48 protein-coding genes (2 of these 48 only partly in view) are annotated in these 57,671 nt (G+C 70.2%); 26 read left to right on the top strand and 22 right to left on the bottom strand.

Annotated elements, in window-relative coordinates; all coding sequences use genetic code 11:
• From Pla133_RS21715 to pta, 4 genes are all read left to right on the top strand, one after another.
• A protein-coding gene (locus Pla133_RS21715; protein ID WP_145069192.1) for a DUF4097 family beta strand repeat-containing protein crosses the window boundary here: on the top strand, positions 1–678 show its 3' portion. 117 nt of this gene lie to the left of the window's left edge; only the last 678 of its 795 coding nucleotides appear in the window; the start codon falls outside the window, past its left edge; its stop codon occupies positions 676–678.
• 206 nt (positions 679–884) lie between these two features.
• On the top strand, positions 885–2,258 hold the full coding sequence (locus Pla133_RS21720) for an acyclic terpene utilization AtuA family protein (protein ID WP_145069194.1): 1,374 nt from the start codon (positions 885–887) through the stop codon (positions 2,256–2,258).
• 26 nt (positions 2,259–2,284) lie between these two features.
• Positions 2,285–2,632 carry an AtuA-related protein gene (locus Pla133_RS21725; RefSeq protein ID WP_145069196.1) on the top strand — a complete coding sequence of 116 codons (348 nt, stop codon included), beginning with the start codon at positions 2,285–2,287 and terminating at the stop codon, positions 2,630–2,632.
• A gap of 2 nt (positions 2,633–2,634) precedes the next feature.
• A complete protein-coding gene (gene pta / locus Pla133_RS21730) occupies positions 2,635–3,618 on the top strand; it encodes a phosphate acetyltransferase (protein ID WP_419191829.1) in 984 nt (327 codons plus the stop codon).
• A 123-nt stretch (positions 3,619–3,741) separates the two neighbouring features.
• Here pta and Pla133_RS26650 read toward each other — a convergent pair whose 3' ends face one another.
• Entirely contained in the window at positions 3,742–4,251 is a 510-nt protein-coding gene (locus Pla133_RS26650) for a hypothetical protein (protein WP_419191830.1), read from the bottom strand.
• Positions 4,252–4,370: 119 nt separating this feature from the next.
• Here Pla133_RS26650 and Pla133_RS21740 point away from each other — a divergent pair, with 119 nt between their 5' ends.
• The 5 genes from Pla133_RS21740 (at position 4,371) to Pla133_RS21760 (ending at position 12,374) form a co-directional block, all read left to right on the top strand.
• A complete protein-coding gene (locus Pla133_RS21740) occupies positions 4,371–4,775 on the top strand; it encodes a DUF1801 domain-containing protein (RefSeq protein ID WP_145069199.1) in 405 nt (134 codons plus the stop codon).
• 170 nt (positions 4,776–4,945) lie between these two features.
• Positions 4,946–6,766, top strand: a complete 1,821-nt coding sequence (locus Pla133_RS21745) for a S8 family serine peptidase (RefSeq protein WP_145069201.1) — start codon at positions 4,946–4,948, stop codon at positions 6,764–6,766.
• An 820-nt stretch (positions 6,767–7,586) separates the two neighbouring features.
• On the top strand, positions 7,587–10,448 hold the full coding sequence (locus Pla133_RS26655; protein WP_419191831.1) for an HYR domain-containing protein: 2,862 nt from the start codon (positions 7,587–7,589) through the stop codon (positions 10,446–10,448).
• Positions 10,449–10,585: 137 nt separating this feature from the next.
• Positions 10,586–11,476: a hypothetical protein gene (locus tag Pla133_RS21755; protein WP_145069203.1), complete on the top strand. Its 891-nt coding sequence runs from the start codon at positions 10,586–10,588 to the stop codon at positions 11,474–11,476.
• 22 nt (positions 11,477–11,498) lie between these two features.
• Positions 11,499–12,374 (top strand): hypothetical protein, encoded by an 876-nt coding sequence (locus Pla133_RS21760; protein WP_145069205.1) that lies wholly within the window; start codon positions 11,499–11,501, stop codon positions 12,372–12,374.
• 44 nt (positions 12,375–12,418) lie between these two features.
• Here Pla133_RS21760 and Pla133_RS21765 read toward each other — a convergent pair whose 3' ends face one another.
• Both Pla133_RS21765 and Pla133_RS21770 read right to left on the bottom strand, forming a co-directional pair.
• Positions 12,419–12,856 (bottom strand): response regulator, encoded by a 438-nt coding sequence (locus tag Pla133_RS21765; protein WP_419191832.1) that lies wholly within the window; start codon positions 12,854–12,856, stop codon positions 12,419–12,421.
• The gene (locus tag Pla133_RS21770; protein WP_145069210.1) at positions 12,853–15,555 is read right to left on the bottom strand and encodes an ATP-binding protein; all 2,703 of its coding nucleotides are present in this window, start codon (positions 15,553–15,555) and stop codon (positions 12,853–12,855) included. Before Pla133_RS21770 ends, Pla133_RS21765 begins: the two co-directional genes overlap by 4 nt.
• A gap of 662 nt (positions 15,556–16,217) precedes the next feature.
• On the opposite strand from Pla133_RS21770, the gene Pla133_RS21775 reads away from it, so the two are divergent.
• Together Pla133_RS21775 and Pla133_RS21780 are read left to right on the top strand one after the other, a co-directional pair.
• Positions 16,218–16,697 carry a response regulator gene (locus tag Pla133_RS21775; RefSeq protein WP_419191833.1) on the top strand — a complete coding sequence of 160 codons (480 nt, stop codon included), beginning with the start codon at positions 16,218–16,220 and terminating at the stop codon, positions 16,695–16,697.
• 6 nt (positions 16,698–16,703) lie between these two features.
• On the top strand, positions 16,704–17,822 hold the full coding sequence (locus Pla133_RS21780) for a sensor histidine kinase (protein WP_145069214.1): 1,119 nt from the start codon (positions 16,704–16,706) through the stop codon (positions 17,820–17,822).
• Between the two features lie 78 nt (positions 17,823–17,900).
• Here Pla133_RS21780 and Pla133_RS21785 read toward each other — a convergent pair whose 3' ends face one another.
• From Pla133_RS21785 to Pla133_RS21815, 7 genes are all read right to left on the bottom strand, one after another.
• The gene (locus Pla133_RS21785) at positions 17,901–19,283 is read right to left on the bottom strand and encodes a sigma-54-dependent transcriptional regulator (RefSeq protein WP_145069216.1); all 1,383 of its coding nucleotides are present in this window, start codon (positions 19,281–19,283) and stop codon (positions 17,901–17,903) included.
• A gap of 130 nt (positions 19,284–19,413) precedes the next feature.
• Positions 19,414–19,617: a YtxH domain-containing protein gene (locus Pla133_RS21790; RefSeq protein ID WP_145069218.1), complete on the bottom strand. Its 204-nt coding sequence runs from the start codon at positions 19,615–19,617 to the stop codon at positions 19,414–19,416.
• An 86-nt stretch (positions 19,618–19,703) separates the two neighbouring features.
• Entirely contained in the window at positions 19,704–19,871 is a 168-nt protein-coding gene (locus Pla133_RS21795) for a DUF1328 family protein (RefSeq protein ID WP_145069220.1), read from the bottom strand.
• Between the two features lie 394 nt (positions 19,872–20,265).
• Positions 20,266–21,444, bottom strand: a complete 1,179-nt coding sequence (locus Pla133_RS21800; protein WP_419191834.1) for an AI-2E family transporter — start codon at positions 21,442–21,444, stop codon at positions 20,266–20,268.
• Between the two features lie 8 nt (positions 21,445–21,452).
• Positions 21,453–21,767 carry a hypothetical protein gene (locus Pla133_RS21805; RefSeq protein WP_145069224.1) on the bottom strand — a complete coding sequence of 105 codons (315 nt, stop codon included), beginning with the start codon at positions 21,765–21,767 and terminating at the stop codon, positions 21,453–21,455.
• A 2-nt stretch (positions 21,768–21,769) separates the two neighbouring features.
• The gene (locus Pla133_RS21810) at positions 21,770–22,171 is read right to left on the bottom strand and encodes a hypothetical protein (protein WP_145069226.1); all 402 of its coding nucleotides are present in this window, start codon (positions 22,169–22,171) and stop codon (positions 21,770–21,772) included.
• Between the two features lie 56 nt (positions 22,172–22,227).
• Complete coding sequence (locus Pla133_RS21815) at positions 22,228–22,665, bottom strand: ElaB/YgaM/YqjD family protein (RefSeq protein WP_145069228.1); 438 nt, start codon at positions 22,663–22,665, stop codon at positions 22,228–22,230.
• Positions 22,666–23,051: 386 nt separating this feature from the next.
• On the opposite strand from Pla133_RS21815, the gene Pla133_RS21820 reads away from it, so the two are divergent.
• Both Pla133_RS21820 and Pla133_RS21825 read left to right on the top strand, forming a co-directional pair.
• Positions 23,052–23,261, top strand: a complete 210-nt coding sequence (locus Pla133_RS21820) for a CsbD family protein (protein ID WP_145069230.1) — start codon at positions 23,052–23,054, stop codon at positions 23,259–23,261.
• Between the two features lie 458 nt (positions 23,262–23,719).
• Entirely contained in the window at positions 23,720–24,637 is a 918-nt protein-coding gene (locus tag Pla133_RS21825; protein ID WP_145069232.1) for a PRC-barrel domain-containing protein, read from the top strand.
• Between the two features lie 64 nt (positions 24,638–24,701).
• Here the strand turns inward: Pla133_RS21825 and Pla133_RS26660 are convergent, their stop codons facing one another.
• Positions 24,702–27,419 (bottom strand): polyamine aminopropyltransferase, encoded by a 2,718-nt coding sequence (locus Pla133_RS26660; RefSeq protein WP_419191835.1) that lies wholly within the window; start codon positions 27,417–27,419, stop codon positions 24,702–24,704.
• A 129-nt stretch (positions 27,420–27,548) separates the two neighbouring features.
• Between Pla133_RS26660 and Pla133_RS21835 the strand changes: the two genes are divergently transcribed.
• The 4 genes from Pla133_RS21835 (at position 27,549) to Pla133_RS21850 (ending at position 30,774) form a co-directional block, all read left to right on the top strand.
• Entirely contained in the window at positions 27,549–28,121 is a 573-nt protein-coding gene (locus tag Pla133_RS21835) for an FKBP-type peptidyl-prolyl cis-trans isomerase (protein WP_145069234.1), read from the top strand.
• An 11-nt stretch (positions 28,122–28,132) separates the two neighbouring features.
• Positions 28,133–28,543 (top strand): Smr/MutS family protein, encoded by a 411-nt coding sequence (locus Pla133_RS21840; protein WP_419191836.1) that lies wholly within the window; start codon positions 28,133–28,135, stop codon positions 28,541–28,543.
• A gap of 135 nt (positions 28,544–28,678) precedes the next feature.
• A complete protein-coding gene (locus Pla133_RS21845) occupies positions 28,679–29,725 on the top strand; it encodes a protein-tyrosine phosphatase family protein (RefSeq protein WP_145069238.1) in 1,047 nt (348 codons plus the stop codon).
• Between the two features lie 71 nt (positions 29,726–29,796).
• A complete protein-coding gene (locus tag Pla133_RS21850) occupies positions 29,797–30,774 on the top strand; it encodes a homocysteine S-methyltransferase family protein (RefSeq protein WP_145069240.1) in 978 nt (325 codons plus the stop codon).
• A 6-nt stretch (positions 30,775–30,780) separates the two neighbouring features.
• Here the strand turns inward: Pla133_RS21850 and Pla133_RS21855 are convergent, their stop codons facing one another.
• Positions 30,781–31,293 (bottom strand): SHOCT domain-containing protein, encoded by a 513-nt coding sequence (locus Pla133_RS21855; RefSeq protein WP_145069242.1) that lies wholly within the window; start codon positions 31,291–31,293, stop codon positions 30,781–30,783.
• 103 nt (positions 31,294–31,396) lie between these two features.
• Here Pla133_RS21855 and Pla133_RS21860 point away from each other — a divergent pair, with 103 nt between their 5' ends.
• Complete coding sequence (locus tag Pla133_RS21860) at positions 31,397–32,053, top strand: class I SAM-dependent methyltransferase (RefSeq protein ID WP_419191837.1); 657 nt, start codon at positions 31,397–31,399, stop codon at positions 32,051–32,053.
• Positions 32,054–32,061: 8 nt separating this feature from the next.
• Positions 32,062–33,192, top strand: coding sequence for a patatin-like phospholipase family protein (locus tag Pla133_RS21865; RefSeq protein WP_419191838.1), 1,131 nt, complete (start codon positions 32,062–32,064; stop codon positions 33,190–33,192).
• Positions 33,193–33,317: 125 nt separating this feature from the next.
• Here the strand turns inward: Pla133_RS21865 and Pla133_RS21870 are convergent, their stop codons facing one another.
• Positions 33,318–34,733, bottom strand: coding sequence for a hypothetical protein (locus Pla133_RS21870; RefSeq protein ID WP_145069247.1), 1,416 nt, complete (start codon positions 34,731–34,733; stop codon positions 33,318–33,320).
• A complete protein-coding gene (locus Pla133_RS21875) occupies positions 34,730–35,239 on the bottom strand; it encodes a thioredoxin domain-containing protein (protein ID WP_145069249.1) in 510 nt (169 codons plus the stop codon). Before Pla133_RS21875 ends, Pla133_RS21870 begins: the two co-directional genes overlap by 4 nt.
• Positions 35,240–35,320: 81 nt before the next feature.
• Here Pla133_RS21875 and Pla133_RS21880 point away from each other — a divergent pair, with 81 nt between their 5' ends.
• The 5 genes from Pla133_RS21880 (at position 35,321) to Pla133_RS21900 (ending at position 44,475) form a co-directional block, all read left to right on the top strand.
• A complete protein-coding gene (locus Pla133_RS21880) occupies positions 35,321–35,968 on the top strand; it encodes a GNAT family N-acetyltransferase (RefSeq protein ID WP_145069251.1) in 648 nt (215 codons plus the stop codon).
• A 456-nt stretch (positions 35,969–36,424) separates the two neighbouring features.
• Positions 36,425–40,852 (top strand): protein kinase domain-containing protein, encoded by a 4,428-nt coding sequence (locus tag Pla133_RS21885; RefSeq protein ID WP_145069253.1) that lies wholly within the window; start codon positions 36,425–36,427, stop codon positions 40,850–40,852.
• Positions 40,853–41,099: 247 nt separating this feature from the next.
• A complete protein-coding gene (locus Pla133_RS21890; protein ID WP_419191839.1) occupies positions 41,100–42,557 on the top strand; it encodes an efflux RND transporter periplasmic adaptor subunit in 1,458 nt (485 codons plus the stop codon).
• Positions 42,554–43,279, top strand: a complete 726-nt coding sequence (locus Pla133_RS21895) for an ABC transporter ATP-binding protein (RefSeq protein ID WP_145069257.1) — start codon at positions 42,554–42,556, stop codon at positions 43,277–43,279. Before Pla133_RS21890 ends, Pla133_RS21895 begins: the two co-directional genes overlap by 4 nt.
• A 26-nt stretch (positions 43,280–43,305) precedes the next feature.
• Entirely contained in the window at positions 43,306–44,475 is a 1,170-nt protein-coding gene (locus Pla133_RS21900; protein WP_145069259.1) for an ABC transporter permease, read from the top strand.
• Between the two features lie 13 nt (positions 44,476–44,488).
• Here the strand turns inward: Pla133_RS21900 and Pla133_RS21905 are convergent, their stop codons facing one another.
• Positions 44,489–45,970 carry an NHL repeat-containing protein gene (locus tag Pla133_RS21905; RefSeq protein WP_145069261.1) on the bottom strand — a complete coding sequence of 494 codons (1,482 nt, stop codon included), beginning with the start codon at positions 45,968–45,970 and terminating at the stop codon, positions 44,489–44,491.
• Positions 45,971–46,220: 250 nt separating this feature from the next.
• Here Pla133_RS21905 and Pla133_RS21910 point away from each other — a divergent pair, with 250 nt between their 5' ends.
• The gene (locus tag Pla133_RS21910) at positions 46,221–47,390 is read left to right on the top strand and encodes an ABC transporter permease (RefSeq protein WP_145069263.1); all 1,170 of its coding nucleotides are present in this window, start codon (positions 46,221–46,223) and stop codon (positions 47,388–47,390) included.
• Positions 47,391–47,422: 32 nt separating this feature from the next.
• Here the strand turns inward: Pla133_RS21910 and Pla133_RS21915 are convergent, their stop codons facing one another.
• Positions 47,423–47,968, bottom strand: coding sequence for an MOSC domain-containing protein (locus Pla133_RS21915; protein ID WP_145069266.1), 546 nt, complete (start codon positions 47,966–47,968; stop codon positions 47,423–47,425).
• A 2-nt stretch (positions 47,969–47,970) separates the two neighbouring features.
• Positions 47,971–49,077 carry a hypothetical protein gene (locus tag Pla133_RS21920; RefSeq protein ID WP_419195409.1) on the bottom strand — a complete coding sequence of 369 codons (1,107 nt, stop codon included), beginning with the start codon at positions 49,075–49,077 and terminating at the stop codon, positions 47,971–47,973.
• A gap of 53 nt (positions 49,078–49,130) precedes the next feature.
• Between Pla133_RS21920 and Pla133_RS21925 the strand changes: the two genes are divergently transcribed.
• Positions 49,131–49,988: a DUF2817 domain-containing protein gene (locus Pla133_RS21925; RefSeq protein WP_145069271.1), complete on the top strand. Its 858-nt coding sequence runs from the start codon at positions 49,131–49,133 to the stop codon at positions 49,986–49,988.
• A 19-nt stretch (positions 49,989–50,007) separates the two neighbouring features.
• Here the strand turns inward: Pla133_RS21925 and Pla133_RS21930 are convergent, their stop codons facing one another.
• From Pla133_RS21930 to Pla133_RS21955, 5 genes are all read right to left on the bottom strand, one after another.
• Positions 50,008–51,921, bottom strand: a complete 1,914-nt coding sequence (locus Pla133_RS21930; protein WP_145069273.1) for a WD40 repeat domain-containing protein — start codon at positions 51,919–51,921, stop codon at positions 50,008–50,010.
• 119 nt (positions 51,922–52,040) lie between these two features.
• Positions 52,041–53,414 carry a group II intron reverse transcriptase/maturase gene (gene ltrA / locus Pla133_RS21935; protein WP_145067520.1) on the bottom strand — a complete coding sequence of 458 codons (1,374 nt, stop codon included), beginning with the start codon at positions 53,412–53,414 and terminating at the stop codon, positions 52,041–52,043.
• Between the two features lie 443 nt (positions 53,415–53,857).
• Positions 53,858–55,237 (bottom strand): di-heme oxidoredictase family protein, encoded by a 1,380-nt coding sequence (locus Pla133_RS21945; RefSeq protein WP_145069275.1) that lies wholly within the window; start codon positions 55,235–55,237, stop codon positions 53,858–53,860.
• A 69-nt stretch (positions 55,238–55,306) separates the two neighbouring features.
• A complete protein-coding gene (locus Pla133_RS21950) occupies positions 55,307–57,088 on the bottom strand; it encodes an FG-GAP repeat domain-containing protein (protein ID WP_145069277.1) in 1,782 nt (593 codons plus the stop codon).
• 57 nt (positions 57,089–57,145) lie between these two features.
• A protein-coding gene (locus tag Pla133_RS21955) for a hypothetical protein (protein ID WP_145069279.1) crosses the window boundary here: on the bottom strand, positions 57,146–57,671 show its 3' portion. It continues 449 nt past the right edge of the window; the window shows 526 of its 975 coding nt (coding positions 450–975); its start codon lies off the right edge, out of view; it ends in the stop codon at positions 57,146–57,148.

Genomic DNA, 57,671 nt, shown 5'->3' on the forward strand with positions numbered 1-57,671 from the left:
CACGGCGGCCACTGGCATATCGGGCACCACCTCGACCACGAGCGCCAGATCAGCTTCGACCCCGAGTTGGACTCGAGCGTGGAGCTCACCCTCGAACTGGACGCCGGCGAGGTCCGCGTGGTCCGGGTCGACGGTCCGAGTCGCTTGGTGGCGACGGTGCACGAGGAGATCCCCGGCTCGGCCGACCTGCACTTCGAGGGCGGGCACCTGATGCTGACCACCCAGGGCAAGGACGAGGCCATGGTCGGCGAACTGCTGCTGGAGCTCTCGCACGGCGTCGAATCGATGACGATCAACATCGGCGCCGGGGAGCTCTTGGTGGACGGGATCGACGTGCGTCGGGGCCTGGTCCTGGCCACCGGTGCGGGGGAGATCACCCTGCGGGACGTGGGCGCGCCGCGCATGGTCGACATCAGCCAGGGGGCCGGGGACCTCGAGCTGCGCGGCTTCGAGACCGAGCACCTCAATGTCGACCTCGGTGCCGGCAGCGCCGACCTGCACGACCTGTGGGTCGGCCTGCTCGAGATCGACTCGGGGATCGGCTCGATCTCGATCGTGGACTGCACCATCGACGACCTGCGGGCCGACGCCGGCATCGGCGACATCGACGTGCGCGCGAGCGACGTGCGCACGCACTCGATCGACTCGGGGATCGGGTCGGTCAGCCTGGGCCAGTAGCGCGGCGAGGGGCCGCGACCACAGGGCCGGGATCGAGGGGAGCGGGCTCCCGGAGTTCGCCCACCGGCCCGATCGGGTCCGGGGCCTCGGACCCGAGGCGACTCCGCGGGCGTCCGGTCGCTCCCCGACCGGCCCCCGCGTAGACTACGCGGCTCGCGCCCGGACGGACCACGCCCGGGGACCACCGCAGCCGCACGCGCCACGCCATGAGCTCCAAGGAACCGGTCCTGATCGCCAACGGACAGGGCTTCTGGGGAGATTCCATCCTCGGACCCGTCCGCCTCGTCAAAGAGGGGCCGCTCCACTACCTGACCCTCGACTACCTGGCCGAGGTCACGCTCAGCATCATGCAGAAGCTGCGTGGCCGGGACCCGAGCAAGGGTTACGCCACCGACTTCGTGGCGATGCTCGATCGGATCCTTCCGGAGGCGATCGAGAAGGGCGTCAAGATCGTCGCCAACGCCGGCGGCGTGAACCCCCAGGCCTGCCGCGCGGCGGTCTTCGAAGTGCTTCGCAAGCACGGGCTGACCGGCGTCAAGGTCGCCACCGTCGAAGGCGACGACATCCTGGCGGACCTGGACGCACTGCTCGCCGCCGGCGAGACCTTCAGGAACATGGACACCGGCGCGGACCTGGCTGCGGTGCGCGCCGCGGTGACCAGCGCCAACGTCTACCTGGGTGCCTTCCCGATCGCCGAGGCCCTGGACCAGGGCGCGCAGATCGTGATCACCGGACGCGGCACGGACCCGGGTCTCGTGCTGGGCCCGATGATCCACGAGTTCGGCTGGGGCCCCGCGGACCTGGACAAGCTCGCGGCCGGAACGGTCGCGGGGCACATCGTCGAGTGCGGCGCCCAGTGCACCGGCGGCAACTACACCGACTGGCGCAAGATCCCCGACATGGCCATGGTCGGCTACCCGGTGATCGAGGCCCACGCGGACGGCACCTTCGCCGTGACGAAGCACGAGGGCACCGGCGGCCTGGTGGACGTGGACACGGTCACCCACCAACTCGCCTACGAGATGGGCGACCCGGCCAACTACATCACGCCCGACGTGATCGCCGACTTCACCTCGATCCGACTCGAGCAGGAGCGCCCCAATCGCGTGCGGGTGACCGGCGCCGTGGGTCGCCCGGCGACGCCGACCTACAAGGTGTCGCTCAGCTACCAGGACGGTTGGAAGTCGACCGGGCAACTGACCGTCAGCGGCCCCGATGCCCTGGCCAAGGCCCAACTGTGCGCCGACATCGTCTGGAAGCGCCTGGCCTACGACGGCTACGAGTACGGACCCGACGAACGCATGGTCGAGTTCGTGGGCGCCAACGTGTGTCACGAGGGCATCGCGATTCAGGAAGCGACCCAGGCCTCGGAGGTCGTGCTGCGGATGGGCGTCAAGGGGCCGGACCGCGCGAAGGTCGAGCGCTTCGGCAGCGAGCTCGTGCCCCTGGTGACCAGCGGCCCCCCCGGGGTCACCGGCTTCGCCGGCGGGCGCCCCAAGGCGACCGAGATCATCGGCTTCTGGCCGGCGCTCGTGAACAAGGACCGCATCCGCACCAAGGTCACCGTCGAGAGCGTCTGACGCCCTCCAGCCCCCCGAGCCGAACCATGCCTAAGGTCCTTCTGAACCGCATCGCTGCCGCCCGCTCCGGCGACAAGGGCGAGGGCTCCAACGTCGGGATCCTGGCCCGCTCCCAGGCGGCCTACGAGTTCCTCGAGCGCGAGCTGACCTGCGAGCGGATGCGCGAGCACTTCGCAGCGATCAACCCGGGCGGAGTCGTGCGCTACGACGCGCCCAACATCCGCGTGCTGAACTTCATCCTCGCCGACAGCCTCGGCGGCGGCGGCTCGGCCTCGCTCAAGACCGACGCCCAGGGCAAGACCCACGGGCTGGCGGCCCTGCGGATGGAGCTCGACGTGCCCCAGGCCGTGCTCGACGCCACGCCGGAGGCGTGAGCGTGGGGCCCCTGAGCGACAAGGTCCTGACCCCCGATCAGGTCCTCGGCGAGCTGCGCGAGCGCGCGCGGCGCCGCGGGGCGCGCATCGTGCTGCCCGAGGCCGGCGACCCGCGCGTGGTCAAGGCTGCTGCGCGCCTGGCGCGCGAAGGCCTGGCCGAGCCGGTGTTGATCCGCGCCACGGGCATGGACACGCCGCCCGCGGGGGTCGAGGTGATCGACGTGGCCACCGACCCGCGCCGGGCCAAGTTCGAGGCGGAGCTGGTCGGCCTGCGTAAGCACCGCGGTCTGACCGCCGAGCAGGCCGCCGAGCACCTCGCGAACCCGCTGGTCTTCGCCGCCTTCATGATCCGCTCCGGCGACTGCGCCGGCGGCGTGGCCGGCAGCCAGGCCGCCACCGCCGACGTGATCCGCGCCGGCCTGTGGGTCCTCGGCACGGCACCGGGGGTCAAGACGGTCTCGTCGTGCTTCCTGATGCTGACGGCGCAGGGTCCCCTCACCTTCGCCGACTGCGGCGTCGTCCCGGACCCGACTCCCGAGCAGCTCGCCGACATCGCCATGGCCAGCGCCGAGTCCCACCGGCGTCTGACCGGCGACGCCCCGCGCGTGGCGCTGATCTCCTTCTCCACCAAGGGCTCGGCCGAGCACGCCCACGTCGACCGCGTGCGCGAGGCCGGCCGCATCCTGCGCGGCAGGTCTCCGTCGTTCACCTTCGACGACGAACTACAGATCGACGCCGCGATCGTCCCCGGCGTCGCCGAGCGCAAGGCGCCCCGTTCCCCCTTGGGCGGCCGCGCCAACGTGCTCGTCTTCCCCGACCTCGACGCCGGCAACGCCGCCTACAAGCTGACCCAGAGGCTCGCGGGCGCCACGGCGCTCGGCCCGCTGGTCCAGGGCCTAGCGGCCCCCTTCATGGACCTGTCGCGGGGCTGCGCCTCCGACGACATCGTCGACGTGGCCTGCATCGCGAGTGTGCTGGGGGAGTAGCAGTAGGGAGCCAACAGTACGGAGCCGCACACTTCGTTGTTGCCAATCAACAGGTCGGTGCCGCACGTCTCGTGCGACACCGACCTGTTGATCGGCAACAACGAAGTGTGCGGCTCCGTACTGCTACTCGCCCCTTGAAGGGTGCCCCTCGAGGCGAGGCTGGTGGCTCAAGAACTGGACGAGGTCGCCTGCCGTCGACACACGACCGTAGAACGGGTTGGCCTCACAGCCATCGAGGCTGCGCCCAGCGCGCTCGGCGAGCAGCTCGGCGTCATAGGCCAATTCCTCCGAGTCAACATCGTCGGCTGATCGAACCGGGTAGCTCGTGGAGTACATCTCGTACACGGCCCGGATGGCCCACGTGTCCACTGATCGGCAATCGAAGGACCGTGCAAAGGTGCAGATTGACTCGGCAGCACGCTCTTTGGCGGTGCGCCGAGACTGCACCAGACCATCAGCCAAGATGATGCCCATGACGAACAAGGTCGTGGCAAGGGTCACCGTCGTCAGCAGAGTCCCCCACACCGTCGAAACAACGAGCGCCAGCAGGCCGACGAATGTCGCCCCAACCAGGAACAGCCAGGGACGACCGGCCCCCTCTGCCGGGGGCATGCGCCGGGACGGAACTCGCATGGATGCCACCCTATCGACCCTACGGGGCGGCACACGTCCCTTTTGATCGGCAACAGCGAAGTGTGCGGCCCCGTATGGTCGGCATGGCCGGGCTCGGGTGGAGCTGGCAAGATCCCGACATGGTGACCCACGACACCCCTGCCAACACGACCGCCGCGGTCGATGCGTTCATGGCGCAGCTCGAGCACCCCCACTCGGAGGCGATCGAGCTCCTGCGCGAGCTCATTCTGGGCGTCGATGACTCGATCGCTGAGGGGATCAAGTGGAAGTCGCCGAGCTTCCGGACGACCGAGTACTTCGCGACGACGAACCTGCGCGTGAAAGGCGGCGTGGGGCTGATCCTGCACCTGGGGGCGAAGGTGCGGGATCTGCCGGCGGGGGGAATCGCGATCGAAGACCCCGAGGGGTTGCTCGATTGGCTGGCAAAGGACCGCGCGCGGGTGGACTTCGGCGGCGTGGACGAGGTGCGTGAGCGGCGCGGAGCCCTCGAGGCGCTGTTGCGGCAGTGGATCGCGCTGGTCTGAGCCGCCCCGGCGGCGGGCGGTGCCCGCAAGGCGCAGAGGGCCCGAATTCGGTCCAGGCGGTCGCAGCTGGGCGACACTTCGAGCGAAGGCGTAACGGATCCGCGCTTCGTACTAATTAAGGGGGCCTCCTACTCGCCGCGACCAACCGCCGCCTCCCCCACGTGCTTGCCATGCTGCTGACCGCTGCCCTGTTCCTCTCGCCGACCCTGACCCAACTCCCGAGTTCCGGACAGCTCGCGCCGCGCCGGCCATTGCCGGCCCGTGAGGTGCGCGCCCTGGAGCTGCCGGCCGACGCGCCGGCCCATCTCGAGCACCGTCTGATCGTCAAGTTCGTGGACGGGGCCGGGGCTCGGCTCGATGGCGATGGCGTGCTCGCGGCCGAGGGCAGCGTCGAGCTGATCGGCGCGGCGGAGCTCGCGGCGCGCGAGGGCCTGCAGTTCGAGCCTCTGATCCGCCTCGAGGCGAGTCGGGTCGAGAGCCTCCTGGCGCGCGCGGCGGCCCGCTCGGGGCGCGCGCAGCCCGACCTGTTCGGGATGTACTCGGTGCAGGTGCCCTCCGCCGATCCCGCTGCGCTCGAGCGCATCGGTTCTGCCCTCCAGGCCCTGCCCGAAGTGGAGTTCGCCTGGATCCAGCTCCTGGGCGAAGCGCCGCCGGGGGACATCCTGCCGCCGACTCCGCTGCTCGCCGCGAACCAGACCTACGCGCAGCCCAACCCGGGCCTCGACTTCATTTTCGCCCAGAGCATCGGAGCCGACGGCGCTGGCGTGCGGATCTCCGACTGTGAGTACGGCTGGAAGGCCGGGCACGAGGACCTGGTCGACGTGAACCTGAATCTCGAGCCCGGTCAGACGCCGGTCTCGAGCGTGGCCTCGCTCGGCTGGGACGACCACGGCACGGCGGTCATGGGCGAGATGACGGCGGCCGACAACGGCTATGGCTGCACCGGTCTGGTCACCGGCGCGACGTTCGCCACCTACCCGGAGTGGACCAACGAAGGCGGCAGTCGGCGGGTCGAGTGCATCGCCTCCGCCATCGCGGACTCGGAAGCCGGCGACATCGTCCTCTTGGAGATGCAGACCAGCGGATCGGGCTCGTTCGCCTACGTGCCAGCCGAGTACGACCCGGCAGTCTTCGCGGTGGTGAAGGTCGGGACCGACGCCGGGGTGGTCGTGATCGCGGCCGCGGGCAACGGCAACCAGGACCTGGATGGCCCGAGCTACGCCGGCTACCGCGCCATGGGCGACAGCGGCGCGATCCTGGTCGGCGCCGGCTCGGCCAGCAGCGCTCACGACAAGCTCTCCTTCAGCACCTATGGCAGCCGCGTCAACGTGCAGGCCTGGGGCGAGTCCGTCTTCACCCTCGGCTACGGCAGCTTCGCCGCCTATGGGGGCGATTCGAATCAGGAGTACACCGCCACCTTCAACGGCACCAGCAGCGCCTCGCCCCTGGTGACCTCGGCGGCGGCGGCCCTGCAGGGCCAGGCCATTGCCGATCTGGGCGCACCCCTGACGCCGTTGCAGATGCGCGAGTTGTTGGTGTCCACCGGAGTTCCTCAGGGAGGTGGTGGCCACATCGGGCCATTCCCCGACATGCAGGCATCGCTGGGCCTGTTGCTCAGCGACCCCAGCGTCAGTCTCGGCGGCGGCCTGGCCGGTTCAACCGGCGTACCCAACTTCTCTCTCACGGGCCTCGCCTGGCCCGCCACCTCCGTGGGCGTGCGCGTCAGCGGTGCCGAAGCCGGCGCCGCGATGGTGCAGGTGATCGGCCAGGCTCAGATCGACCTTCCGCTACTCGGTGGGGTCCTGGTGCCCTCGACCGAGCTCGTCAGCACGGGGATCTTCGCGGGCCCCGGCGGCGACTTCTCGACGTCACTGTCCCTTCCCGCGGGCCTGGCCCCGGGGCTGGAGTTCTTCGTCCAGTACTGGATGACCGACGGCGGCGGCCCCCAGGGCTTCGCTGCGACCGACGGCCGCAAGCTGACGATCCAGTAGGTCGAGCGGGTCGAGGTGGATCGGGTCGGCCGTCGCGGAGAGCGACGCCCGGCCCGATCTTCATGTTCGGGGTCGACCCGGAGTGCTGCGGCCGATCTCGACCTCGGGTGGGGGCGGACGCCGCGGTCGGCCCGCGCGGCCTCGGGCATTAATTCAGGTTTCCTTCGGCCGTCGCCAGGGCCTCTACGTTCGTCCAGATGCCGGGCGAATCAGGAGGTCCCAGTGACCGATCGACCGCAAGGCGCCCCACAGGCTCGGCCCCACCGAAGTCCAGCTCTTGGCAGGCGACTGGGGCTCCCGTACCTAGCGCAGTTGCGCCGTGATGACCCGATTGCACGACGATCGCGCGATTGCGCGTTGATGGCGCGACTGGGCTTCGATTGCTGATCCACACGACGACTCGCCTCGAGCGACCGCAGGTCCGTGCTCGGTTCAAGCACGGCTCACCTCAGGACAACCGCGCCGCCCCGCGGGATGTCGCCGTGAGGCCTCGATGGTCGAGGCCGACTCCTCACTGCAACGCGGCCGCACCTTCGAGCACCCAACCCGTGCCCACGCGGCCCCCCCACTCCTCTCGCGATCGACTTCGCAACCGGACGGTGCGACTCGCAGCCAGTGCGACTCGCAGCCAGTGCGACTCGCAGCCAGTGCGACTCGCCGCCAGTGCGGACCGTGCACGGCAGGCCCTGAGAGGTCGAACCGCGTAGCAGAGATCGGGCCGAGTTGATGCACGGCTGGACGTCCAGCATCCCTCCGACTTGATCGCTTCCCAATTCTCACCTCTTCCCAAACCGACCCGAGCCCCCGCTCGCACCCATTCATGAATACGACGACGCTCGCTCGCCTGGCCGCCTTGGCCCTCGCCATTCCCCTCGCGGGAACGGCGGCGGCCCAGGAGCTGAACACGAACGCTCTCTCCGAGAACGGCTGGTTCTCCGACGACACCCGCGCCGACGGGACCGGGGCCTCCCCCGCCGGAACGAACCTGATCAGCGACACGCTGACCGACGACCCGGAGGCCTCGCTCAGCGGCAGTGCGGCCGCGGACGCCGAGATCCTCGACCAGGTCCAGTTCGGCCCGCCTCCGGTCACCCCGCCGCCGGGCACCCACCTGGGCGCCGTTCGCCTGCACATCGACGGCGCGGGCGCGGGCGGCAAGACCCAGATCTCGCATCGCAAGGACGATGGCGTCGGGCACGGTCCCGGTTCGGCGTTCGGGCCGGCTTTCACGGCTGAGTTCTCGTGGATGGGGTCCGGCCCCCCGGCGATCACGGCGTCGCTGAAGTTCGGCCTGAAGACGCCGGACTTCGGTTCCACCGGCACGTCGACGCGCACCGGCGAGAACGTCTGGGACAAGGTCCTGATCTACGAGCCCGGCCAGGGCAACGGGAAGACGGCGGACGGGACCTGGCAGACCGAGACGATCGACTTCACCACCGGCAAGTGGTGGTTCTTCGATCGGACTGTCAGCGCGAGCAGCCAGAGCACCCCGCTCTCCCTTGCGGACATGAGCACCTCGGCCGTGGTCTACAAGCCCGGCAAGACCATCGCCGACGCCTACGCCCTGATCACCGACCCCACCTCGATCATCACCAGCGTGCAGTTCGGCATCGGCTCGAACAACCCGCTCGGTGACGTCTACGTGAACCAGCTGGTCACCAGCGCCTACCGTCCGGGCATCACCACGACCTTCGGTCAGCCCTCACCCTTCGACCAGGACGTGATCCCCGACATCCTGTTCGGATCGGGCAACACCAACGGCGGCTTTACCGTCGACCGCCAAGACGGGATCGAGCTGGGATTGCGCAGCAAGCAGCGCTTCCCCGCCGCCAACGTGTTCAACAGCAACGGCGACGGTACCTACACCTGGAACACCGGGGTCGGCTCCGTGTTCCCCACGGCGATCTGGAACTTCGAGTGGGCGGTCAACACCGACTACAAGGGCACCTCGAGCCTGAAGCTCGACGGGCTGACCTACGAGATCGGGATGGACTTCGATCCTGGCGCGGCCACCAACTACCTGAGCTTCGACCCGATCACACCGGGCGAGGTCATTCCCTACAGCCCCGCGCCCCCGCCCACGGTCTTCTGGGACCACGCCATCGGTGACAACACCACTGGCAACGGCGGTGGCACGAGCGCCGGCGACGGTCCGGCCTACACGGCCCTGCTCGGCGCGAACAACGTCGCCCAGCAGTCCTGGCGCATGGACTTCTTCGACGAGGTCCCCTTCGACGTCTTCGACCCGACGGTGCCGGGCTTCTACGACTTCTACCTGGCGGCCTTCGACGGCGGCAACGAGGTCGCCCGCACGGCGATCACGGTGATTGCGGTGGACGGCTCGAGCCTGACCCTGGAGGCGAACCCGTGCCAGGCGGACGCCTTCCCTGGCACGGCCGGTCTGCAGGTCGAGTTCGAGCTGTGGCTGCGCAACCCCGACGACCTGGACCTGTCCGGCTACCAGGCCTTCCTCGCCTTCGACGACATGGCGATGACCTACGAGGGGGCCCTGAGCAGCTACACCTCGGCGCCCTTCGACACCAACATCCAGCCCATCGCCACGGCGGAGGTCGCCCCGGGCGAGTTGCGTCTGGACGGCAACGCCTTCTTCGTGCCGGCGGCGTCGGGCGACGGCAAGCTGGCGACCCTGGTCTTCACCGTGGGTGAATGCGAGACCGTCTCGGTCGACTTCGACGCGACCCAGGCCTTCCCCAACGAGCTGAGCTACCTCGGCAGCCCCGTGGGCACCGCGCTGCTCGACTCGTCGGACGTCCTGGCGGACGACACGGCGCCCGTGCTTGCGGCGAGCCCCAACATCACCCAGCCGGCGGACGCCGGGAGCTGCACCGAGGCGGTGGTCTTCTTCACCGCGCCGACGGCGACCGACAACTGCGACCCAGCCCCGACCGTGTCCTGCTCGCCCGCCAGCGGCTCGACCTTCCCGGTCGGGACGACGGTGGTGACCTGCACGGCCACCGATGCCTGCGGCAACGTCTCGAGCTCCAACTTCACAGTCACGGTCACGGCAACGAATGCCGTGGACGTGATCGTCGAACTGTCGGGCTCGGAGGCCACCAGCCGCTGCATCTACTTCAACGCGGACTCCTGCAGCGCGTCGACGAGCGAGGTGCTGAGCTTCACCGGGAACTTCCCGGCAGTGGCCGTGGCCACGATCGAGATCCCCTGTGGCGTCTGGACCTCGCTCTGTGCCAAGGACGAGCAGCACACCAAGTGGGCCAGCTCGCCGCTGATGATCAGCGGTTCCAAGTACGTCGCGACGCTGCCCCTGGTCCTCGACGGTGGCGACACCGACAACGACGGGGACATCGACATCAACGACGTGACCCTGTTCCTCAACCAGTTCGGCGACACGGCCACGGCCGGCGGCTGTGCCTGGAGCGGGGTGCGGGACGCGGACTTCAGCAACGACGGCGCCGTGGGTTCCGAGGACTACGCCTTCCTGGTCGACGGCTGGCTGAGCACCTCGGAGTGCCTGTGCACCATGTCTCTGACCGGTAGCACCGACGAGCGGCGCTCGCAGCCGCGGTCGCTGCCCGTCGGCGATCGCCTGACCGCCACGGCGGACCTGAACGGCGACCGCCGCGTGGACTGGCGCGACGTGGAGCTGTTCGAGCTTCGGCACGGTCTGTCCGGCGAACTGTCGCGCGCCATGCGTCAGTAGCCGCCGCCTCGGGCGGACGTCGGCCCCCTCGCACGGCTGCGAGGGGACCGGCGTGTCCCGCCCTGCCATCCGATGGGCGGGGCCCCCTGGCGGGGCTCCGCTCCAGCGCACCTCTCCCCCGCTCCACGCAAGCTCCCATGTTCCTCGCTCCCCTTGCTGCCTCCCTGCTGACCCTCCCCGGTGGCTCGCCGACGGTCGACCTCTCCCTGAGCCCCGCGACCCAGTGCGCGACGATCGGCAGCGTCGTGGACATCGAGTTGGTGCTCTCCGCCGCGAGCCCCGCGGCTGTGGCGGCGGTCGACGTGGTTCTGTCCTGGGACCCCGTTGAGCTGCTGTTGCTGCAGGCCACGCCGAGTCCCCAGGGCTGGCTCGCCACGGGCTTCCTAAACGACCCCGACGGGATCAATGACGACCTCACGGACGGGGACGCCATCTACACGGCCCTGGCCTCGCCCTTTTCCCCGCCGACGTTGCCGCCGGACCTGTCCGTCGCGACCTTCAGCTTCCAGGTGCTCGGCTCCGGCCAGGTGGCGATGCTGGCCAACCTCGGCAGCTCCGGTGAGACGCAAGTCGTCGGCACGGTGCCGGGCCAGGACCTGACCGGCGCGATCGGCCCGGCCGCCCAGGTCACCGCGACCGCACCGGTGGCGGCCCTCGAAACCAAGCGCTTCGGCACGCCGCCGGGCCCCGACGCGCTGCAACCCGGCGTCACCAGTGGCCCGGTGCTCGGGCAGGTCTGGGACCCGGTGATCCTCCATGGCTCGTTCCTGCCGAGCGCGACCCTCGACTTCCTGGTCGTGTCCCTGGCGCCCCTCGACCTCCCGATCGGAGCCCTGGGCACGCTGCTCTGTGCGCCGCCGGCGATCATCGACCCCTTCGTGACCGCGCCTGGCCAGCCCTTCTTCATCCCGATCCCGAACCAGTGCGTGCTGGTCGGCGCGAGCCTCTGCACCCAGGGGGTCTCGGCCGACCTTGGCGGGACCGTGCTCTTGACCAACGCCCTCGACATCACCCTCGGCACCTTCTGAGTTCCCGAGGTCCACACCAGCCATGCTCACGAGCCTGACAGCCGCCCTTTGCCTGCTCGCACCCGACGTGGACATGATCCTGACGACCACGACCCCGGCAGTGCCCCCCGGTTGCCTGGCCGAGGTCGAGCTGACGCTCAGCTCCACCACCGCCGCGAGCGTGGCGGCGGTGGACGTGATCCTGTCCTGGAACCCCGCCGAGCTGACCCTGATCCAGGCCCTGCCCAGCGGCGAGGATTGGCTCGTCGCGGCCTTCCTCAACGACCCCGACGGGATCAACGACGACCTGCTCGACGGTCAGGCCCTGTTCACGGCCCTGATCAACCCGGCCAATCCCCTGGCCCTGCCGCCCGATCCGCTGGTCGCCACTTTCGTCTTCGAGGTCATCGCGGACGGCAGCGTCGGCATCACGCCGACCGCGGGAGCCTTCGGCGAGACGGCGGTCATCGGCGTGGTTCCCGGCCCGGCCCTGACCGGGGTGGTCTCAGGTCCGGTGGCGATCACCGCCACCCCCGTTGCCGCGCTCGAGGTTCCCCGCCTGGGCACGCCGCCCAACCCCGACGCCTTCAAGCCGGGCCTGACCAGCGGCCCGGTGATCGGGCAGACCTGGGACCCCTTCGTCGACCACACGACGTTCATGCCGACCGCCATGGCGGACTTCCTCGGCATCGCTCCGCCCACCGGTTTCCCCGATCTGCCCTCGCCCTTCGGCACGATCCTGATCGACATCTTCAGCCCGATCTTCCTGGTCGGCGGCCCGGCCGGCGCGCCGTTCAACATCGGCGTGCCCTTCGACTGCTCCCTGGTGGGCGTCGAGGTCTGCAGCCAGGCGGCCTCGATCGATCCGGTCGATATCCAGGCGACCAACGCCCTCGATCTGACGATCGGGACGTTCTGACTCGGGCACTGACCCGGCCGTGCATCTCGGGGGGCCCGGCCCGATCAATCGGCCGGTGGCCGATTCCAAACCGTCCAGTACAGGCTCAGGTCGCGGACCATCTGGCGAAAGCAATCGAACTCGAGCGGCTTCTGCAGGTAGCTGCTCACGTTCAGCTCCAGCGCCCGCTCGCGATCCTGCGCCGAGTTCGAGGCTGTCAGCATCACCACTGGGAGGTGACTCAGCTCCTCGGACTCGCGGATCACCCGCAGGACCTCGAGTCCGTCGACCTTGGGCAGGTGGATGTCGAGCAGCACCACGTCAGGCAGGGCCGCGCTGCCCTTGGCCGCGGCATCACGCAGGGCCTCGAGGGCAGCCTCGCCATCGCGCACGCGGGTCACGAGGTTGTGGATGCGTTCGCGCTCCATACCCCGCACGAGCAGCTCGGCGTGGGCATCCTCGTCCTCGACCAGGAGGAAGTGCACCGGTCGATTCGCCTTCACTTGGACTCTCCCTCCCGAATCCTTGCGAGGCTCTCCCGCGCTGGCAGGGAGATCCAGAAGGTGGCGCCCTCGCCGGGCGACGACTCCACCCAGGCGCGGCCGCCGTGGACCTGGGCGACCCTCTCGACCGACGCCAGCCCGACGCCAGTGCCCGACTCGTCGCCCTCCAACCGGGCGAAGAGCTTGAAGATGCGCTTGTGGAAGCGCGCGTCGATTCCGGGGCCGTCATCGCGCACGAATATCCGCAGCTCCGAGGTCCCGCGCTCCACGCCGATCTCGACCTTCCCCCCGGGCTCGACACACCCGTACTGGAGCGCGTTGGCGACCAGGTTCTCGAGGGCCCTCGAGATGGAGGGTCGATCGCCGAGAACCAGCGGCGCGCTGGTGTCGAACTCGATCGTGGCACCGCGAGCTTTGGCCCGCGGCGCCAGGACCTCGGCCGCCTCGCGGAAGAGCTCGGCCAGGTCCAGGGGCTCCTTCACGAACCCGACCCGCCCGATGCGGCTCATGACGAGCAGGTCGTCGATGATCCGGCCCATCCGCTCGGCGGCCTTGTCGACCCGCGACAGATCGACCTTGGCTCCCTCGATGTCGCCCGCGTCGAGGCCCTCGCGCGCCAGGCCCACGAAGCCCCGACAGGTCACCAGGGGCGACTTCAGATCGTGCGAGATGGCATGGATGATCGACTCGAGCTCTCGGCTGCGGTGACGCACCTCTTCGCTCCCTGCGTCGCTATCGAGGGGGTACTGCATCCCCAGGATCCGCAGGGGATGTCCCTCCGCATCGCGATGCATGACCTGGCCGCGCGATTCGACCCGGACGATCCCGCCGTCCTTGCGGACCATGCGGAAGCGGTCCCGGTAGCAGAGCTCTTCCGACTCCAAGAAGTCGTCGAAGGTCTCGATCACACGGTCCACGTCGTCCGGGTGGCAGACCGCGCGGAAGCCCTCCATGGATGGCTCGATGTCACCAGGCTCGAAGCCGAGCATCCGTGACCAGTGCTGGTCGGTGACTTCGCGTTTGGCGATGTCGAACTCCCAGAACCCGATCTCACCGATCTCGACCAGGGCGTGCAACCGGCCGTGCTTGAGGGCCCCGCGGGTGACCGACTCCATGCGCACGACCAGCCGGTCCTCGATCGCCTCCAGTTCGAGCAGCATCGTCGAGAGCAGCGTCGTCCGGAGGTGGGCGCCCAGAACCAGGTCGTTCGCACTCCAGGCCAGGGCCTGCCCGCTTCGCTTCTCCGTGGGGGATCCTTGCCCCCCGGGCTGATGGACCTGCGTGGCGCTACCCGCAACCACGGATGGATCCCTCGCCCAACGGATGGTCTCGACCCTCGGTTCCCGGAAGAACGCGATCGACATGTCCTCGAAGGCGGCGATCACGAGGGCACTGGCGAGACCGGCGGCGCCTCCCTCACCCCATTCGAGCTGCCGCTCCCGCACGAACTCCCTCAGATCCTCGGCGACGAAGCTGCGGTCGACGCCCTGGTCGTAGACCGCGTAGACGAGCTCCCGGCGGACCTCGGCCCGTGGCACGTTGCCGAAGCGGTGCTCGACCTCGCCACGTCTCAGGCAGACGCCTGCGGCCTGGAAGGCCTGGCACAGGACGACCATCACTTCGTCGATGATGTCCTCGGCGAAGTTCGAGCGCACCAGGTGCCCGAGCGCGCCGTCCACGGCTTCGCGGCGCTCTTGTTGCTGGAGCCGCTCGAACTCACGCTCGTGCTGCGCCATCTGCGGCGCGACCACGGACCCCAGTAGCTCGCAGGCGGCGCGCGCGGCGTAGGGCAGGAAGCGCACCGCTCGATGGTGGAACAGGATCAGTCCCCACAACTCATCGTCGTGGATCAGGGACACGCTCATGCTCGCCTGCACGCCCATCGTGCTCAGGTACTGCAGGTGGTTCGGCGAGTGGCAGCGCAGCACCGAGCGGGTCAGGTCCAGCGCCCCGCCCGGCCAGTCGGCAAAGGTCGCCAGGGACACGCCGGGTGCGTCGACGTCGGCGATCAGGTGTACGCGGTCGTAGCGGTACAGCTCGCGCGCCCTTCGGGAGATGTCCGTGGCCGGGTAGTGCAGGCCCAGGAAGGGCTCCATCCCTTCCGTCGACGACTCGCCGACCACCTCCCCATGTCCGTCGTCATGGAAGGCATAGACCAGCACTCGGTCGAAGCCGGTGAAGTGCCGGGCGCGGCGCGCGACGAGGTCGGCGAGCTGGCTCAAGGTCCCACAGCCCTCCGACTCACGCAGCAAGCCGTTGACGAGCTCGAACAGGGGCGCCACCGCGCCGCTGACGATCGACTGCAACGAATCGGGATCCAGCGCCTCGAACTCGAGCACCACCACCGTCTCCGACCGATGGACGACGCAGCTCACGGCGCGGCCAGGGGGAGTCGCCAGCCTCAGGATCAGGGGGTTGTAGAGCTCCTCGCCGCCGGCGGCGACGGCCTCCGCCAGCTCGGCTCCCGACGGACCCTCGAGCAGGTCCGCGAACTTGACGCCGAGCAGCGAAGGTGCGTCGACGCCCAGGAAGCTCGCGGCATTGGCCGACTCGTGGACCACCCTCAGGTCCTCGCCGGTGACGGCGAGCAGCGCACCGTGGTCCTGGATCGAGGTGAGCCCGTAGGTTTGCTCGCCCCCGCCGACCTCTCGGGGCTCCCGGTGGTCCCTGGCTCGACGGCTCTGGGTCTTACCGTCCATATTCTCGGGTTCCTCGACTCCGCGGACCGACTCGGGTTCGGGCACCGACCGAATGGACGGCGTTCTCGACCGAAGTATCTTCGAGGAATCCTGGCTCTCCAGCGTCACCGTAAATCGAACGGCTCGGCTCGAAGCCTTGTCGGTGGAGCAGAACCCATCGGGCACGGAGGTCCTGAAGGGCCTCGGCGCCCACGCAGACCGTCTTCAACCCAGATAGGGGCCCACCCGATCGAGCGGGTCCGAGTCCCTCGGCACCGTCGCCCGATTGGCCTTCGACGCCCTCAGGCACCCGCGACGGATCACCTGCCATTCGCGCCGGATGATCGACGAGCACCGGGAGGCTGTCAATGCGGTCCAGCTGGGCCCGTGGACCCCGCGATCCCGACGGCACAGCTCTTGCGAGGTTGGTACACATGGACACAGACCTCGCAACCGACGAGAACGCGGCGGGCAGCGACGCCGGCCAGTGCTCGCGCCGGCCAGTGCTCGCGCCGGAGCACGAAGGGCCCTGTGCCCGATCCGACCGCGGCCCGGAACGGGAGCACGGGTGTGAATAATCTTCAATCGGCCAGGGGAGGATGGGATGTCGCCGGGACCGGAGCGATCCGCACTCTCGGGAGCGTTCGCGCCTGCGAATCATCACGGCCGCCTCGAGGTTCCCCATGAGAATCCTGCTCGTCGAGGACAACCCGGATCACGCCTCCCTGATCCAGCGCTGCCTACAGCGAGGCACCCGGGACCACCAGGTGGATTGCGCCACCGACGGCCAACAAGCGCTCGATCACTTGTCGCGCTGCCTCGAAGGGAAGACCATGCACCTTCCGGACCTCATCCTGCTCGACCTGAACCTGCCCCGCGTCGGCGGCCACGAGGTGCTGGCCACGGTCAAGCGCACCACTGACCTGAAGTGCATCCCGGTGGTCGTGCTGACGACGTCCGACTCCGACACCGATCGCACGACGGCCTACTCCCTGCACGCCAACAGCTACCTGATCAAGTCGCCCGAGTACCGCGTGCTGTACGAGATGCTCGACGACGTCCAGCGCTACTGGAGCAAGTGGGACTGCTACTCGTCCCCATCCGGTCAATCGGGCCCGTCCGGCACGCCCCCCCAGTCCGGCGCCCCCACACGGCGGAGTTGACACCACATGCTGCGCTTCGTACTGCTGATCGAGGACGAGGATGCCCACGCGGAGTTGATCTCGCGCCAGCTCATCCGCTTGGGTGCGCCCTACCTGAGGGTGGAGCGGGCGCGCAACTTGATCGAGGGACTGGAAGCGATCGAAACGCGCCCGCCTGACGCCGTCCTGCTCGACCTGGGCCTGCCCGACACCGATCGCAGGAAGACGGTGGCCAGGTTCGTGGCCGCTGCTCCAAGGATGCCCGTGGTCGTGTTGACCTCGGAGAACAACGACAACGTCGGAGCCGAAGCCGTAGGGGAGGGCGCCGACGACTTCATCGTCAAGGGCGACGCCGACGGCCGGACGACCCTCAGGGCTCTGCGCTATGCCGTCGAGCGCAAGCGACACTCGCGACAGTTGCTGCTGTACGCCAAGGAACTGCAACAGGCCAACGAGTCGCTGCGCCACTTCTCTCAGTTGGTCGCCCACGAGCTGAAGCAGCCTCTGAATCCGATGTTGTTGAACTGTGCGGTCCTGCGGCGCGAGCTGACGGACCCGTCCCAGACAGCCCTGGATTCCATCGGCGACATCGAGTCGGCCGTGCGCGACATGTCGCGCCTGGTCAACGACATGCTGTCGTTCGCGCGTTTCAGCGCGGTTCGCACACCACAGGAGGAGAGCTCGGTCGGCGAGGTATTGGTCGACGTACTCTCCAGGCTGAACGCAGAGATCCGCGAGCGCGGTGCTTCGATCGCGGCCGAGAAGATGCCGGCGATTCGAGCCCACGAGTCGCTGTTGCGGCAGCTCTTCCTGAACCTGATCGGAAACGCGCTGAAGCACGGTAAGGCCGAGGAGCCCGCCATCGAGATCCGCTGCCGCGAGTTGCAGGAGCACTTCGAATTCGAGGTCGAGGACGACGGCGAGGGGATCGCTAGCGAGTACCGATCCAGTGCCTTCGACATGTTCTGCCGCGCGGGCCGGACGACCGACGCGAGGGGCGAGCCGATCGACGGCAGCGGAATCGGCTTGGCGCTGTGCCGCATGATCGTCGAGCATCACGGCGGCACGATCGGGATCAGGTCAGGTGCTCAGGGCGGGTGCGTTGTCTGGTTCCGTCTGCCCAAGGCCGGCTTGCCCGAGACCTGATCTGACCGCACTCGATCGCGCGCGGCGCGCTGCCGCAGCCGCAGCCGCAGCTGCAGCCGCAGCCGCGCCCTCGGCGACCTACGCTCCGGCGGAGGCGCTGTAGACGTTCAAGCGGTTGTAGAGGGTCTTGAGGCTGATCCCCAGGAGTTCGGCGGCCTTGGGCTTGTTGCCGCTCAAGCAGTCCAGGGTGGTCAGGATCAACAGTCGCTCGGCCTCGGCGATCGACATGCCCGGCTCGACCGTCACCGCGCCCCCGATCGAGGGGCGAATGGACGCCTGAGACACGCCGCGGCTGCGAAACAACGCGTGGTCGTCGAAGACGATGCACCCGGCGTCGATCACGTCATCGCTCAAGATGCAGGCGCGCTCGACGATGTTGCGTAGCTCTCGCACGTTGCCAGGCCAGTCGTGGCCCTCGAGCTTCGCGAGGGCATCGGCGGAGAAGCGCTTCGGAATGCCGGCCAAGCGCACCAGGCTGTCGAGGAAGAACTGCGCCAGGCATCTCACGTCCTCGCGGCGCTCGCGCAGTGGCGGGACGTGGATCGGGAAGACCATCAGGCGGTAGAGCAGATCCTCGCGCACCGATCTGTCCTCGAGCGCCGCAGTGGCGCTCTTGTTCGACGCCGCGACGACGCGCACATCCACATCGATCGGAGACTCGCCGCCAACTCTCGTGATCTGCCGATTCTCGAGCACTCGCAGCAGATTGACCTGCTGCTCCAAGGGCATCTCGAAGATCTCGTCGAGGAAGACCGTCCCGCCCTTGGCCTGCTCGAAGTAGCCGAGCCTGCGCTTGCCCGCGCCGGTGAAAGAGCCGGCTTCGTGGCCGAACAGCTCCGACTCGAGCAGCGACGACTGGATCGCCCCACAGTTGAAGGCGACGAACGGCTTGTCCGCGCGGCGGCTGAAGCGGTGCAGGGCGCGCGCGACGAGTTCCTTGCCGGTACCCGTCTCCCCCAGGATCAGCACACTGGATTCGCTGGGCGCCGCCTTCTCGATCATCGAGAAGACGCCTTGCATCGAGCTCGAGGTACCCACCATGCCGGCGAAGCGTCCCTCCTGGCGCAGCACTGCCCGCAGGTTGTTGACCTCGGCCTTGAGTGAAAGGGTGCGCCGAATCGCGAGCATGGCGGACTCCAACCTGATCGGCTCGACGGGCTTGGTCAGAAAGTCGATCGCCCCCGACTTCAGGGCCGTCACGGCCGTGTCGATCGTGCCCTGCCCGGTCAGGATCAAGACCTCGACCTCACCTTGCTCGCGCAGTTCCTTGAAGAAGTCCAGGCCGTTCCCATCGGGAAGGTCGAGGTCCAGGATCGCGCAGTCAGGAAAGCGCTCGCCGGCAAGTCGGCGGGCCGTCGCGATGTCGGGCGCGAGCCGCGCCTTGAAGTCGTCGCCATCCACGAGCCGCGCGAGAACCTCGCGGGTCCGCCGGTCGTCGTCCAGGAGCAGGCAGTCGTACACGGGGCTTGGGCTCGGTTGGCGGTGGAACGGGCCGCGGGGGGGGCCACTCGGGCCACCCCCTCGGACCGGGGCGCGGACAACTCTACAGGCGCCACTCTACGTCGGTGTTGCCCCACGTAGGGCGTCGCGATCATCCGTCTACGGCGTCGTCGACCTTGTCGGCGGCCTTCTCGATCGCGTCGCCAGCCGCGTCGCCGGCGTCGTGGAGGGCGTCGCCCGCATCATCGAAGGCGCCTTCGGCGGCGTCGATCGGGTCCTCGTCCCCACAGCTGGGTAGGCCGATGGGCAGGGCGAGAACGGCCAAGAGGGCCAGGGTCTTCGGAAGGGTCTTCATGTTCGAGGTGGATTGATGGTTGAGGTGTGTCCGCGTTGGAAAGCGAACTGGAACGGTGCGCCGGCGCCCCGCGCGAGCACGCGGAGTCAGGCTTGGACGGATCTCCGACCGAGAACCAGACTGACCACGAAGAGCACCAGGAAGACCACGAAGAGGATCTTCGCGATACCGGCTGCACTGGCGGCGATGCCGCCGAAGCCGAAGATGGCCGCGATGATCGCGACGACGAAGAAGGTGATGGACCAGTTGAGCATGGGGGCTTCCTTTGCCGGAGCGGCGTCGGGGTTAGTTGCGCGCGAACGGTTGACGTGACCTGGGGCGCAGGTTGCGATCGTCGAGCTCTCGAGCTCGTGCCCACCGCGCCGCGCAGGGACTGGGCGAAGATCCCATTGCAGGAAGCGTGCCGAGGAGCCAGGCAGGCCCTCTAGAAGTGGCTGCGCCAGCTGGATCACTGCGCTGACAGCTGTGGCTGGGCGCGCGCGACAATCGCACCGCACGAGGCCTGGGTTCGCGTCCGATCTCGATCCACCGCAACCAGGGGATGCGCGGTCCTTCTTGTAGGTCTTGCAGGAGCCATCGACCGCTCTTGCAAGGATTGCAACCGCGGACGACCGACGGCGAGCGGTAGGCGTCCCCGAGGATTCGAGCTCAGTTCGCCGAAGCCACGCCCGCGTCGAGTCCTCCTGGCGCCCCGGCAGTCGATTCGTCGGGACCCGACTCAGTGCTCGCGGCCTCGCCCAGGAACGCGCCCAGACCGCCGAGTCCGGGTACGTGGTCGCAGAGGATCTTGAGCACGACGAGCATGGGGATCGCGATCAGAGCCCCTACCACGCCCCAGATGAAGCTCCAGAACAGGAGCCAGACGAGGACCACCGCCGGTCGCAGGCACAGACTCCGCCCCACCAGGACAGGCGTCACCACGCCGCCCTCGAGGCCCGTCAGGGCGGCATACAGGCCCATGGCGAGGAGGGCATCCGCAAGGACGGGGAAGGCCGCGACCGCCGCGAGACCGACGATCCCCACCCCGACCACTGCGCCCGCGTAGGGGATGAAGTTCAGAAGGGTCGCCATCAGGCCCCACAGGGCCGGATTGGGCATACCGATCGACCACAGGGCGAGGGCGATCGCCACGCCCAGCCCGATGTTGATGGCCGTGATCGTGAACAGGTAGCGCGAGATGTCGAGGCCGATGCGACGCACGACCGTCACCGCCAACCGCTTGTCACTGAAGCGCGGGAGGATCTTGACCAGGCTCCGCAGGAAACCGCCGTTGCCGGCCAACATCGCGAACAACAGGAACGCGGTGACGAGGCCCTGGGCCGCGACGGTCGTCGAGCCGCTCAGGAGAGGCGATCCGGCCGCGATCGGCTTGACCTCGAGGGTCGTCCCGTTTCCTGAGAGGTCGGTGCTGCGATCGAGGGTGCGGGCCGCCTCGGTGACACGCTCCACGCTCTCGAGCGTCTCGCGCAGGCGATAGCGGACCGAACGCAACTGCCGCGGCAGCTCCTCGACCCAGGTCTGGGTCGGCTCAGCGAGGTAGTAGACGAGCAGGCCGCCTGCGACGAGCACTGCCAGAACCAGGATCCCAGCCGTGACTGGGCTCGGCAGGCCGATCCGGCGCCCAGCGCGAATGATCGGCGCCAGGGCCAGCTGGCTGAGACCCGCCACGACGATCGGCACGAAGAAGGGCTGGGCGAAGTAGAGCGCCCCGCTGACCGCGATCAGGGCCAGGAGGATCACGGACCATTCCACCGCCGCGGACCTGGAGAGGGGCGCGATGGATGCGGCGCGGTCTTCGGCCGAGAAGCTCTGGGGGGGCGGCGCCACGTCGCGCCTCAAGTACCGATCGAAAGCAGGCGGGCGATGGCCGCGATGCGCGCCGCGCCGTTCAACAAGCCCGCTCCGGTGGACGGCGCCGTCGAGGCCTCACAGCCTTCGTTCCCCGACTCGGACGAGCCCGAGCTGCGGCCGATCAGAAGGCCGCCGGCCAGGCCCAGGCCGACCGTGGTCCACGGGTGCGAAGCGAGCGCCAGCTCACCACGGCGACGCACGGAGCGCGCGTGTTCGAGCGCCTCCGCGTGGGCCTGGGCGCGCTGGGAGGCGAGCACACCGCGTGGGCTCTCGCCCCGCCAGAAGGTGATGGAACCCATGGCTAGTGCGCCGCTGCGGGCGTTGCGTCGGAAGCGACGTCACCAGGGGTTTCGTCGTCGCCGCCCGGTTTCGAACGCCCCAACTTGGCGACGAAGCGCGCGTCGCGGCGGGCTCGCCACACGGCCAGACCGACCAGGGCCGCTCCGCAGCAGAGCAATCCCCCGACGAGCTTGCCCTGCCAGGGCCCCCAAGCCGACGAGAAGAGCTCGATCGCCCCGAAGGCGACCGACCCGACCCCGACGACGGCCAGCACCAGCACCGCGGTCGCCCACGCGCCGGCGGTGACGAGGGCTTCCACGCCCTCGTGGCCCACCAGCCGGACCCGCGCGAGCTCGAGCTCCAACAGCCGTCGCGCCTCGCGCTGCGCAGCCGAGAACTCCGCTCCCAGGGCCTTGGGGGTCACCCGGGTTTGCGACGTGCCGCGTTCCTGTTCGCCTGTCTCGGGTTCCGACCGGTGGATCACCGCCGACTCCACATCCCCAGGACGACGCCGACTCCAGCAGCCATCAGAAGGGCCTTGAGCGGCTCGCGCCCCACGTAGTCGGCGACCTGGTCACGCGCTTCGACGGCGTTCTCCTTGCCGTGCTGGACCGCATCGGCGCCTGCCTGCTTGGCCGAGTGGACCGCATCACCCGCGGACTCGCCGGCGACGGTGCCGAGCGCCTTGATCTCGGCCAGCACGCGCTCGGCCTGGTGCAAGAGCCGCTCTGCGGCCTCGCTCCGGCTGCGGTGATGGTCTTCGGTCTGATGGTCCTTGGTGGGGTCGTCCTCGAAGCTGCGGCCCTTCTCGCTAGTGCGATCGGTCTCGCTGTGGGCGGTCGCAGCGCCGCTTTGGGGAGAGGAGGCGTGGCTGCCTTGATCGGTGACCGATCCGAAGGTCTTGGCTCGTGAACTCATGGGGTATCGCTGTACTCGGGCGGGTTCGAGCGAGGGCTCGCTCTGGGTCTCGGCCACTCACAGCGAGCGGCGGAGACGGCGTCATGCAACTGCGGTGCCGCGGCTGTGAATCGTCCCTGGGCCCACTTCGAGCCGATGTCCCCATCCCGTGGGAAGGGATCCGCTACGCCTTTGTAGAAGCGCCCATCCGACGCGTGGCAGACGCGCCCCTTGTGACAAGCCGATGTCGCCGCGGTCCCCGCGCCGGTTGGGTCGGTGCCGCCCTGACCCTCGTGGCACGCGCGTTGCACTTCGCCGGACCAGCGCTGCCGAGCCAATCCGCATCCAACGAACGCGAGGCCGACCGGCAGCGACCCTGAACCAATCGAGAACGAAGGACAGATCCAATGGCGAACCAACCGTGGCTCAAAGGCAAGTGGAACGAGTACAAGGGCAAGGCCAAGGAACAGTGGGGTGACCTCACCAACGACGACCTCGACAAGATCGAGGGTCGACGCGACCAACTCGTGGGTGCCATCCAACAGCGCTACGGCAGGCAGCGCGAGGAGGCGGAGAAGGAGCTGAGCTCCTGGGAGAAGCGGCACGGACTGCGTTGATCGCCTGTGACCTGAGGTGACGGGGCCCCCGGGCCATCGGTCCACTGATTCGCACTGCGCCTGCACCCTCGCTGGCCGGTGCAGCAGCCCCGTGACGATCCGCTCGGATCGTCGCGGGGCTGATCCAATTTGCCGCCGAGGCGTCCCACGCCCGAGCGCCCTGGCCGGTGGTTGTAGGTTGTCCAATCGGCAGCGGAACGAGCCCCGCGGCCATCCGCGGCACGTACGCCCGCGAGCCAATCCCCGACTGGCCCTGTTCGAGGTTCGTTGGCCGACGGCCTCCGCGGCCATCCCAATGGGGTGTGGCGCGCCGCGCGCGGGACTTGCCCACATCCCCCGGCCACCCATCGATCCCCGGCACGCCGATTGATGACGGTCACTGATCGCAGGTGAAGTCGACGCGCTGTCGCGGCGACGCACCTAGCTACCGACTCGACAAGAACACAGGAGACAACCCCGTGAATACCTCTCTCACCAGCGCCGCCATCCTGGCGGGCGCCCTCATCCTCACCCCGAACATCCCCACGGCGTTCGCCGCGCCTGTTCAGGTGCGCGAAGCCGGTGCACGCTCCGACCAGCAGACCGAGCGCACCGAACAGGACAAGATCGCGCAGCGCTTCGTGAAGCTCGAGCAGATCAAGGGCGCGACGGTCAAGCTGCACGCCAACCCCGAAGCGATCCGCAAAGCCGCCAAGGATGGCGAGACCGCCGATCGCCCGGAGTGCACCGTCAACGACCTGATGCTCGACCCTCGCACGGGTCAGATCACCCGCGCCCTGATCGGCGCCGGTGGCTTCCTCGGCATCGGTGAGAAGACGGTCGCGATCGACTTCGGCGAGCTGACCTGGGATCAAGAGGATGCGTGTTTCAGCCTCTCGATGACGAGGAAGGACCTCGAGAACGCTGAGTCGTTCGACCTCAGCGAAGCCAAGAAGCGCGACCGCAAGGCCCACGCAGTCGAGGCGAGTTCGAGCAAGGCTTCGCAGCCCCAGCAGCTCGGCGACTACTTCTACCAGCCCTACCAGGGCGGGTTCTTCGTCGGCGGAGAGCTCGACGAACTCGAGCTCTACGACGCGATCGGCCAGGAGTTCGGTGGCGTGAGTGACACCATCATCGACCTGGACGAGCGCAAGGTCGCCTACTTCGTCATCTCCCGCGGCGGCGTCGCCGGTGTCGGAGCCGACCGCTACCTGATGCCCATGGCGAACCTGACCCTGACCCAACGCATGGAGTCGGACGAAGACGAGGCCAACTCGGTGCTGTGGACCAAGCGCACGACGGCCGACCTCGAGCTGGCGCCGGCCTACGACGAGCCCGACCAGGGCGTGATCACCAAGGCGATGATCGACAGCGTCAAGACCCGCTTCAAAGGCTGATCTGACGCAACGGCCATCTGCCGAGCCGCGCTCCGGGAATCGTCTCGGAGCGCGGTTCGGCGCGTTAGGACGCCGACGGCTCGGCGGATTCGGCGAGCAGGCTCCGGTCGACCACCGCTTCGGGTTCAGGTTCGACTTCTCCGTCGCCCCCGCCGTGGCGCGCCGCCAGGAGCGGCGCCGACAGCAGCGCCACGCCGTAGACCCCGGCTCCGATCCAAACGACCATCTGGAAGCCGAAGGCGATGCCCAGGCCGATGGTCAGCACGCTGCCCACCACCGACATGTAGCCGTTGATGCCCCAAGCCCAGGCGGTCAGGCGCGCGTCCCCGCGGGCGATGCGCCCCAGACCCAGGGGGAAGGGCATGCCCATGGCCACCGAGAGGGGCGCTAGCAGGGCGACCGACACGGCGATGCGGCCGGGTGTCGGCAGCATCAGGGCGCGGTCGAAGACGTCGTCCAGGATCAGCGGGTAGACCGCCGCCAGGGCGATCACCGCGATCAAGGCCAGCTCCGGGTGTTTGACCCGCGAGGACAGCGCTGCGCCGATACCGGAGAACACGAGCACGCTGAACAGCACTACCGCCAGGCTGTAGAGCGGGTTGCCTAGGAACAGGATGAACTCCTGGCTCAAGACCACCTCGACCAGGATGAAGCCCAGGCCCAGGGACGCGAAGTAGAGCATCAGCGGCAGGCGGCGCACGCCGGCCACGGCCTCCTCGGAGATCCCGCCCAGGCGCCGCAGGGGCATCAGCACGAAGAACCACCCCGCCAGCAGCACCAGGCCAAACAGCACCACCAGGATGCCGTGGGCCGTCACCCCGCCGAGCGGGTTGAAGAAGCTCGACTTCTCCAGGAGCTGCTCGAAGCGCGAGGTCTCGAAGAAGAAGGGCCGGTCGTCGGTCGGCGGCACCACGTCGTAGCGGTAGTCGTCGAAGAAGGCCTGCTTGTCCGGCGCCGCGGCGAACTCGTCGTACCAGTTCGTGACCACACCCTTGGTGTACGGGTTGACGTACTCGCTGGGGTGACGCGGATGGTAGAGCGCGCCGAAGTCGAGCCGCTCGGACTCGGCGTCGAGGGTCGCGAGCTGGGCGTCGGTGAACGGCGTCTTGCCGAAGATGATGACGCTGAAGCCCTGGCTCTGGACCAGGTAGATGTGCTGGCCGGGATCGGCGATGCCCGCGTCCGCGAGGGCGCCCCAGGCCATGGTGAACAGGCGCAGGGTGTTGCGCGGGAAGCCGTCCTCGTCGGGCAGCACCCAGCGCGTGAGCGTCACGAAGCCGTCGTCGCGCGTGCGCTCCAGGTAGGTGGCGAAGGCCTCGGCCGTGTAGAGGAAGTTCTCCGACAGGCTGAAGGCGCCAGCCTGGGTCGTGCTGGCCGTGTCGACGCCGGAGAGCTGCACCACGTCGTAGAGGCGCTCGTCGCGCTCCAGGTAGTGGCGCCCCTCGGCGATGTTGATCTCGACCCCGGCGGTCGGGTTCTCCGGGTCGTACATCCCGCCCTGGAACTCCAGGAAGCAGGTGCGCACCGACTCGACCACGCTCGGGTTGATCTCGACCCCGACCACCTTCGACGCGCCGAAGCGCAGCGCCGTCAACAGGTCCATGCCGCCACCGGCGCCGATGCAGAGGATCTCCGCCGCCGGCTTGATGCGGTGCACCAGGCCCGCGGGCAGGTACTCGAGGATCTCGGGCGGGCGCCCGTCCCCGGCCGCGCGGTCCCACTCCATGACGTTGGTCATGGCCCAGGAGTCGATCGTGATGCCCTTCTGGCGCGGGTAGTCCCCCTTGTACTGGGACGACAGGCCCCACAGGCCCCAGGGGTCGCGGCGGAAGGGCCAGGTGAACGCGTCGACGCGGCTGAGCGAGGTCCACTTGGTGAACTCCACCAGCGACGCGTTCTCGAGCGGGATCTCCTCGCCCGGGTTCCAGCCGACCTCGGCCGCGGTCACGCGGCGCTTCTCGCCGTAGGGCGTGACCACGTCGAAGGCCATGGCGACGGGATCGAGCGTGTACTCCGAGAAGAAGACCTCCTCGCCGCTGAGCAGGGTCGCCTTGCGCAGGTTGTGGTCTTCCTCCCACTGCTCCACGCGCGCCAGGGGCTTGTCGTCGGGCGCGACCAGGCGCAGCCAGTCGTGGCGCCCCTGGACCGCGAACAGGGCGACCAAGCCCACCGTCACCAGCACCGGCACGATCCGCGCGCGCATGGGCGCGGTGAGCGAGAAACCCACGGCGCCGATCGCCACCAAGAGCGCACTCGACAGCACCACGTCCGTGGCCGAGAGGTGCAGGCCGTCGAACAGCACCACAGCCAGGGCACAGCCCAGACCGGAACCCAACAGGTTCGCGCTGTAGACCTTGCCGGCGGAGGCGCGGTGAACCGTCAGCGTCGCGCTGACCGCCCCGCCCAAGAAGAAGAAGGGCAGGCCCACGGCGGCGATCACCGCCAGCAACGCGCCCTCGTTGTGGTCCTGGATCAGTGAGGAGACGTTGACCTGGGTGTGGGTCACCAGCCACAGGCTGAGGCACATGACCAGGGCCGCCGAGGACGACAGCCGAGCCAGGAGCGAGCTGCCCTGCTCCAAGAGCTCCGGCCGCCGGGACAGCCAGACCCCCGAGGTGGCGAAGCCCAGCATCGCCAGGGAGATCACCAGGAACCCGAAGTGGTACCAGAGGACGATCGAGAAGATCTTCGTCAGGGCCACCTGCACCAGCAGCAGGCCACAGGAGACGAGGAACAGCGCGACCAGGCGCGAGGTCGGGACCGGAATCGGTTGGGCGGGCACGGGAGCCAGTTGCAGGGGCGGTCTGGGGGGGCGCTCCCGGGGTCTCTCGGGGCGTCGCCGGGGCGGGAGAAGCGGCGTCGGATCCTACGGGGAGGGGGAGGGAGCGGCTACCCTGGCGGCCCCCGTCCCATGACGCCCAAACGCCCCATCGTCGCGATCCTGTTGGCGCCTTTTGCGCTCCTCGCAGGATGTCGCCTGCTCTCGCCGCACCCGCCGCAGTACGAGGCCTTCGAACTGCCGTCGGGGGTCGTGATCCTGGACCTGACGATTCCGTGGCACGAGCACCTGCTCTTCGCCCGCCCAGGCGACAAGCTGACCCTGCATTACCAGGCCCGACTGGGCGATGGCGTGCAGATCGACTCGAGCTGGGATCGCGGCGAGCCGGTCCAGGTGCGCCTGGGCGACGGCGACCTGCCCGAGGGTCTCGAACAGGGCCTGGTGGGCATGCGTCAGTTCGCCCGCCGACGCCTGACCGTGCCGCCCGAGCTGGCCTACGGCTCGGAGGGCGTCCCCGGGATCGTGCCGCCGGGGGCGACCGTGGTCTTCGATGTCGAGCTGATGGCGGTGCGCCGGCCGAAGCCCGCGGAAGCGGACTCGGCGCAGACGGTTCCGTCCGGGGCGCCGTCCTCAGCGGCCCCGGCCAGCGCCCCCACCGCAGTGGGGGCCCGGATCGACTCCGCCGGGATCCCCACCGACGGCTAGGAGCTGTGGCCGTGCCCCCTACCAGCCCCCGGCCCAGCCCCCGGCCCCCATCCGTCGACCTCCATGGCTGCAGGCCGGACGAGGCCCTGGCGCGGCTCTCGCGGGCGCTCCATCGGGCCCGCCTCCAGGGCTCCGCGTCGATCGAGGTCATCACCGGTCGCGGCCTGGGCAATGCCCGCGGGGCCCCGGTCCTGCGAGGTCAAGTCGAGGCCTGGCTCAGCGGAGTCGAGGGCGGCCTCCACGGCGTCCGCAGCCACGCGCGCCAGCCCCACGGGGGCTCGCTGCTGGTGCGCCTGGGGCTTCGCCGGGGTGCCGACGGCCAGGAGCTGCCCGCCGAACCCGAGCGCGGCGCCGGCCTGGAAGACCTGGGCCCCGCCGACCTGGGACTGGACGGCTGGGACCCCAGCAGCGAGGCTCCGTGATGGCTCGGTGCATCCCTGTTCCCAGATCGTGACCCGAAGTGGGTCGCGGAGCACTGCCAGGGCTGGCGGGGCCGGTTGGCACAGGATTCGCCCTACCTGATTGCTCGTCTCCGATAACCGCCGATTGAATCCCCGATGGCCACTCTCAGAACCACCTCTCCCCTGCTCCTGAGCCTCCTCGCCGTCGTTGCCTGCAGCACGGTCCAGCCGAGCCGCGACGGCTCGGCGGAGGACGGCTCGAGCCCTGCCAGCGAGCGCGTCGTCCGAGCCGTGGCAGCGCCCCTGCCCCAGCTCGAGGGCAGCGCCTTCGAGGTCGCTGGACGCGCCACCCTGCCGGCCGCCGAGCCCGAGTCGCACCCGGACCTCCACAACGTCTTCGAGCTCAGCGAGAACATCATCTCCGGCAGCGAGCCGGAGGGTGAGGGCGCCTTCCAGCTGCTGCAGGAGAAGGGCGTGCGCACGATCCTCTCGGTCGACGGCAAGGAGCCCGAGGCGGAGTTGGCGGCCAAGTACGGCATGACCTACGTCCACGTCCCGATCCGCTACAACGGCATCACCGACGAGGACCTGGCCAAGATCACGAAGACCTTCCGCGAGAAGGAAGGCCCCTTCTACGTGCATTGCTTCCACGGCAAGCACCGCGGTCCCGCCGCGGCCGAGATCGGTCGCCTGGTGCTCGACGGAATCGACCGCGAGACCGCCCTGGGCGAGATGCGCCAGTGGTGCGGGACTTCGGAGAGCTACGAGGGGCTGTACCGCACGGTGGCCCTGGCGGACCTGCCCAGCGAGTCGCAGACGCGCGCGATGGACTGGGACTTCCCGTCCGCCAGCCCGCTGGACGGCGTGGCCGGTGCGATGGTGCGGATCACCCGCTCCCACGACCTGCTCAAGGCCCTGTCGAAGAACGATTGGCGCGCGCCGGACCACCACCCGGACGCCAACGCGCTGAACGAGGCGGAACAGCTCGCCGTGCTGCTGCAACGGACGACCGAGCTGGATGAGACCGCCGCCGAGCCCGCCGACTTCCGCGCGATGATGGCGGCCTCGGCCGAGGCCGCTGCCCAGCTGCGCGACGACCTGCGGGCCATGAACGCCGGCGAACTGACCCACGAGCAAGCCTCCGCCAGCCTCAAGGTCGTGGCCAACAGCTGCACGGCCTGCCACGAGGTCTACCGCAACTGACCGATGGGCCCGCCCGCTCCTGATCGGGAGCGGGCTGCGCGCAGCGAGCTCGGGGCGGTAGGCTCGGCCGCGTGCAGCTCCCCACCGCCTCCGACTTGCGCGCGGCCCTGGCCGCCGGCCCGCCGCTCCTGCTCGACGGGGCCATGGGCTCCCAGCTCCTGGCCTCCGGATTCGACCTCGCGCGCGACTACCTGGAGGTAGAGGACGGGGTCGAGGTCCTCAACCTGACCCGCCCGGAGCAGGTGCGCGCGGTCCACGAGAGTTGGTTCGACGCCGGCTGCGACCTGGCCACGACCAACACCTTCATGGCCCTGCCGAGCGTCCTGACCGAGTGCGGCCAGGGCGCGCGCCTGAACGAGATCGTCGCCGCCGCCGTGCGCGAGGCACGCGCCGCCGCGGAGGCCTGGTCGGACGAGGACCGGCCCCGCTGGGTGCTGGGCGGCGCCGGACCAGGCACGGACCTGCCCACCAAGAGCGGGCGCTCGAGGGCCGCGGTCGAGGCCGACTACGACGCCCTGCTGCGGCGCCTGACCTCGGGCCGCGTGGACGGCCTCTTGATCGAGACCTGCGCGGACCCGATCCAGATCGCGGCGGCGGTGGCGGCGGCCCGTCGCATCGGCGACGAGCCCCTGCTGCTCTCCCTGCTGCCCGGTGCGGCGCCCCTGGCCGAGGCCGTGGCTGCCGCGCGCGACCACGGGGTCGACCTCCTGGCGCTCAATTGCGGCGACGGACCGGGCGGGATGGAGGCCGGGCTGGCGCAGCTGCGCGAGCTGTGGGACGGACCCCTGGGCTGCTGGCCCAACGCCGGCGCCACGGGCCCCGAAGAACCGGCCGGGATCGGCCCCATCGGGCCCGAGGACTTCGCCGCCGGCGTGGCCGAGCTGGCGCGGCGCTTCGACCTGCGCCTGGTGGGCGGCTGCTGCGGCACCTCCCCCGCCCACCTGCGGGCCCTGGCTCGCCGACTCGGGCGGCCCGACTCGGACGGTTTCTACGCCGAGCTCGAGTCCGAGGACGAGCTCGACGACGAGCCCGCAGACGACGACGAGTGAGCCGGCTCAGCCGTTCTCGTCGAGCAGCTCGCGCTTCTCGCGCGCGTACTCCTCGTCGGTGAGGATGCCGTCGGCATGCAGGGCGTGCAGCCGGCGCAGGCGCTCGTCCAGGGGCAGGCCGCCCCAGCCATCGCCGCGCCCACCGCGCGCCGGACGTGCAGCTCGGGCCGCCGGACTCGCGAGGTCGATGCCGGCCTCGTCCAGCGCGTCGGAGACCATCCCGCCGCCCATGCGCGACCAGGGCTCCAGGTCCTCGCGCGCGCGCTCGGGGTCGAGGATCAGCCCGGCCCCTGCCACGCCGCGGGCGCCGACCCGGCGCAGGAAACCGCCGACCATCAGCAGCACGAACCCGACCGGAGCTCTCATCATCCCCGCGCCAGGGTCGCTCGCGCCGCCGGAACCGACCGCGACAAAGACGCCCACGATCGACGAGAAGAACAGGATCAGCCCGAGCACCATCAGGATGGTGCCCAGGTAGAAGCTGCTCTTGCGGGCCTCGGAGACGTTGCGTCGAGCCATGGTCGGTGAAATCGGGTTGCGAGTCGGCCGCAGCGCGGAACCTCTCGATCCTACGGACCGCGAAGGGGTGCGCTACGCCCCCGCGCGCGTAACATTCCCCCCCATGCAGCGCGTGCTCGAGCCCGAGGTGATGGACACGGCCGAAGAGGCCGACGAATACGACGCCATGGACCACACCGAGCCCAACCGGGGCTTCGTGGCTCGCCTGGTGGAGCTGGGCGCGGGCGGCTCGATGCTCGACGTGGGCTGCGGGCCCGGGCACGTGGCGGTGATGGTCTGCGACGAGATCGCCGAGGGCAGCGTGCTCGGCGTCGACCTGGCCCAGACCATGCTGACCCACGCGGAGCGCCACCGGTCGAAGTCGCCCCACGCCGAGCGCCTGAGCTTCCGACTGGCCGACGCCAAGGGCCTGCCCTTCGCCGACGGCGAGTTCGATACCGTCTACTCGAACACGATCCTGCACCACATCCCGGATCCGCGGCCGTTCCTGTCCGAGTTGCGGCGGGTGTTGAAGCCCGGCGGCGTGCTGCTCGTGCGCGACCTGTTCCGCCCCGACGACATCGAGCGCGCGGACGAGCTGGTGGCCCTGCACGCGGCGGGCGCCAACCCCAACCAGCAGGCCCTGTTCCACGCCAGCCTGTGTGCGGCCTTCACCCCCAACGAGCTGCGCGCCCTGGCCGACGAATCCGGTCTCGCAGACGCCGAGATCGTCGTCGACACCGACCGACACATGTCCCTCCAACTGCGCCGCGGCGCCTGAGCCCGCGTTTGGAAAGTGAGCTCGCACTGGCCCTGACCGGCGGCGGCGCCCGCGGCGCCTACCAGGTCGGCGTGCTCGCGGCCCTGGCCCGCGCGCGGCCGTCGCTCGAGTTCGACATCCTGACTGGCGTGTCCGCCGGCGCGATCAACGCCGCCTTCCTGGCCGCAGTCGACGGTGACCTGCCCACGCGCACCAGGTCCTTACGGCGACTGTGGACCGGCATTGACGTCGAGGACGTGATCGAAGTGTCCGCGACGACCCTCGCGCTCAACGCAGCGCGCTGGGCCTTGCGGCTGGTCTCCGGGGGACGCGGCCCGAAGACCCGCGCGCGCGGGTTGGTGGACACCGCGCCCTTGGCGCAACTGATGGCGCGCGAGCTGAACGTCGACGAGGACGGCCGCATCCCCGGCATCGAGAAGCACCTGGCCAGCGGGCGCCACCGCTCGGTCGCGATGACGGGCTCGTCCTACTCATCGGGGCGCTCGGTGACCTGGGTCGCGGGGCGCGAGATTCGAACCTGGAACCGCCCCAACCGCGTCGCGCGGCGGACGGTCCTGGGCGTCGAGCACGTGATGGCCTCCTCGGCCCTGCCCCTGCTGTTCCCCGCCGTCGAAGTGGAGGGACGTTGGTACGGGGACGGGGGCATCCGCCTTTCCGCTCCCCTGGCGCCCGCGATCCATTTGGGCGCCTCGCGGATCCTGGCCATCTCGACGCGCTTTCCCCGGGACCGCGAGGACTCGGCCCTGCCCTCGATCCAGAACTATCCGGCCCCGGCCCAGGTGGGTGGCGTGCTGCTCAACGCGATCTTCCTCGACCTCTTGGACCAGGACGCTCTGCAACTGCGGCGCATCAACCGCCTGCTCGAGTGCCGCGAAGGCGCGCAGCGCACCGAGCTGCGGCCGATCGAGCTGTTCGTCGTGCGCCCCTCCGCCGACCTGGGGCGACTGGCGAACGACTACGAAGCCCGCCTACCCAGGGCCCTGCGCTTCCTGACCCGTGGCCTGGGTACCCGCGAGCTGCGCTCCAACGACCTGCTCAGCCTGTTGATGTTCCAGGCCGACTACGTCGAGCGCCTGGTGGAGCTGGGCGAGCACGACGGCGAGCGGGCGTTGCCCGGGCTCACGGCGCTCTTGGACTGAACTCCTCGATCGGGCGGCGCGGATGGGCTGCCCGACCGGCAAAGCAGCGGGGCCGCGCACTCGCCCCGGTGTGGAACGAATGCGCGGCCCCGCAGCCCCGTCCGATCGGTCGCGTCCGACCGGACTCAGCGGCCCTTCTTCCAGAACTCGAAGTACATCTCCTCGAAGCCCGCGATATCCACGTTGAACAGGGCGCGCAGCTCGCGCTGGATCGCGGGGATGTCGCTGCGCGGGACCCCGCCCACGCGGTGGATGAACTCCTGGGCCTTGTCGCGCGTGCGCTTGTCGTTCATCACGAAGTAGATGATCGAGCCGGCCTGGTCGTAGGCCAGGCCCGCGGCGCTCTCGCCCTTGTTCGTCTGGCCCGAGCTCGAGTACAGCATCGAGGGCATCGTCATGATCTTCTGCATGCGGATGTACTCGCCCTCGGCAACGGCCTCGTCGGGACCGTCCTTGAGGGCGCGCTTGGCCGCGCGCTTGCCCATGTTGTTGATGTCGCCCGCCTTCTGCTTGTACTCGACGGTCTCCATGTAACGCGCCACGCCCTCCTGGAACCAGGACCCGCCGCCGGAGACGAGCAGACGGTTGCCGAAGATCTGGTGCGTCAGCTCGTGCAGGTGGGTCGGGTCCTTCGGATCCTGGTAGGTCGTCGCGTACCAGTCGCCCGAAGCGATCCCGCCCGAGCGCGCGGCGTTCTCGCGGGACCAGCCCAGCTTCTCCTCGATGTAGTCGATGTACTGGTCGCGCGTGCGGAACAGGAAGATCGGCATCAGCCGCTGCCCCTCGATCTCCTCGAAGGGGAACTCGCCGCGGATCGCGTCGTAGCACTCCTCCACGTTCTTGGCGAAGGCGTTGGCGCCCGAGGAGTTGCCGATCACGATGTAGTGGTCGGTGCGCAGGAAGCGCACGCGCTCGTCCTCGAGGCTGGAGGGCATGTCGCGGGCGATGCGAGCCTCGACTTCCTCGTCGGTCCATTCGGGGTTGCGCGGCTCGCCGGTGAAGCTCACGCCGGTCTCGAGGAAGGCCTCGATCATGCCGCGCTGCTCCTCGGTTGGCACGGCGTCGAAGCCCACCTCGACCGTGTAACCGGCGTCGGGCAGGAGGCCGCTGAGGACCCAGCCCGCGCCCGTCTCGAGGGTCGAGTCGAAGACTCCGTAGCCTTGCAGCACGGCGTAGGGCGTGTAGCCGAAGGGACCGTTGACGACCCGGTGCGGGTGGTACTGGAACGGCCGCTCCATGCGGGTCCAGAAGTCGCGCACCAGATCGGCCACCTCGGTGGGCTCCGAGAAGCCGAACTCGTCCGCGGGCAGGATCCGCAACTCGATGGTCAGGGTGTCCTCGCCCAGCGTCCCCCTCCAGCTGGCCTGGACCTGGCCCTGGTCAGCGGGGCCGCCGGTGATGTTGCCAGTGTCCGGCAGGTCGAAGAGGAGCCCGTACTTCTCCACCAGGACCGGCTCGTCGACCGGTGCGCCGGGCGCGGCCGAGGGCGCGGTGAAGGTCGGGGCGACAAGGGTGAACAGGCAGGCGATTGCAGCAGTCATCGGGCACGGGACTGGGTGTCGAGCTGGCCAGCGAGCCAAGCAAAGAGGGCGTCGGCGCCGCGGGCGCCACTGAAGCGGTCGACCTCGCGGCCGCCGGCGAAGAGGATCGTCGTGGGGACTCCGGTGATTTGGAGCTGGGCCGCGGTCTGCTGCTCGGCGTCGATGTCGAGCTTGCCGAACAGCACGCGACCCCGCATCCGACCGGCGACCTCGGCGTAGGCCGGGGCGTAGACCTTGCAGGGACCGCACCAAGTGGCCCAGGCGTCCAGTACGAACGGCAGGTCACACTTCTGCGTGAAACGGCCCAGACGGCGGCCCGTGACCGCGAAGGGCAGGCCCTCCAGGAACGGCGCGCGGCACTTGCCGCAACGCGGGTGGTCCCCCACTCGCGCCGGGGGCACACGGTTGAGGGCTCCGCACAGGGGACAAGGGATCTGGATCCGCTGCTCCTGCGGCGAAGCTCCCCCGGCGCCCGCCGTGGACCTGGCTCCGTCTGCTTGCGACATCGGGCCGCGAGGATAACCGAGGGGGCCGGCGCCGGCCGAGCCGGGCTGGAACCCGTCCTGGGGCCCTGGCAAGCTGCGCCGATGTCCCTGGTCCTGCGCCCCGCCTACCGGATCCAGTCCGAGCGCCTGACGATCCGCTGCTACGAGCCCAGCGACGCCCCGCAGCTGCGCCAGGCCATGGAGGACAGCGTCGAGCACCTCCTGCCCTGGATGGCCTGGGCCCGGGACGAGCCGGCGCCGATGGCCGAGATCGTCGTCCGGATCCGGCGCTTCCGGGCCCAGTTCGACATGGGCATGGACTTCATCTACGCCATCTTCGACGGGGACCAGAAGTTGGTCGGGGGCACCGGATTGCACCCGCGCATCGGGCCCGGCTGCGCCGAGATCGGCTACTGGATCCGCGCGGGTCACACGCGCCTGGGCTACGCCACCGAAGCCGCCGCGGCCCTGACGCGGGTCGGATTCGTCGTCCACGGCTACCGCAAGATCGAGATCCGGGTCGTGCCGCAGAACGAGCCCAGCGTCCGCATTCCGCGCGGCCTGGGCTACCGCTTCGACGGCTTGGCCCGCTCCCACGTCCCGGGCGTGGAGCGCACCGACCCCTGGCGCGACGCCGAGGTCCACAGCCTGCTGGCCACCGAGTTCATCGGCGGCACCGCGGACCAGCGCTCGCGCCGCGTGTCCGCCTTCGATTGCACCGGCGAACCGCTCCTGACCCCGGCGCCGTGATCTCCGCGCCGTGATCTCCGCGCCGTGACCCCCGAGCCGTGATCTCCAGCCCTGTGGAACGGCGCCCCTTGGCCGTCGGGCGGCCAACTTCGGCGGGCGGACCACCGGATCCGACGCGCGGCGCCCACGATCGGCTCGGGACTCGCCGAGCGCCCTGAAGGCGCGGGCTCCGGAGCCGTAGTATCCGCCTCCCTCCGCGCCGCCCATCGGCGACAATCGCGGTCCGGTCCCATGCCCGATAGTGATTCGACACCCCGCGGCGATTCGCCCCCCCGCGGCCGTGGCCCCGGCGCGCCCCTCGGGCCGCCGGGCAGCACGCCGACGCCCAGGCCCCCGGGCGGGTCTACTGGCGCAGCGGCGGGGCCTGGCGACGAGACGCGGAGACCCGGGAGCACTTCTGGCCGGCAGCGCATCACCGGCGGCGGCCCCGAGCCCGCGCCGCCCCCCTCCAGCGACGTGATCCTGCGGGCCTACGCCCGCTCCCTGGAGGTGGGCGCCGAGCGCGAGTTGGCCAGCCTGCGCCGCGAGCACCCCGAGCTGCGCCACGACTTCGAGGCGCTGGACAACGCCTGGACTCGGCTCGCTCCCCTCCTGGGCCTGTCCTCCCACACGCCCACCGCGCCCCAGCGGCCGGGTGCCGACGTCGATCCCGGCATCAGCCTCGATCGTCGACCGGGGAGTGCCCCCTCCGGCGACGGCGCCCAGGGCGGCCCGCTGCTGGACCGCATCGCCTCGCGCAGCGTGCCGCCCGAGCGCTACCGCGCCCGGCGCGAGATCGCCCGGGGCGGCATGGGGTCGATCCAGTCCGTCTGGGACGAGGACTTGCGTCGCCACCTGGTGATGAAGGTCATGTTGCAGCCCCAGGACCGCGATCCCGGGGTCGTCAGCCGTCCGCCCGACAGCCGCCAGATCAGTCGCTTCCTCGAGGAGGCGCAGATCACCAGTCAGCTCGACCACCCCAGCATCGTGCCGGTCCACGACATCGGCATCGACGAGCAGTCGCGGCTCTACTTCACGATGCCGCTGGTGCAGGGCGAGGAGCTCGGCAAGGTCATCGCCAAGGCCCGCGCCGGCGAGGACGGTTGGACCCGCACGCGCCTGCTCAGCGTGTTGGTCAAGGTCATGGAGGCCGTGGCCTTCGCCCACAGCCGCGGGGTGATCCACCGCGACCTCAAGCCCGAGAACATCATGGTCGGCCGTTTCGGTCAGACCTACGTGATGGACTGGGGCCTGGCGCGGGTGCTCGACGAGACCGAGCGCGCCGAGCACGAGAAGGGCAAGACGACCCTCGACGTGATCCGCGACCGGGTCAAGCGCGGCGGCAAGGGCCTGCGCCGCCCGCAGGTACGGACCGAGCGCCACACCGACGACCGCGGAGATCGCTCCTCGGTGGACACCCTCGACGGCGACGTGGTCGGCACCCCGGGCTACATGGCGCCCGAGCAGGCCCTGGGTCAGCGCGACAAGATCGGGCCGCGGGCGGACATCTACGCGATCGGCTCGATCCTGTACCAGCTGCTCACGGGCTACCGTCCGTTCGACGATCCGGTCAGCCGCGAGAGTGGTTCGCCGCTGTTCGAGCGCATCCTCGAGAGCGAGCCCGTCGACATCCGCGACCTCGAGAAGGACTGCCCGACCGAGATCGTCGCCATCACCAAGATGGCCATGGCCCACGACCAGGCCGACCGCTACGAGTCGATGCTGGCCATGATCGACGACGTGCGCGCGTACCTCGAAGGTCACGTGGTGCGCGCCTACGAAGCCGGGCTCCTGGCAGAGGTCCGCAAGTGGATCGTGCGCAACCGCGTGTTGGCCAGCACGGTCGGCATCGCCGGCGCCGCGGTGATCGGGTTGATCGTGCTCTTCGTCTGGCAACAGCAGCGCAACCTGTCGGACATGCAGGCCGAGCAGAAGCGCACCGAACTGGCGCGCAACCAGGCCGTCGAGTCGAGCATCGAGGAGCAGCGCCAGCGGCAACTGGCCGAGGCCGCCCGTCAGGAAGAGAATCGCGCCCGCGCCAAGGCCGAGGACCAGGCCGCCGAAGCCGAGCGCCAGCGCAGCCTCGCCGACAACCGGCGTATCGAGGTCGAGCAGATCGCCAACGAGCTGCGACTGCGCGAGGCGGTCCAGCGGCGCCTGCGCTACGCCGCCAACCTGCGCGCCGCCGACATTGCCCTGGCCGCCAACGACCAGCCCGAGGCGCGCCGCCAGCTCGAGGCCTGCGAGGACGACCTGCGTGGTTGGGAGTGGGCCTACCTGGCCCAGCGCGTGGACCTCTCGCTCGGTTCGATCGAGCGCTGTGCGCGGGATCCGGTCGACGTGGCGGCCCTGGGCGGTGGCGAGATCGGCGTGCTCGCGGCCGACGAATCCCTGGCCCTGTGGTACTTCGGCGCCGACCGCGCCCACCAACGCTGGAAGCTGCGCGCGGTGCCCAAGGACATGGCCTACGACGCCGACAGCGGCCTGTTCGTGGTGTCCCACGGTCTCGGCCCCCTGACCGTCCTGCGCCGGCGCATCTCGACCGAGCTGCGACGCCTGGTCGACCCCACCGCCTTCGACCTCGAGTTCGGCCCCCTGGACCTGGAGCGCGGCGGCGGCCGCGTCGTGGCCGGCGTGATCGGGTCCGGCAGCCGCGGGCGCGAGCGCAGCGCGACCGTCTTCGACACGTCCAACGCAAAGCCCTTGGCTGCCCTGAGCGGGCGTCGCGCGCGGATCGTGACGGCAGTGTCCTGGTCCCAGGATGGCGCTTGGCTGGCGATCGGCTACGACGACGGGCAGTTCCAGCTCTACGACGGCATCGACTACAAGCTGATCGACGAGCTCGCGCCGCACTCCGAGGCCATCACGGCCCTGACCTTCTCGGACGACAACAGCCGTCTGGTCTGCGCCAGCGCCGACGACTCGGCCACCGTCTTCGACATTGCCTCACGCGGCGCGCTCTTCGCCCTGCGCGGGCACACCGGCCCGATCACCGCGGCCCTGTTCGGATCGGATGATCGCTGGATCGCCACGGCCTCCACCGACCGCTCCGTGCGCGTCTGGGATGCGGGCAGCGGCGTGCTCCAGTCGACCCTCAACGGCCACCGCGGGACGGTCGTGGGTCTCGATCTCGAGCCCGACACGGGCCGACTGATCAGCCTGGCCGCGGACCGCTCCGTGCGCGCCTGGGACCCCTCGGCCGGCGCGCCGGCCAGCACGATCGACATGCGCCGCAGCCGCAGCCGCGGTTGGGTCGACTTCAGCCCCGACAGCAAGCGCGTGGTGCTGCCCAACGCCTTCTCGGCCCAGGTGCTGGACCTGCGCACGCTCGAGCCCGTCGCGGCGATCGGCGACGGGTCCTTCCTGAGCGGTCGTGTGCGCCACAGCCCGGACGGGGCGCTGTTGGTCGCTCCGTCCCTGGGCGAACTGGTCGCCTGGGACTCGGCCACCGGCGAGCGCGCCGGGGTGATCGGCAAGCTGCCGCGCCAGTTCAGCCTGTTCGAGCTGTCCCGCGACGGCAGCCTCGCCGTGGCCTCGGGACCGATGCGCGCCCAGTTCGACTTGGACGGCAGCGAACGCGACGGGCCCCCGCCCGACATCGTCGCCCTGTGGGCCGATCCCCTTGCCGCGCTGCGCTCCGACGGCGACGCGGCGGGCAACTTCGAGTTCGACGCGGACTGGACCGTCGACCTGCCGCGGGGCGTTTCGGCCCTGGCCCTGTTGCCGATCCCCGGGCGACGGGACGTGCTCGTGGCCTGCTCCGATGGGGCCGTGCGGCGCTACGACGTGCGGGCCTCGGGCGCGCTTCAACTGACCGCGACGCTGCTTCCCGAACGCGGTCGGATTTGGGCCGGCTTCGATCAGGTGGCGCGCATCGCCATCTCCTTCATCGAGGCCCTCGACGGCAGCGGCTTCCACCTGGCCGCGCGCCTGGTGCCCAGGCCCGAGCCCCTGTGCCTGTCGATCGCGCCCCAAACCGGAATCCTCGCCGTCGGGGCCTCCGACGGCGCAGTCGACCTGTGGAACCTGGCCGATGGTTCCCACCGCACGATGCTCGTGGGCCACGAGGGCGCGGTCAACGCGGTGCAGTTCTCCCCCGACGGCTCGCGCCTGTTGACCGCCTCGAACGACGAGTCCCTGCGGATCTGGGAGGTCCAGCTCGGTGAATCGCTGATCGTGCTTCGCAACCACGAGGGGCCCGTGCTCGACGCGCGCTTCACTCCCGACGGTTCGCGCATCGTCTCGGTGGGCAGCGACGGCACGGCGCGGCTGTGGGAGACGGAACCCCAGGAGGAACGCTTCGACGCCCGCCGCCGGGCCCGTGAGAAGCAGCGCGCCGCGCGCCAGTATCTCTTGGGCACCCTCGACCGCTTCGTCAGCACGACCGAGCTGATGGAGGCGATCTCGGACGACGCCAGCCTGACCGAGCCGATGCGCAAGCAGATCGCTGACTACGTGCGCTTCTTCGGCGAGAACGCCACGCGCCTGGCGAGCGATGCCTGGTCCGTGGTCCAGGACGAGGGCCGCGAGCAGGAGGAGTATGAGGACGCCCTGGCCTGGTCCCTGTTCGCCTGCAGCCTGGAGCCCGAGCAGTCGATCTTCCTGCGCACCCTGGGCATCGCCCAGTTCCGCATGGGCTTGAACCAGGCCTGCATCGAGACCCTCCTGGAGGCGGGCCAGATGCACCGCCGCGGCCAGCGCATCGAGGAGCTGGCCGTCCTGGCGATGGCCTACGCCGAGATCGGTGAGCAGGACAACTCCGACCGGTTCCGGCGGGAGTTCGAGACCATGATGGAGGAGTCCATGTGGTCCAAGAACGGCCTGGTCCAGGCCCTCGACCGCGAGCTCCGCGACCGACTCGGCAGCGCCCCCGCGCCGCTCGAGACCGAATCCCAGGGCGGCTGAGACCCCTAGCCGGCGACGCTGGTCCGGCTCAGTTGGCGGATCGGATCGCGACGCGCCGGAGGGGCCGGCGCGGATCGTCAATCCGACCGGCTCGAGGAGCCCGCGAGTCGACGTAGGTCTGCCGGCGGGACGCTCGGATATGACGGCGAAGCCAGTGAAGATCCGACGGCGGCGGCGGCTCGGTTCCGCAAGCGGAACTCGTCGCCGACGGTCGACGGGGGCCATAATCGCCCGCGAGGAGATTCGCTTGGAACTCGACGCGCTCAAGATCGAACGTCGCCCCGGCCGCCGCCGTGGGCCCTGGCCCCGACGCCTGGTGGTCCTGGTCGTCCTGGTCGGGATCGCGGTAGCCCTGCGCGAGCCGATCCAATCGGCTGCGGCGCGCTTCGGGGCGCCGACGGTGGAGCTGGTCACCCTGGAACGCAGCGACCCCAGCAGCCTCGGCGCGCTGAGCGGCTCCGCGGCCAACGGCTACGTCGTGGCCGCCCGCCGTGCGGCTCTCTCGGCGGACACGCCCGGGCGCATCGTGGAGCTGACCGTCACCGAGGGCTCGACGGTCAAGGCCGGCGATCTGGTCGCGAGGCTCTATTCCGACGAGTACCGGGCCGGGCTCCTGCGCGCCCGGGCCGACGTGGCCGCGGCCGCCGCGGAGGCCACGGTCGCCGAGCGCGACGTCGAGCGCGCCGAGGCGGAGCTGGCGGCCGCCGAGGCCGACATCCCGCGCCTCGAGAGTGAGACCGAGGCTCGCAGCGCGGAGATCGACGCCGCCAGCGCGAAGCTGCGCCTGGCCGAGATCGAGGTCGAGCGCGTGCGCGCCATGGTGGCCGAGCGCGTGTCCTCCCAGCGCGAGCTCGACCAGGCCCAGGCCACGGCGGACGACGCCAAGGCCACCGTCGACGCAGCCCAGGCCCGCAACCGCGCCGGCACGGGTGCCGTCGACTCGGCCCGCGCGGCCCTGGCGGTCCAAAGGGCCGCCATCGCCCAGGCCAAGGCGCGGGCCGTCACCGCGAAAGCGCGCGTCCAGGCCGCGGAAGCCATCGCGACCCAGGCCCAGGCGACCCTCGACAAGACCGAGGTGCGCGCGCCCTTCGACGGCATCGTGGTGCTCAAGGACGCCGAGGTGGGCGAGGTGGTCTCGCCCAACTCCCAGGGCGGCTCGAGTGCCCGTGGGTCGGTGGCGACCATGGTCGACCTGGACTCGCTCGAGGTGCAGGCCGAGGTGCCCGAGACCAGCCTCTCGGCGGTCGAGGTCGGGCGCCCGGCGCGAGTCTTCCTCGACGCCTATCCCGAGCGGCCCTACAGCGGCTCCGTCGATCGCATCTGGCCCACCGCGGACCGTCAGAAGGCGACGGTCGAAGTGCGCGTGCGCTTCGACACTCGCGACGCCGACCTGCGTCCTGAGATGGGCGTGCGCGTGGTGTTCCTGGACGACGACGACATCGCGGCGCTCGATGCGGCGGCGCGGGGCGAGACGCCGCCGCTGCTCTTGCCGCGTCAGGCGCTGGTGGAGCGCGGCGGGCTGCAGGGCGTCTACATGGTCGACGGGGGCGTCGCCCGCTTCCGCGAAGTTCACACCGACGGCGAGCGCGACGGCCGGCCGATCGTGGTCTCCGGCGTCCAAGAGGGTGAGCAGATCGTGGCGGCCCCGCCCGAGGGCTTGGCCGACGGCGACGTGGTCAAGGTCGCCGACGGGGACCAGGGTTGAGCGTCGAGGCGATCATTCGCCTGGTCGGCGTCGAGCGCACCTACCGCAAGGGCGGCGAGAGCGTGCGCGTGCTCGACGACTTGGACCTCGAGGTCCCGCGCGGCGGCTACGTGGCGCTGATGGGCCCTTCGGGCTCGGGCAAGACGACGCTGCTCAACTTGATCGGCGGACTCGACAAGGCCGACGGCGGCCAGGTGATCGTCGACGGTGAGGACCTGACGCGCCTCGGCCAGGGGGCCCTGGCGCGCTGGCGCGCGGCCTCGGTGGGCTTCGTGTTCCAGGGCTTCAACCTGATGCCGGTGTTGACGGCCCAGCAGAACGTCGAGTTACCCCTCTTGCTCACGAACCTCTCGCGTAGGGAACGCCGCGAACACGCGCGCCACGCCCTGGCCCTGGTCGGGCTCGACGACCGGCGCAGTCACCGGCCCAAGCAGCTCTCCGGCGGCCAGGAGCAACGCGTCGCGATCGCGCGAGCCTTGGTCACCGACCCGATCCTGATCCTGGCCGACGAGCCGACCGGCGACCTGGACCGCGATTCGGCCGGGGCCGTGCTCGAGCTGCTCGACAAGCTCAATCGGGAGTCCGACAAGACGATCGTGATGGTGACCCACGACCCGCGTGCGGCCGACAGCGCGCGGTCGATCGTGCACCTGGACAAGGGGCGGCTGGAGCGCATCGAGGACCGTCGCCCACTCGAGCCCGCGGACTCGACCACGACCTGAGCCCACCCGACGCCCCCACCAAATCCGTGCCCTGGCTGCTGCTCTTCCGCAACCTCTTCGCCCACCCGGTCCGCTCGCTGCTGACCCTGGGCTCGATCGTGGTGGCGGTGTTCCTGATCTGCTTCCTTCGCGCGATGGTCGGCGCACTCGAGGCCGGCGTGGAGGCCTCCAGCCAGCGGCGCCTGATCGTGCAGTCCGCGGTCAGCCTGTTCGTCAACCTGCCGACCTCCTACCAGACCAAGATCGAGGCCGTGCCGGGCGTGGACTCGAGCATGAAGATGCAGTGGTTCGGCGGCTACTACCAAGACCCGTCGAACTTCTTCGCCCAGTTCGGCGTGGACGCCGAGCGCCTGCTGCGCGCCTACCCGGAGATCGAGATCGTCGAGGGCAGCGCCTTGGACTTCGAGGCCCGGCGCAGCTCCTGCATCATCGGCGAGCAGCTCGCCGCCGACTTCGGCTGGAGCGTCGGCGACTCGATACCGATGGTCGGAGCCCTGTATCCCCGCGCCGACGGGTCGACCTGGAACTTCGAGGTGGCCGGCATCTATCGCGCGCTGTCGAACAACGTCGACGACCGCACCATGTGGTTCCACTTCGAGTATCTCGAACGCAGCCTCGAGACGGGCGGAGCCCTGGGCCCCGGGGGCGTGGGCGTGTTCGTGCTGCACCTGGCGCCCGGCGCCGACGCCACCGGCGTCATGGCCCGCGTCGACGCCCTGTTCGAGAACGGGCCCCAGCGGGTGCAGACCACCACCGAGTCCGAGTTCCAGCGCCAGTTCGTGACCATGCTGGGCAGCGTGCCGACCCTGCTCTCGTCGATCGGCGGCGGGGTCCTGTTCGCCATCGCCCTGGCCACCTTCAACACGATGCTGATGGCCTCCCGCGAGCGCACCCACTCGATCGGCATCCTCAAGGCCCTGGGCTTCACCCACCGCACGGCCTTCGCCCTCTTGATGGGCGAGTCCCTGCTCTTGTGCGGCCTGGGCGGCGCGATCGGGGTCGCGGTGGCCCTGGCCATCGACGGCCCCGTGCGCGGCTTCCTGATGAGCTACGGCTTCACGGCCTTCGAGGTCGCGCCCTCAACCGCCGCCCTGGGCCTCGGCTTGGCCCTCTCGGTGGGCCTGCTCGCGGGCCTCGCCCCCGCCATCGGCGCCGCGCGCCTGCGGGTGGTCGAGGCCCTGCGATTCGAGGGTTGAGGCGCGAGCCCGATCAGGGCTGCAAGACGAGGCTCGCTGTGTTGGTCAGCCGCAGGTGCAGTGGCTTGCCAGCGATGCCCTGCACGAACACCTGGACGCCGATCAGACCCGGGTCGGCGGGCAGGCCGATGGTCGCGGCGAAGGGTCCGAAGCTCGGCACCGTGCCCGAAGCCAGGGGCGCGAAGGCCGCCCCGGGGTTCAGCTCGAGGAATCCGAAGGGCGGCAAGGGCAGGGGCGCGATCGTCGCGCCGCCGACGTAGAGCTGCACCACGTCGCCCGTCGTGGCGAAGGTGTTGATCAAGAGCGGCGTGCCGATCGACGGAATCGGGTTCAAGTCCACCGTCGGCTGGCGGTCGAAGGCCAGGGAGCGCGGGTTGCCAATGTCCGGGCCGCCCAGGGTGTCGTCCCACAGGACGAAGGTCTCCGTCACAGGGTCCACGCTGCCGCTGCCGTCCGTGTCGACCAGACGCAGGATGCGGTCGGGGCTCTGGCTCTCGGCGGCGAGGACGCTGCCGTCGGACGCGGCGGCGAGGCGCCAGATCAACGACGAGTCGGTGGTCTGCCACCAGATGCTCGCTTCGGTGGAGGCGTCGATGGACCCGTCGAAGTTGTCGTCGCGGAAGCGCCAGACCAGCTCGTTGCCCGTGTCCGCCATGTAGAACCAACCCTGGGCGTCCATGGTCAGGCCCCAGAAGAAGGGGTTGTTCGCCTGGGCCGGCGGGATGAAGAAGGGCTGGTCCTCGCCGGCGGCGTCGATGGTTCCGGACGCGTCGACGTCGTCCAGGCGGTAGACGCCCTTGCCGAGGGTGCCCGACGTGGGGATGTCGACCATGTAGAGGCGCCCGTCCAGACCCACGGTCACGTCCTGGGGCAGGGTGTCGCCGCCGGCTCCGCCGGGCGCGGGCAGGTAGTACTCCACCGCCTCGCCCACGTCGTTGGCGTCGCCGTCGGCATTCAGGTCGCGTAGGTGGATGACCTTGTCGACGTTGTCGGGGGCGCTGGAGCCGCTGCCCGAAACGGCCAACCAGACGTCGCCGAAGAGGTCCGCGGTCAGGTTGGCGGGCGAGCCCGCGATCACGCCGGACGCCGAGCCACCCTTGCCGTCGAACCAGACCACCGCCTCGCCGGCGCCGTGGCAGTTGCCGTCGCCGTCGATGTCCCTCAGGGCCAGGATGAAGTCCTCACTCGAGTCGCCGACGTAGACCGTGCCGTTGCCGTCGACCGCGATGCCGTTGTTGTTGGTCAGGGCGATCGGCCCCAGGGTGTCGTCGTAGTAGACGGAGACCTCGCCCGGGCCGTCGTAGTCCCCGTCCAGGTCGAGGTCCAGGAGGCGCCAGACGGTGTCGTTGGTGGAGTCGGTGACGAACAGGTCGCCGGTCTCGGAGAAGGGCACCAGGGGCAGGATCGACTGGGCCAGGGCTTGCGAGGCGGTCAGGCCGAGGCCGGCCAGGGACAGGAGCAGCGGCAGGCTGCGGGGGCGGATCGCTGAAGTCATGGATCGATGGGACTCGGAGGTTCTCGGGAGGGGACGCGGGCCGAGCCGATCGTAGCGCCGCCTCGCTTATTGCGACTGGATCTCATTAAAACCCGCATCCAAAGCCGGACCGCCGCCCGGTCCCCACTGGTCACCCCCAGCGGGGCTCTGCGGCCGGCGATCGGTGGCCGGGGCGCGGCGCTCGGTCGGGGCCGCGGGCGAAGGTCGCGCAGCCCGAGGGAGTTAGAGTCTGGCCGCGCCACCTCTGCCCATGCACCTGGTCCCCTTCAGCTACAACCTGCGCAGCCTCTTCGTGCGGCGCTCGTCGACCCTCCTGACGATCGTGGGCATCGGCGCCACCGTGGCCGTGCTGTCCGGGGTGCTCTCCCTGCAGCAGGGCTTCAAGACCCTGTTCACCTCCAGCGGGCGCGAGGACGTGGCGGTCTTCCTGCGGCCGGGCTCGACCAACGAGGGCGACAGCGTCTTCACCCTCGAGGGCACCGAGATCCTGATCAAGTCCCTGCCCGAGTTCGCCCTGGACGAGCGCGGGCGCCCCCTGGCGGCGGCGGAACGCTACCTGGCCGTGCGGCGGCAGAAGCTGGACGGAGGCGAGACCAACGTCCCCATCCGCGGCGTGCAGCCGATGAGCTACGCGGTGCACGCAGAGCTGCTCGAGCTCGTCGACGGCCGCTGGCCGGCCCCCGGCGCCGACGAGGTGATCGCCGGCAGCGCCCTGACCGGGCGCATCGTGAACACCGCCATCGGCGACGTGATCACCCTCAACACCACGCCCTTCCGCGTGGTGGGCGAGATGCGCTCGGAAGGGCCCTTCAACTCGGAGCTGTGGGGCGACGCCGAACGCATCGGCGTGGCCCTCGAGCGCCCGCTCTACAACCGCGTGGTCGGAATCCTGCGCGAGGGCGCCTCGGTCGCGGAACTCGCGCGGCGCCTCGAGGACGACAAGCGCGTGCCGGCCAAGGTAGTGAGCGAGCTCGACTACCTCTCCGGCCAGACCGAGGCCCTGTCGATCGTGCTGCTGTTCCTGGGCTCGTTCCTGGCCTCGATCATGGGCGTGGCCGCGGTCTTCACTGGCACCAACACGATGCTGGCGTCGATCTCGGCCCGCAGCCACGAGATCGGGATCATGCGCGCCATGGGCTTCCGCCCCTTCCCGGTGTTCCTGGCGTTCCTCTCAGAGGCGCTGCTCCTGGGCCTCTTGGGCGGCGCGGTGGGCATCGCCATGGCCCTGCCGCTCAACGGCGTGAAGACCGGCACGACCAACTTCCAGACCTTCACCGAGGTCGCCTTCGCCTTCAAGCTGACGCCGACCGTGCTCGCCACCGCGGTGACCTTCGCGGTGGTGCTGGGCCTTCTGGGCGGCGCCTGGCCCGCCTGGCGCGCCGCGCGCATGCGCCCGGCCGAGGCCCTGCGGCGGGGCTGAGGGGCGCTCCGCCTCGCGCGGTCGAGAGGCTGTCAGTTCGGGTCGGAGCGCCGCGCGACGACCGCGTCGCCCAGGCGCACGACTCCCCCGCGCTCGACGACGCACATCACTCCGCGTCCGCGCAGGCCGCGCCGATCCGCCCGCGCGACGCGCTTGGCGCCGCCCGCGCCGAAGCGCCGCGCGAAGGAGGCGCAGGGTCGGTGCGGCACCGCACTGACGACGAGCAGCGCCTGCCCCACCTCGAGCCGCGTCCCCGGCGGCAGGTTGGCCTCGCTCAGGTCGAGGTCCACGTGCAGCGTGTCGCCCGAGAGCGACGCGTCCGCGTGCCCCCGCGCCAGGGAACGGATCACGTGCACGTTGATCAAGGCCACCTGCGCCCCCTCGTCGCGGTCGGGATCGGTCTCCCACTTGTCGCCGATGGCGCCGCGCTCGGGGTCGAGTCGGACCTGCTCCACCAAGCGTCGCGCGCCCTGGGTGTAGCCCGGCGGCCGCAGCACCAGGTCGACGACGCGCCCCCGGTCGCGGGGCGATCTCGGCAAGCGCGCCCACCACAGGTCGAAGCGGCGGGAGAGGTCCACGGCTAGCGAATCCTCCCCAACGCGCGCAGGCCGGCCAGGACCTTGACCGCGATGATCCGATTGCCGAGGGCGTTGGCGTGGGCGTCGACCTTCGAGTTGACGATGCCCCGCGCCCAGTCGGCGGGCTCGAAGCCGACGCGCACGTAGTCGACGCCCGCCGCGGCGGCCCAGGTGGGCAGGTCCGGCAGGGGCGGCATGGAGTGGTCGATCAGCACGAAGCGCGCGCCCAGGCTCGCGCAGTTGGCGACGATCGAATCCAAGGCGCCGGCGCAGCGGGGCCAGTTCGCCGGGTAGAGGCGCATCGGCCCGGACCTGCTGGCGTGGCCCTCGGCGGCCGTGTCGCGCTCGCGCAGGTAGCGCAGCACGCCCGCAAGTCCCACGAAGCGTCGGCCAATGGCGTCAGCGGCGTGCGCCAGCAGACCGGCCCCACGCCGCTGCGCCGCCAGGCGCTGGGCCTCGGCGACCTGCTCGATGAAGACGTCGTAGGTCGGCTCGAGATCGTTGGAGATGAAGCACAGGGCCACGACGTCCGGCGCGAGGAGCGGACCGATGGTCGCCAGCAGGTCCGCCTGCTGCACCGTCTCGTACATCAGGTGCCCCGCGTTGAGCGCCTCGATCGGCCGCCCGTCGACGGCTCGGGCCTCGGCCTCGAACCGCCGCACCCAACTGTCGGCGTCGTCGACGCCCCAGGCCAGGGTCACCGAGTCGCCCAGGAACAGCCAGCGCTCCGAGCTCCAAGCGCCCTCGCCCGGAGTGGGCGGGCCGACGCGCGCGGGCACCGTGGCCGCCGGGTCGTCGGAGCGCAGGCCCGCGCTATCGGTGATGAAGTCGAAGTCGACGAACTCGAGCGAGACCCCGGGCTTCTGCTGAAAGATTCGACCCTGTGGATCGGGTAGACCATCGGGCCCCAGGAAGGGCACGATCGCCTCGGCGAAGTAGGCCGGAACCTCGCGGTAGTAGGCGATGCCGAAGGCGTCCACGCGCCGCACGCCCCACTCGACGGCGAACAACCCCATCGCGGCCGAGAGCAGGGCCAGCCCCGCGCGCAGCACGAATCGCAGGGGACGTCGGGGACGAGCCGTGGCCTTGGTCATGGGATTCGGCGCCATCGGGTCGATCGGCACCAGCGCCGGCAGCATACTCGCCGCGAAGGGGGCAGCTGATGGGAACGAATCAGGTGGGGGCCGGAACAGTGAGACGACTCGAGCTCGGTCTGGTGATCGGCGCGCTGGTCCTGGGGCTCGGCTGCCGCTCGGTGGCGCCCGCGGGCAACGGCTCGCGCACGGGCCCCGCGGCCGAGCCGGCGGCCCCGGTGGATCTCTCCGCGCCCGCGGCCGACGCGGACCAGGTCGCCCTCGCCATGGTCCTGGCGCGGGCGGCGAGCAGCGGTCGCGAGACCATCGGCCGCAGCGTCGAGGACCGCCCGATCGAGCTCCTGTCCCTGGGCAGCGGCGCGCAGACCGTGCTCTTGATCGCGACCATCCACGGGGACGAATGGGCCGGTACGCCCCTGCTCGATCGCCTGGCGGACGAGCTCTTGGCCGATCCCGTGCGCCTGGCCGGACGGCGCGTGCTGCTGATCTGCGACGCGAACCCCGACGGGCACGCGGCCGACACGCGCGAGAACGCCCGCGGCGTCGACCTGAACCGCAACTTCCCCGCCGAGAATCGGCGCGAGGGGGAGGACTACGGCGAGCAGGGCCTGTCCGAACCCGAGAGCGCGACCCTCGCGGCCCTGATCCGCGCCGCGCGACCCAGCCGCGTGGTGTCGATCCACCAGCCCCTGCGTTGCGTGGACTGGGACGGCCCCATCGACGACCTGGCGCAGCGCATGGCCGAGGCCTGTGGCCTGCCCGCGCGCAAGCTCGGCACGCGCCCCGGCTCCATGGGCGCTTGGCTCGGCGAGGACCTCGGCATCGGCATCGTCACCCTCGAGCTTCCCGGCGGCAGCCAACGCCTGGGCGCCGACGAGTTGTGGCGACGCTACGGGCCGGCGCTGTTGGTCGCGGTCGAAGGCTGAGCGCGCCCGCGCGGGACGCTCAACCGCCCAGCGTGAAGAACACCACGCGACCATCCCGTCCGCCGGCTGCCAACAGTCGGCCGTCGGGCGAGAAGCCCAGGGCCGTGCAGCCGGGTCCGTTCCAGGGGATCTCGATGCTCCAGCTCGCGGCTCCGGCCCCGTCCAGGCCGGTGAGGGTCAGCGCTTCGTCGTTGGTGCCGACGGAGGCCAGGCGGCGGCCGTCGGCGGTGAGGGCCACGGCCTGCACTCGGCCGCGGTGTTGGGCGACGGTGGCGACGACCTCGATCGAGTCGGTGTCGACCACGGCCACGGCGCCGCTGGCGAGGCCCACGGCGGCGCGCGGGGCGGCCGAGGCCGCGGCCAGGGACTGGACCGGCGCGCCCATGTCGCCGAGGGCGCCGAGCGACTCGCCGCTGGCCCGGTCGAGCACGACCAGTCCGGACGAGGCCACCACGACGCGCCCGGGGACCGCGCCGATGCGTTGGATCGCGCCGCGCGGGCCCTGGCCGGTCCAGCCCGTCTCGAGTCCCGCGCCGACGCATTGCAGCACCGCGCCGCCGGAAGCGACGGCGAACAGCTCGCCGTCCCCGCCGGCGAGGTCGGTCCAGGGCAGGCCCAGGCCGCGGTTGGTGGCGGCGTTGTTCGCCGCGGCGTCGACGGTCCGCTGCTCCAGCCCGCCGCCGCGGGCGACCCAGGCGAAGCGCTGCTGTGTTTCTTCGCCGCCCTCCGCGCCGGCGCCGAGCCAAGCGGCGGCGTGGACGATGCCGACCGCGCCGTGGTGGGCCAGGCGCGCGCCGCTCGCCACGTCGTACACGTCGACCGAGTGGTCGTAGCTCGCGGCCAGCAGGCGCCCACCCCCGTCGTCGAAACGCAGGGACGAGACCTGGGCCGCGAAGCCCGCAGCGCCGCCGTCGGCCGCGAAGCCCTCGGCGGCCGCCAGCAGTCGCACCGTGCAACCCTGGGCCAGGGCCACGGTGGTGCCATCGCGATTCGGACGCAGGCGCATCGCACCGACTCCGACCGATCGAGCGGGCCGCGGCTCGCCGTCCAGCCCCACCCGCGCGATCAACTGCCCACGCTGGTCGACCTGTAGCAACTGCCTGTCCGGCAGCACCGCGCTGTCGACCCTGGGCGCCGCCTGCGCGCCCGCCGGCAGCGGCAGCTCGAGCCCCCGTCCCGCGCCGGCGATCCACGCGCGCCGCTCGGGGTCCAGACACAGCCATTGATCGCCGAGCCGCAGGACCTCGCTGCACTGCCCGTCCAGGTCGACCGTCGCCAGCTCTTCACCCGTCGCGACATCCACGCGCCAAAGGGTCGACCAGGGCTGCTCCTCGGTGCCCTTGCGGCCGAGTTGCTTGGCGCGGTTGAAGCCGAGCACCGCCAGCTCGCCGCCGCCAAAGGCCAGGTCGCGCACCTCGAACCCGCCCAGCTGGGCCACCTCACGGTGACTGCCATCGGCGACATCGACCAACTCGACCGCATGCTGCCCCACCGCCGCGATCCGTGCGCCGGCGGCATCGACGGCCAGGGGGCCGCCGAGACCCTCGACGGTCCACAGGGCGGGCGCGGCCAGGGCCGGACGCCACTCCAGGACCCGCGGCTCGGAGCCGTGGGCCAGGGCCAGGCCGGCGGGGCGCTCGCCACCGGGGTGGAAGGCGATGCCGGTCACGGCGGTCAGCTCGGCGCGAGTCACGGCGCTGCGCGAGTCCGCGTCCCATTGCGTCACGACCCCGCCGGCGTCGAGGGTGACGAGGTCCGCGCCGACCCCCCAGACCACGTCCACGACCGGCGAGTCGTGTCGCAACCAAGCGGAAAACAGGCCGTGGGCCTCGGCGACCTGGGGCGCGGTCGTCGCGGGCTCTTGGGCAGAGGCCGCGAGGGCCGAGGCCAGGCCCAGGGCGGATAGCACGAGGGTTCGAAGGGTGCTCTGCATGGCGCTGATCGGAGCAGGTTACCGAATCGGGATAGGGGCCGGGGAGTCATCGCCTCCCCGGAGCCCCTCCCACACCACCGGGCATACGGGTCCGTACCACGGCGGTTCGAAGATTGAGGTCACGGCGCCAGTTGGGGGAGCCCCAGCTGGGCGAAGTGGGAGTTGCGAAGGATGAGGTGGACTCGGTGGCAGGCGTTCCACCACCAGCGGTGGGTCTGGGCGGCGACTTCGGCGGCCACACGCGTCGAGGCTCCTCGAAGGCGTAGCTCGCGGAACACCGTTCGCCCGCGCTTCCACTGGTGGAGTTGGAGCGCCCGGAGGCGCCTGCGGATCCACTGGTCGAGGGTGGCGAAGAGTCTCGGCGTCGCGGCCAGGGCGAAGTAGCCGTGCCAGCCGAGCAGGTAGCTTCGCAGCTCCCCGATGACGTGGCTCAGGCTTCGTCCTGCGTGGCGACGCGTGATCTGCCGCACTCGATCCTTCATCTTGTCGAGAGCTTTGCGGGCCACCCGCAGACGTACGGTCTTCCCCGGAGCCACCCACATCGAGTAGCCCAGGAAAGGTCGGTCCCATGCGGGGGCCACGGCGCTCTTGGCCTCGTTGATGCGCAGCCGAAGTCGGCCAAACAGAGTCCGGAGTTGGCCGAGCACGCGTTCTCCCGCTCGTTGCGAGCGGACGAACACTCGGGCATCGTCCGCGTAGCGCACGAAGGCGTGTCCGCGGACCTCCAGCTCCTTGTCGACTTCGTCGAGCAGCACGTTGGCCAGGAGCGGTGAGAGTGGGCCGCCTTGCGGCGTCCCCTCCCAGCGCTGCATCAGCACTCCGTCCACCATCACGCCGGATTGCAGATAGCGACGGATCAGTCTCAGGACGCGGCGGTCCTCGATCCTCTTGGCGAGCTTTCCCATCAGCACGTCGTGATGGACTCGATCGAAGAACTTCTCCAGATCGACGTCGACCACGACTCGGTGTCCGGATTGGACGTGTCGCGTCGCCGCCCGAAGGGCGTCGTGGGCGCTGCGTCCCGGTCGGAAGCCGAAGCTGTGCTCGGAGAAGGTCGGGTCAAAGATCGGTTGAAGGACCTGCAAGAGGGCTTGCTGGATCAGACGGTCGAGCACCGTCGGAATCCCCAGTTCGCGGGTGCCTCCCCCGCTCTTGGGGACCGACTGCCGCTTGATCGGGGCCGGGGTGTAGGTCGAGTCGAGCAAGCTCGCTCGGATCCGGGCCCAGTGGCCTCGAAGGTACGGCAGCAGCTCGTCCGTCGTCATCCCGTCCACGCCGGGACTGCCTCGGTTCTTCTTCACTCTCCGCAGAGCGGCTTCCATGTTGCGGCGCTCGAGCACCGCCTCCATCAAGCCGACTGCTCCTGGGCACTCGGTTCCGTGAGCCGCCGTCGGCGCTTCGTCGCTTCGCGGTACGTTCAGGGCTTCACCCCTATCCTCCCACGGGAGCTCCAGTTGCCTGGACATCTGACGCGGTTCGCCTTCGAGGTTCATGGGCGTTGAGCCCTTCTCCCCGTTCGGGCCTTCGCCGGCTCGGGCCGACTACTACGCCCTCTGCTGACTTCTCGCTCCGCCAACCGGTGGCGTCGCCCTTTCAGACGTGAGGCGAGATCTCCCTGGGTAAGACAGATGGCCGTCCCCACACAACCGCCGGATTTACGCCGCGTCCCTTTGACCGCAAGAGCTTCGCTGTCACGTGCCAGCTCGCCCTGGTCCGCGGCGCCTCGAATCCGATTCCTGTACGTCGGCCCGTGGGTTCGTTCCACGCTTCCTTCAGACGGACCCTCGCGAGCCCGCCCTTGCGCTTCCCTTCGGTCCCTGCGGCCAGGTTCCGGGGGGACTTTCACCTCCAAGTCATCTGTCATGCCAGGCACACACGGCGAGGGCCGGGCCCGCCCGCGGCGGACCCGGCCCTGGGTCGCGTCAGGCCTCGCCGCTCAGCCGGTGAAGGCCAACTGGAGCTGCATGAAGTCCTCGAGGTCCAGGTCGCCGTCGGCGTCGATGTCCGCCTCGGCCCCGGGGCTGTCGGGCGTCACCGTCCCCGCGCCCGGCGCGGTGAACAGCGGCTCCAGGAAGAACCAGTCGAAGACCGTCACGTCGCCGTCCAGGTCGTTGTCGAACTCGGCCCGACCCAGGGAGCGCAGGAAGCCCATCAGGTCGTCCACGTCCGAGGGTGTCAGGGCGTTGAAGTTCAACCGGGCGAAGTTGGCTTCGCCGTCGTGCCACATGATCGCGGCGGCCACGTTCTGGGCGAAGCTGCCGCCGGTGGCTCGGCCGTCGTGTAGGAAGGCGTCCCGGGAGGACATGCCCCACAGGGCGCGCGTCGACATCTCGGTCTCGCTGGCCATGCCGTCGACGATACCGTCGCCGAGCACGCCCATGTCGTGCAGCAGGAAGTCGCCGTAGGGCCGGATCGTCCGTCCCGAAAGGGCGGCCTCGGGCGCGGTACCCGTCGTGAACTGGGGCGTGTGGCAGCTCGCGCAGCCGATCGAAGTGAAGACCGACTCGCCGGCCATGCCGGAGCGCGGCGTCTGGGGCGGCGCCGCCAGGTAGCGCTGGAAGTCCGTCTGACGATCGATGCGCCCGGCGCCGGGGACGATCGAGTCCTCGGGGTCGGCGACGGTGTCGTACAGCGCCAATAGGGCCGGGTCGCCCTGGGGCGCGTTGTCGGCCGTGAAGAAGCGGTTGCTGAGCCCGAGCTCGTTGACGGACGCGTCAGCCGAGAAGGTCATCACCGTCGGCACGCCGCCCTTCCAACCGAAGCGGCCGGCGGTCAGCGGGCCGCCCTCGACCGGCGTCGCCCAGTGCACGCGCCCCGACACGAAGCCGTTGGGCGGGTTCAGCTCGCCGAACTCGATGTCGGTGCTGGGCACGGCCTCGAGCAGTCCCGCGCCGAAGGTGTGGGGCGTGACGCGATGGATGATCACGTCGGCCATGGCCGGGATCGCATCGAAGTGCTCCGGCGGCATCTCCGCCAGGGCGCTCGACTGCAACAGGGAGCCGCCGAAGGCCGTCAGCGGGTCGAAGGGGTTGCCGCCGGTCGCAGCAAGGCCGAAGCGCGTCACCGTGCGGGTGGACGAGCCGCCGATGTCGGGGGTCGTGTGGCACTGGGCGCAGCTCGAGTCGTTGAAGATTGGCCCCAGACCGTCGGCCTTGCCGAGCACGGTCTCGAACTCGAGCTTGCCGGCCTCGAAGGCCGCCAACTGGGTCGGGGTCAGCCCGCGCACGGGCTCACCCATGCGCGGTTGGAACTCCTGGGCGTGCGCGAGGCCGACGAGGGTCAGGGCGGCGCAGGAGATGATCGTGAGGTTCCGCATCGTTCGTGGACAGCAGCAGGGAGAGGGGTGGGGCGCCCCGCGACTCGGGGCACCCCAGACAGGCCGTTGTCAGCCCTGGTTGAACAGGATCTCGATCGCGTTCGAGAAGCTGAACAGCTCGGGCAGGCCCAGATCGATGGCGATCACCTGGGCGTAGAAAGTCGCGGCACCCGCTCCGGCCGTGATCGGCAGGGAGACGCCGCCGAGACCGTCGAGGGTCAGCTCGCCGACCACTTCGATCGAGGGCAGCAGGGTGCCCCCGAGCAGCGGCATCGGGCTCTGACTGCTACCGACGACCAGGGCCGCCGGCGCGCCGGACGCGCCACCGCTGATCGAGAGCGTCGAGGTGTTGCCCTGGTAGAGGGGCTGGCCGCACAGGGCCAGGGTCATGGCGCCGGGACCGGCGGACCCGAGGTCGCTCTGACACAGCACCGGATCGGCCAGGTTCTCCCACACGAAGGTGCCGTCGGCGCGGCCCAGGAACATGTCGTTGTCCCCGTCCTTGTCCATGTCGAAGACCAGCACGTCGTGGCTGCCGCGCATGTCGTTCTCGGTCATGCCGACCACGCCGACCCAGCCGCCACCGGAGCTCTGGCGCTCTTCCACGAACGTCTCGGTGCCGGCCTGCACCGTGACGTTGTGGTAGATGTGCAGACGGCGGCCGAAGCCTCCGATGTCCACGTCGACGTCCGTGATCAGCACGTCGTTGTAGCCGTCACCGTTCAGGTCCGCGATCAAGTTGTTGCTGCCGAAGCCGTCGTCGCCACCCGCGAGGAAGCTGTAGGTCTTGGCCTCACTCCAGATCACGCGACCGAAGGGGTCGTTGCCCTGGTTGATCCGGAAGCGATCGTTGCCGTCGTCCGAGAAGATCAGGTCGATGCGACCGTCCGCGTTGAGGTCGCCCGCGTCGATGTGGTACGGCGCGAAGCCGACGTGGAAGTCGTCGAAGAACACCGGCGGAAACTGGCCGGGGTTGTTCGGGTCGTTGTAGCTGATCGCCACGTACTGGGGCGCGTTGAGTGCCGTGTCCTTGGCGATGTCGTTGACTCCGTCACCGTTGAAGTCGGCGATCTCGACCTCGGTACCGAAGGCCGACAGCAGCGCCTGGGTCCCCATGCGCGACTGGCTCTCGTCGGTGAAGTAGCCGTTGCCGTCGTTGATCAGCAGACGGTCGTTGAGGTCCTTGTTCGAGGGCTGCTGGGTGCCGCCGGCCCCGGAGGAGTCGTAGTCGCCGAAGTACAGGTCCGCGAAGCCGTCGCCAGTGACATCGCCAGCCGAGACCGAGCAGAAGCGCGGGTTCTCGGGGTTGCCGGTCCCGAAGTGGAACAGCTGCGGGATGCGCGCGTCCTGATGCTCGAGGCCCAGCCAGTTGCCGGCGCCGTCGTCACCCAGGTTCATGTAGACCCGCGGGTGCCCGATGTGCTTGGGGTCGCCGTCGCTGATCGTGGTCGCCGTGACCACGTCGAGCCAGCCGTCGTTGTCCAGATCGAAGACCACCACGTCGCGGTCGTTGGTCGGCGTGCCGAAGCCACGGTCATCGGGAACGTCGGAGAGGTTGGCGTAGATCAGGGTCTGATCGAGGAGCTGACCGCCGTAGTTCATCAGCAGCACGTTGGTGCGCTTGCCCGGCGAGGTGAAGGGCTCCTTGCGGACGACGACGACGTCGTCGTAGCCGTTCTTGTCGAGGTCGCCTGCGTAGAAGTCGACCTCGGTCTGCTGGTTGGAGATCGACGTGGGGGTGAAGGGCTGTCCGGTGTCGAGGGCAAATTCCGCCCATTGATTGTTGAAGCCCTGCGCGGAGGCCAGCCCGGTCAAGGCTGTCGCTGCGCTGATGATGTGGAGCGTTCGCATGGGTGTCGCGCTGGTGGGTGGGTGGGGGTGGAGGGACGAGAGGGCCGCGATCTCAGATCACGGGACGAGGCTGAAGCTCACGGCGTTGCTCGCGAAATCGAGCACCGGCAGGGGCAAAAGGTAGGCGTGGTGCAGGTCGATCCCCGCCAGCGCCGGGTCGGAGCCGGCCGGCAGGGAGAACCCGGCCGTACCGGCCCCCTGGCCGTCCAGGAAGCCGAGCGCGCCGATCAGCGGCGGGGCGGTCGGGTTGGCCAGGGTGAACAGGGTGTAGGCGTCGATCACCAGGGGGATGTCGAGCCCACCGACCGTGGTCGCCGGCGAGCTGCCCGTGACCGAGCCCAACATCAGGTACACGCGCCCGGCGTTGGCGGCGCCGGCGTCGAGGGCGAAGCCCGCGCTGCCACCGGCCGAGAGGGAGATGCTCGCGGTGTCGACGGTGAGGGCCGGGTCCACGGTCAGGGTCAGGTCGTGCACCATCACGCCGGCGGCTTCGACCTCCCAGAAGGGCACGCCGCTGGTGGTCTGCGCGATCACGTTGGCGCCGGCCTCCACCACGCTGACCGTGTAGGTCCCCGGCACGGCG

Source organism: Engelhardtia mirabilis (assembly GCF_007748095.1).
Classification (GTDB): domain Bacteria; phylum Planctomycetota; class UBA1135; order UBA1135.

Coding starts and splice junctions, on each gene's coding strand:
- Pla133_RS21925 (WP_145069271.1), top strand. CDS start 49,131: ATGGGAACGAATCAGGTGGGGGCCGGAACAGTGAGACGACTCGAGCTC.
- Pla133_RS21855 (WP_145069242.1), bottom strand. CDS start 31,293: ATGGCTCGACGCAACGTCTCCGAGGCCCGCAAGAGCAGCTTCTACCTG.
- Pla133_RS21780 (WP_145069214.1), top strand. CDS start 16,704: ATGCTGCGCTTCGTACTGCTGATCGAGGACGAGGATGCCCACGCGGAG.
- Pla133_RS21745 (WP_145069201.1), top strand. CDS start 4,946: ATGCTGCTGACCGCTGCCCTGTTCCTCTCGCCGACCCTGACCCAACTC.
- Pla133_RS21945 (WP_145069275.1), bottom strand. CDS start 55,237: ATGCGGAACCTCACGATCATCTCCTGCGCCGCCCTGACCCTCGTCGGC.
- Pla133_RS21720 (WP_145069194.1), top strand. CDS start 885: ATGAGCTCCAAGGAACCGGTCCTGATCGCCAACGGACAGGGCTTCTGG.
- Pla133_RS21815 (WP_145069228.1), bottom strand. CDS start 22,665: ATGAGTTCACGAGCCAAGACCTTCGGATCGGTCACCGATCAAGGCAGC.
- Pla133_RS21755 (WP_145069203.1), top strand. CDS start 10,586: ATGTTCCTCGCTCCCCTTGCTGCCTCCCTGCTGACCCTCCCCGGTGGC.
- Pla133_RS26650 (WP_419191830.1), bottom strand. CDS start 4,251: ATGCGAGTTCCGTCCCGGCGCATGCCCCCGGCAGAGGGGGCCGGTCGT.
- Pla133_RS21950 (WP_145069277.1), bottom strand. CDS start 57,088: ATGCGAACGCTCCACATCATCAGCGCAGCGACAGCCTTGACCGGGCTG.
- Pla133_RS21790 (WP_145069218.1), bottom strand. CDS start 19,617: ATGAAGACCCTTCCGAAGACCCTGGCCCTCTTGGCCGTTCTCGCCCTG.
- Pla133_RS21740 (WP_145069199.1), top strand. CDS start 4,371: ATGGTGACCCACGACACCCCTGCCAACACGACCGCCGCGGTCGATGCG.
- Pla133_RS21760 (WP_145069205.1), top strand. CDS start 11,499: ATGCTCACGAGCCTGACAGCCGCCCTTTGCCTGCTCGCACCCGACGTG.
- Pla133_RS21905 (WP_145069261.1), bottom strand. CDS start 45,970: ATGACTTCAGCGATCCGCCCCCGCAGCCTGCCGCTGCTCCTGTCCCTG.
- ltrA (WP_145067520.1), bottom strand. CDS start 53,414: ATGAACCTCGAAGGCGAACCGCGTCAGATGTCCAGGCAACTGGAGCTC.
- Pla133_RS26655 (WP_419191831.1), top strand. CDS start 7,587: ATGAATACGACGACGCTCGCTCGCCTGGCCGCCTTGGCCCTCGCCATT.
- Pla133_RS21860 (WP_419191837.1), top strand. CDS start 31,397: ATGCAGCGCGTGCTCGAGCCCGAGGTGATGGACACGGCCGAAGAGGCC.
- Pla133_RS21795 (WP_145069220.1), bottom strand. CDS start 19,871: ATGCTCAACTGGTCCATCACCTTCTTCGTCGTCGCGATCATCGCGGCC.
- Pla133_RS21875 (WP_145069249.1), bottom strand. CDS start 35,239: ATGTCGCAAGCAGACGGAGCCAGGTCCACGGCGGGCGCCGGGGGAGCT.
- Pla133_RS21910 (WP_145069263.1), top strand. CDS start 46,221: ATGCACCTGGTCCCCTTCAGCTACAACCTGCGCAGCCTCTTCGTGCGG.
- Pla133_RS21930 (WP_145069273.1), bottom strand. CDS start 51,921: ATGCAGAGCACCCTTCGAACCCTCGTGCTATCCGCCCTGGGCCTGGCC.
- Pla133_RS21835 (WP_145069234.1), top strand. CDS start 27,549: ATGACGCCCAAACGCCCCATCGTCGCGATCCTGTTGGCGCCTTTTGCG.
- Pla133_RS21775 (WP_419191833.1), top strand. CDS start 16,218: ATGAGAATCCTGCTCGTCGAGGACAACCCGGATCACGCCTCCCTGATC.
- Pla133_RS21920 (WP_419195409.1), bottom strand. CDS start 49,077: ATGGCGCCGAATCCCATGACCAAGGCCACGGCTCGTCCCCGACGTCCC.
- Pla133_RS21880 (WP_145069251.1), top strand. CDS start 35,321: ATGTCCCTGGTCCTGCGCCCCGCCTACCGGATCCAGTCCGAGCGCCTG.
- Pla133_RS21725 (WP_145069196.1), top strand. CDS start 2,285: ATGCCTAAGGTCCTTCTGAACCGCATCGCTGCCGCCCGCTCCGGCGAC.
- Pla133_RS21820 (WP_145069230.1), top strand. CDS start 23,052: ATGGCGAACCAACCGTGGCTCAAAGGCAAGTGGAACGAGTACAAGGGC.
- Pla133_RS21845 (WP_145069238.1), top strand. CDS start 28,679: ATGGCCACTCTCAGAACCACCTCTCCCCTGCTCCTGAGCCTCCTCGCC.
- Pla133_RS21770 (WP_145069210.1), bottom strand. CDS start 15,555: ATGGACGGTAAGACCCAGAGCCGTCGAGCCAGGGACCACCGGGAGCCC.
- Pla133_RS21805 (WP_145069224.1), bottom strand. CDS start 21,767: ATGGGTTCCATCACCTTCTGGCGGGGCGAGAGCCCACGCGGTGTGCTC.
- Pla133_RS21870 (WP_145069247.1), bottom strand. CDS start 34,733: ATGACTGCTGCAATCGCCTGCCTGTTCACCCTTGTCGCCCCGACCTTC.